Genomic DNA, 57,258 nt, shown 5'->3' with positions numbered 1-57,258 from the left:
CGGGTCGGCATCCATCGCATGTTCAACTATTCGACGAGCTTCGACTTTTCGGAAGGCCTCGTCCGCGAGCGCAATTACGATGACGGCGGCATGCGCGCCATGCTCGCGCGCTATGCGAGCGGCATGGGCGTGAGCCCGGACCTCGTCAATCTCGCCGAGCGCACCTCGCCCGATCAGCTTTATATGCTGTCCGGCGCGGACATTGCGCGCTGGCGGCTCGGGTCGCGCAAGCTCTGATCTCGCGCGCCGCCACGCCGAAAAACATAACGAAAGACAAGAAGTAGGGCTGACATGAAACATATTCTCGACGGGCTCGAACAGCGCCGCGCCTCGGCGCGCCTCGGCGGCGGCCACAAGCGCATCGAAGCGCAGCACGCCCGCGGCAAGCTGACGGCGCGCGAGCGCATCGACCTGCTGCTCGACCAGGGCTCGTTCGAAGAATTCGATATGTTCGTGACGCATCGCTGCACGGATTTCGGCATGGACCAGGGCGAGAAGACCTCGGGCGACGGCGTCGTCACCGGCTGGGGCACGGTCAATGGCCGCGCGGTCTTCGTCTTCGCGAAGGACTTCACCGTCTTCGGCGGCTCGCTTTCCGAGACGCACGCCCAGAAGATCATCAAGCTGCAGGACATGGCGCTCAAGAACCGCGCGCCCATCATCGGCATTTTCGACGCCGGCGGCGCGCGCATCCAGGAGGGCGTCGCGGCGCTCGGGGGCTATGGCGAGGTGTTCCAGCGCAACGTGCTGGCCTCGGGCGTCATCCCGCAGATTTCCGTCATCATGGGCCCCTGCGCCGGCGGCGACGTCTATTCGCCGTCCATGACCGACTTCATCTTCATGGTGCGCGACACGAGCTACATGTTCGTCACGGGTCCCGACGTCGTGAAGACCGTCACCAACGAAACGGTGACGGCGGAAGAGCTGGGCGGCGCCTCGGTGCATACGACCAAAAGCTCGATCGCCGACCGCGGCTATGACAACGACGTCGAGGCGCTGTTGCAGATGCGCCGCCTCATCGACTTCCTGCCGGCCAACAACACGGAGACGCCTCCCGAGTGGCCGAGCTTCGACGATGTCGACCGTCTCGACATGTCGCTCGACACGATCGTCCCGGACAATCCCAACAAGCCGTACGACATCAAGGAACTGATCACCAAGGTCGTGGACGAGGGCGACTTCTTCGAGATCCAGGAGGCCCACGCCAAGAACATCGTCGTCGGCTTCGGCCGCATCGAGGGGCGCACGGTCGGCTTCGTCGCCAATCAGCCCATGGTGCTCGCGGGCGTGCTCGACATCGACGCCTCGAAGAAGGCCGCGCGCTTCGTGCGCTTCTGCGACTGCTTCAACATTCCGATCGTCACCTTCGTCGACGTCCCGGGCTTCCTGCCCGGCACGGCGCAGGAATATGGCGGACTCATCAAGCATGGCGCGAAGCTGCTCTTCGCCTATGCGGAGGCGACTGTTCCGAAGGTCACCGTCATCACGCGCAAGGCTTTTGGCGGCGCCTATGACGTCATGTCCTCCAAGCATCTGCGCGGCGACGTCAATTACGCCTGGCCGTCGGCGCAGATCGCCGTCATGGGCGCCAAGGGCGCCGTCGAGATCATCTTCCGCGCCGATCTAGGCGATCCGGAGAAGATCGCGCAGCGCACCAAGGAATATGAGGACCGCTTCCTCTCGCCCTTCGTCGCCGCCGAGCGCGGATATATCGACGAGGTGATCATGCCGCATTCGACGCGCAAGCGAATCGCGCGCGCGCTGGCGCTGCTCCGTCACAAGGAGCTGGAGAATCCCTGGAAGAAGCACGACAACATCCCGTTGTAGGCGCCTTGCAGGCTACAACTTCTAGGAGACGCGGCATTGAGACGCGCCTTTCTCTTTCGTGCCGATTTGAAACGACTTAGCGGGAAGTAATGCCCAAATGCAGGGCGCCCGACTCGAAATTTCGACAGAGTGCACAATTTCGAGTGACAGCCCTTTTATTTTGGCATAATGTCCCCTCGCCAAGTTGGTTGGGTAAGCCTAAGCGTTTAAAGCGTTTAGCCTTTCAATTCCCAGCAACGGTCCAAGTCGGGGAGGACGCCGGAGGGAACGCGGCTCGCGATTAGCTCGATGAACGAGCGGCGGCGAGCGGTTATCGGAGCGCAAAAGACTTCGGAGCCAGGCGTTCAATCCGGTTAAAGGACAGGGTGCCAAAGAGTGGGGTTCGGCGCGGCCGTCCCCGCTCTTTGTGTTTAAGGGGGCATTATAGAAAATCCCTCTAGCCCGATCAGCCCATGGCCGAGCTGACGCCGGAAGGCCGCTGCTTGACGGGCGCGCCCCGCATTCCTACGTTCCTGACCGAATTCGCCAAACGGCCCGCAACGAAAGGCCCGCAATGTCTACGCAAAAAATTACCGACGCCACTTTCGAGCAGGAAGTGCTGAAATCCGCCGAACCCGTGGTCGTCGATTTCTGGGCCGAGTGGTGCGGACCCTGCCGCATGATCGCCCCCGCGCTGGAGGAGATCGCCGCGGAGCTGAAGGGCAAGGTCAAGGTCGTGAAGCTCAATATCGACGAAAACCCCACCGTCGCGAGCAAGCTCGGCATCCGGTCGATTCCGACGCTGATCATCTTCAAGGACGGCAAGGCCGCCGCGCAGAAGGTCGGCGCCGCGCCCAAGGGCGAATTGTCGCGCTGGATTTCCGCCGCGGTCTGACATGATTCTTGCGAGCCTGAAGGCGCGCGGTCGGGAGGACGACCGGATCGCGCGCCTTCAGGCTTGCTTTTTCTTTTGAGGCGTCGCGACCCGTGCTCGACCTTTCGGCCGACGATCTCACTGCGATCTTCCTGAGCCTCAAGGTCGCGACGGCCGCCACCTTCTTCGCGCTGCCCCTCGCCGTCCTCGTCGGCTATGCGCTGGCGCGCTGGCGCTTTCCAGGCCGCACCGCGCTCAACGCGGTCGTCCATCTCCCGCTCGTCATGCCGCCGGTCGTCACCGGCTTCGCGCTCCTGCTGCTCTTTGGCCGGCGCGGCCCCTTCGGCGCCTTTCTCGACGAGCATCTGGGAATCGTCTTCGCCTTCCGCTGGACCGGCGCGGCGCTCGCCGCCGCCGTGATGAGCTTTCCCCTCATGGTCCGGCCGGTGCGTCTCGCCTTCGAAAGCGTCGATCCGCGACTCTCCACGGCCGCCCGCTCGCTCGGAGCCAACCGGCTCTGGGCTTTCGCGTTGATCGATCTGCCGCTCGCCGGAAACGGCGTGCTGGTCGGCGCGATTCTCGGTTTCGCCAAGGCGCTGGGCGAGTTCGGGGCGACGATCACCTTCGTCTCCAGCATTCCCGGCGAAACGCGCACCGTCCCCGCCGCCATCTACGCGCTGCTGCAGACCCCCGATGGCGACGCCTCGGCCTTTCGGCTCGCAGCCATATCGGCGGCGATCGCCGTCGCGGCGCTCGTGGCGTCGGAAGCGCTCCAGTCCAGAATGAACGCGCGATGATCTCGCTCGACGTCCGCCTCGACCGAAGCGGCTTCCGGCTTGCCTGCGCCTTTGAGAGCGACGCGCGCGTGCTCGCCTTTCACGGACCTTCCGGCGCCGGCAAATCGACGCTCGCCCACCTCATCGCCGGCGTGATCCGCCCGGACAGCGGACGAATCGTCGTCGACGGCGTCACGCTGGTCGACACGGCCTCGCATAAATTCGCGCCGCCCGAGAAGCGGCGCGTCGGCGTCGTGTTCCAGGACGCCCTACTCTTCCCGCATCTCTCGGTGAGGACGAACATTCTTTTCGGCCGATTCTTTACGCCCAAGGCCGAAAGGACCGCGCCCTTCGACGCGATCGTCGAGACGCTCGGCGTCGGCCATCTGCTCGAGCGCCGGCCGGCGACCCTCTCCGGCGGCGAGCGCCAGCGCGTCGGCCTCGCCCGGGCGCTTCTGGCCTCGCCCCGCCTGCTGCTGATGGACGAGCCCATGGCGTCGCTCGATCACGCTCGCCGTCAGGAGATCATGAGCCTCATCGAAAGGCTGCGCGACGAGTTCAAGACGCCCATGGTGCTCGTCTCGCATTCGGCGGAAGAGATCGCGCGGCTCGCGGATGAGACGCTGATCATCGACAAGGGGCGCGTCGTCGCGCAGGGCGCGCCGCTCGACGTTCTGCCGGGCGCGAGCCGCCTCATCGAAGGCGGGCGCTTCGGCCTGACGAACTCCCTCGTGGCGCGCGTCGACGCCGTGGACGAGTCATACGGCGTCACCCGGCTCGCGCATCCGGCCGGCGAAATTCTCGTGACCGCCCGCCTCGCCGATACCAGAGAAGCGCGCATCGCCATCAAGGCGACCGACGTCGTTCTGGCGAAGTCGCCGCCGACGGATACGAGCATGCGCACCATTCTCCGGGGCCGCGTCGCCAAGATCGACGTCAACAGCAACGCGCTCGCCTTCGTCACGCTCGATCTCGCCGGCGGCGACCGGCTCGTCTCCGCCGTCACGCGGCTGGCCCTCGACGAACTCGCGCTCGCGCGGGGCTCGGAGGTTTTCGCTCTCGTGAAATCCGTCGCGCTCGACGAGCGCGCCTTATAGGCCGGGCGGAGGCGGAGCGAAGGCCATGGCGGCGAGACCCGCCGCCAGCGCGAGCGCGGAGGTCGCGCCGACGCGCCGCCCCATGGCGAAGCCGCCGACCGCCCAGGCGATCCCCACCTTCACGACCGTGTTCGAGAAGATCGCCAGCAGGACCGAGAGCGCCGCGGCGCCGGCCCCGATCTCCCCCACGCCCTGACTCGCCATGGTGAGCGAGATGGCGTCGACGTCGGCGACGCCGGAAATGAGCGCGAGCGCATAGGCGCCGGAGCTGCCCCCGAATTTGGTGACGATCTTGGACAGGATCATCACGGCGGCGAGCAGCGCGCCGAATTTCAGCACCGCCGGCAAATCGAGCGGATTGCCGATCGTGAGCGGATTGCGCTCGCTTTCGTCATCCATGGCGCCGATCCGCATCAGCGCGCCGCCGGCGAGGAAATAGACGAGGCCGACCGCGACGAGCGGCGCCGCGAGGCGCAGGCCGAATTCGGGGTTCACGAAGCTCAGAATGGCGAGCACGCGCGGCGCCATCATCGCATTCGCGAAGATCGCGCCGGCCGCGAGCACATTGACCTGCTCGGGATGCTCGCCGGCGATGCGCGACAACGCCGCCGTCGCGGCGGTGGAGGATGCGAGCCCGCCCGCCATGCCCGCGACCGCGACGCCGCGCCGGTAGCCCACGAGCCGCACGGCGATATAGCCGGCGAAGGAAATGACGCCGATCAGCACGGTCATCAGCCAAAGATCGTGCGGATTGACCGCGCCCCAGCGGTCGATCGCCTCATCGGGAAGCACGGGCAACAGGATGAAGCTCATGGCGAGGAGCGCGAGCGCGGAGCGCAGCTCGATCCAGGTGAGCCGCTGCACCCATCCGTGCAGCAGGGTCTTGAGCGCCAGAAGCGCGGTCGTGGCGACGGCCGCGGCGGCGGCGGCCAGCCGGTCGCCCACGACCGCGAAGGCGCCGAGCGCGAAAGCCAGCAGCACGCCGATGAGCGTCGTCGCCCCGAAGGTCTGGTTGTGGATCGTCTCGCGATAGCGGAAGAGGCCGATCAAGGCGCCGAAAAGGAGGAAGGCCGCGCCGAGCGCGACGGCCCCGCCGTCATGCGCGAATTGCATGGCGACGGCGCCCCAGACGCCGCCGAGCAGCGCCGCGAGCCCGTGGGTGCGCAGGCCGGCGGCCCGCTCGCCCTCCTGCTCCTCGCGCGTGCGCCAGCCGCGCTCGAGCCCGATGAGCAGGCCGATCGCCAGGGCGACGAAGAGCCGCTGGATCAGTTCGGCCGTGCCCATTTCATACATGCGGAAAGGCTTTCTCGCAGACCCGGAAGAAACTCGCGCCGCATACGCGGCTGCATTACAGACTATCGTGATAACGCTTGAATCTTACCAGTCCGGAAGCCGCGTAATGCCCCCTCTGCATCCCTCCGATCGCTCCGCCGTCGCCCCCTTCATGGCGATGGACGCTTTGCGCGAGGCCAGGGCGCTGGAGCGCGCCGGGCGGCATATCGTACATATGGAGCTCGGCGAGCCAGGCGCGCCCGCCCCCCGGCTCGTGCGGGTGGCGGCGGAAGCGGCGTTGCGGGAGGGGAGACTCGGCTATGGCGAGGCGATGGGCGATCTGCGCCTGCGCGAAAGAATCGCCGCGCACTACGCCGCCCGTCATGATGTGGCGCTCCCGCCCGACCGGATCATCGTCACGACCGGCTCCTCCGGCGGCTTCACGCTGGCGCTTCTCGCCGCCTTCGACGCCGGCGCCCGCATCGCCGTCACGGCGCCGGGCTATCCGGCCTACGCCAATATTCTCTCGTCGCTGGGGATCGAGGCCGTTCCACTCGAAGTCGGGCCGGAGACGCGCTTTGCGCCCACCGCCGCCATGCTGGAAGCCGCCCATCGCGAGAAGAAACTCGACGGCGCCTTGTTCATGAGCCCGGCGAATCCGACCGGAGCGGTGATCGAGAAGGAAGAGCTCGCGCGCATCTGCGCCTTCTGCGACGCGGCCGGGATCGCCTTCGTCTCGGATGAGATCTATCACGGGCTCGAATATGGCGCCCCGGCCGAAACGGCTTTGCGCTTCACGCAAAACGCCATCGTCGTGAACTCCTTTTCCAAATATTACGCCATGACCGGCTGGCGGCTCGGCTGGCTCGTCGCGCCGGAATCGCTCATGCGTCCGCTGGAGCGCCTGCAGCAGTCGCTCGCGATCTGCGCGCCGACCATCTCGCAACGCGCGGCGCTCGCGGCGTTCGACGCGACGGAAGAGCTGGAGGAAATCCGCGCCGGCTATGCGCGCAGCCGCGCGCTGCTGCTCGAGCGCCTGCCGGCCATGGGGCTCGATAGATTCGCGCCGCCCGACGGCGCCTTCTACATCTATGCCGATATCTCGGCCTTCACGGCCGACTCGATGGATTTCTGCAAACGCCTGCTCAACGAGGCCGGAGTCGCGGCGACTCCCGGCCTCGATTTCGATCCGAGGCGCGGCGCGACGACGATCCGCCTTTCCTATGCGGGCGCGGAGGCGGATGTCGCGGAAGGGGCCGCGCGGCTCGGGGCATGGCTGTCGGCCCAGCCCCGGCGCTGATCTCTCCTACTGGCCGAAGGGCGTGCGCACCTTTTGCCACCAGCCGCCCTTCTTCGGCGCGGTCGGATCGGCCTGGGTGATGACCACTTCGGTCGGCTTGCGCGCGGGCGCCCGCCCGGACTCGACCGGCTCGATGGCGGCCGGTTCGGGCGCGGCCTCCGCCGCCGCCGGCTCGGCCTCGGTCGGCTCGGCGCTCGGCGCTTCCGCTTCGACAGCGGCGGGCGGAGCCGCCGCTACCGTTTCGGCCTCCTCCGGCGTCGGCGCCTGGCTGACGATCGGCGTCTCCGGCGCGGCCGTCTCGACGGCGGGGCCTTCGGCGTCAGGCGCGAAGTCCGGCATATGCGCCTCGCGCGGCGAAACCAAGCCTTCGAGTTCCTGCGCGCCTTCGTCGGCCGGGAAGAGCGCGGAAGGGTCGCGGAACTCATCAGGAAGCGGCGCGGAACGGCGCCAGCGGCCCGGGCCGCGGCCTCGGCCGACGCGCGGCTCGCGAGGCGCGGGCTGCCCCTCGATCGCCGCCATAACGGCGAGGCCTTCGTCGGAGGGCTGCTCCGCCTCGGGCGCCATCAGCTCGCCATTGCCGTTCTGACCGCCGCCACGGCCCCGGCGGCGGCGGCGGCGGCGCGAGCGCGGCGCGCCGTCCTCGCCTTCCTCGCCGCCATTGAAGCGGCGCGGCTCGCGGCGGCCGCCGGCGCTCGCCTCCTCCTCCTCGCCGCCATCGGCGATCTCATCCTCGGCGAGCAGCTCCTCGGGGCTCTCTTCCTCCAGAGGCTCGGCGCGGACCGAATCGACGCGCAGCGGGGCCGGCGCCGTGGAGACGCGCGGGCCGGAGGCGAGTTCGCCGCGCTCCAGCGCGTGATAATTCGCCCCGGTCAGCGTGTCGTCGGCGGCGACGGTGATGTGGACGCCGAAGCGGTTCTCCAGCGCCTGCAGATGCGCGCGCTTCTGGTTGAGGATGTAGAGGGCGACCACGGCGCGGGTGCGCAGCGTCACGTCATGCGACGCGCTCTTGAGCAGCGCCTCCTCCAGCACGCGCAGCACATGCAAAGCGATGGAGGCGGTGGAGCGCACATGGCCGGCGCCCGCGCAATGCGGACAGGGCACGGTCGAGCCTTCGACGACGCCGGCGCGGATGCGCTGGCGCGACATTTCCAGAAGGCCGAAATGCGAGATGCGGCCGACCTGGATGCGGGCGCGGTCGTTCTTGAGCGCGTCCTTGAGCCGCCGCTCGACGGCGCGGTTGTTGCGGCTTTCCTCCATGTCGATGAAATCGACGACGATGAGGCCGGCGAGGTCGCGCAGGCGGAGCTGGCGGGCGACTTCATCCGCCGCCTCGAGATTGGTGCGCAACGCCGTGTCTTCGATATTATGCTCGCGGGTCGAGCGGCCCGAATTCACGTCGATCGCGACCAGCGCCTCGGTCTGGTTGATGACCAGATAGCCGCCGGACTTCAGCGTGACGTGATTGGAGAACATCGCGTCGAGCTGCGCCTCGACCCCCGCTTCCGCGAAGATCGGCGCGGGCTCGCGATGCTGCTTCACGTTCTTCGCATGGCTCGGCATGAGCATGCGCATGAAGTCCTTGGCCTCGCGATAGGCGTCCTCGCCGGAGACGACGATCTCCTCGACGTCGCGGCCGTAAAGGTCGCGAATGGCGCGCTTGATGAGCGAGCCTTCCTCATAGACGAGGGTCGGCGCCGAGGAGCGCAGCGTCAGCTCGCGCACGCTCTCCCAGAGCCGCAGCAAATATTCGAAATCGCGCTTGACCTCGGCCTTGGTGCGCGTCGCGCCGGCGGTGCGCAGAATGACGCCCATCCCCTCCGGCACTTCGAGATCGTGGACGATTTCCTTGAGGCGCTTGCGGTCGGCGCCGTCGGTGATCTTGCGGGAGATGCCGCCGCCGCGCGCCGTGTTGGGCATCAGCACGGAATAGCGGCCGGCGAGCGAAAGATAGGTGGTGAGCGCGGCGCCCTTATTGCCGCGCTCCTCCTTCACGACCTGGACGAGCAGCACCTGGCGGCGCTTGATCACTTCCTGGATCTTGTACTGGCGGCGCGGACGCACCACGCGGAAGGGCGCCTCGTCCATGGCGTCGCCGCCAATGTGCTCGACATGCTCTTCCTCGTCATGCTCCTCGTCGTCGTGATCCTCGTCAGGCGAGTCCTCATGAGAGGGGGCGCGGGCCTCGACGGCCTCCTCTTCCTCGCCTTCCTCTACGGCCTCGGGGCCTTCCTCGGCCGCCTCTTCGCGGGCGCGCTCGCGCTCTTCGTCGCGCTCGTCCTGGCGGCGCGCCTTCAGCTCATGGTCGGGAGCCGGCGCCTCTTCCGAAAACTCCTCGGCCGCGCCCTCCTCGACGGAGCCGAAGCCCGACGGATCGACGGAAATGGTGTGATGCGGCTCCTCGGCCGCCGGCGCGGCGTCATCCCCGGCTTCGGCCTCGGCGCCGGCCGGCGCGGCGGCTTCCGTGGCGGGCGCTTCCGGCGCGGCCTCGACGGCGCGCTCGGCGATCGCTTCCTCCTCGACATGCCCGGCCGAAACGCCCTCGTCGGCGGCCTCGATCAGGGCCTCGACGTCAATGGGCTCGCTGACCACGGCCTCGTCGGCCATGGCGCGCTTCTCGGCCCCTTCATGCTGACGGCGGCGCGAGCGGCGCCGGCCGCCGCCGCCATGCGGGCGGTGCTCCTCCTCCTCGTGCTCGCGATGGGCGCGGCTCTCTTCCTCGAGCAGCGCCTGACGGTCGGCCACGGGAATCTGATAGTAGTCCGGATGAATTTCGGCGAAGGCCAGGAAACCGTGCCGGTTGCCGCCGTAATCGACAAAAGCGGCCTGGAGCGAGGGCTCCACGCGCGTGACCTTGGCGAGATAGATATTGCCGCGAAGCGGTTTCTTGTCGGCGGCCTCGAAGTCGAATTCCTGAACGCGGTTACCGCGTAGCACCACCACCCGGGTTTCCTCCGGGTGGGAGGCGTCGATGAGCATTTTGTTGGCCATGGGGGACTCTTTGGGGCGTCGCGCGCGCGGCGGCCGGCGGGGCGCGCCGCCATCCCGTCAGGGACGCGGCGACCGCTGTTCGGCGCCGCGCGAAAGCGCGAACGCAAGTTGTCGGTGATAGGGGGAAAGGCCTGGGGCCTCGAACGCACTGGCCGGCGCGACCGCCGGCGGACAGATCGCCTGAGCCGGCCGCCCCACGCCCGTTGAGGTCGGGTCTTGAGACGGCCAGCGGAATAAGATGACGATCGAAGGCGCGACCATTGTCAGCGTCGCGGCCGCCGAGGAAGGAACCAGGAGGCGCGCGAAGTGAGCGCGGCCGCATCGCGCGGACGAACCGGGCGAGGCGAACCTTCGCTGCTGCGCATATCATGGTCCCGGCCATGAGATCGTCAAAAAACCTTTCGCGACGCCCGGAGGCGGCGAGTATGCGCCATACCGGCCCTGAGGCCGCGCATGACGGAAGACGTCAGCCCATCCTGGAAGTTCGCTGGCCCGATCGGCAAGGCGCGCTTGCGCCTTCGGGCTGCGCCAGCGGACTCCCACAGAGCGCAGGTCCTTCATAGCGGGCGCCCGCGAAACGCGCAAGCGCGGCCGCTGCGGCGTTTCGCGCCAAAAGTGCAGCGGGAACAAAATCCGGCCGACGCGTGTGTGGAAGCTAACGTTCCCTTAAGAGACGCGCTTACAAAATAGTTTATAACATCGACGCGCATTGACGCGATTTCGCGAGACCTTGGCCATGCCGCAGCCTTTCTTCCGTCGGATTTCGCGCCCCGGACCGCGCCGGGCGGCCGGCGCGCTCATTTCCGGGCTGGCCTTGGCTGGGTCGGCTTTGGCTGTGAGCGTGGCCGTCCGCGCGGCCGAGCCCGCGGCGGTCTCCGCCGTCGCGAGCCGCGTCGAGACGCTCCCGGACCATTCGCGGCTCGTCTTCGAGTTGACGGGCGCGGTGAAGCCCGCGGCCCATGTGGTGGCCAATCCCGCCCGCGTCCTTGTGGACCTTCCCGAGGTCGCCTTCCGGATCGACCCCCGCGAGGGTCGCGCGCCGGCGGGCTCGAAGCTCATCAAATCATATCGTTACGGTCAGTTCGCGCCCGGTCGTTCGCGCGTCGTCGTCGATCTCTCGGCGCCGGCCCGGATCGTGCGGGCCGAGTGCGAAGCGACGGGCGACGGCGCCCGACTCGTCGTGGAGATCGCGCCGACGTCGGAAGCCCATTTCAACGCCGCGGCGGCGGAAAGCGCCGCCGCGATCGCGAAGGCTGAGCCGGCCCCGGCCGCCGCCGCGCCGGCGCCCGTGGCCTCCGACAAGCCGGTCGTCGTCATCGATCCCGGTCATGGCGGGGTCGATATGGGCGCGACCGGCAAGCATGGCGAGCAGGAGAAGGCCATCGTCTTCGAATTCGCCCGGACCCTGGCGGCCAAGGTGGAGGCGGGCGGGAGGCTGAAGGCCGTCCTCACGCGCGGCGAGGACGTCTTCCTGCCGCTGAGCGAGCGGGTCCGCGTCGCCCATCAGAACAATGCGGCGCTCTTCCTGTCGATCCATGCGGACACATTGGCGGAAGGCCATGTCGAAGGCGCGACGGTCTACACCGTCTCGAACAAGGCGTCCGACGCCGAAGCCGCCCGGATCGCCGAGAAGGAAAATCTCGCGGATCAGGCGGCGGGCCTCGACAGGAAGGAAGACGTCGAGCAGGTCGGCGACATCCTCTTCGAGCTTACCCAGCGCGAGACCCGCGCCTTCAGCGCCCAGTTTTCGCAGACGCTGATCTCGCGCTGGAAGGAGGCCGGCAGCCTCAACAAGAATCCGGCCCGCTCGGCCGGCTTCGTCGTGCTCAAATCCTATGACATGCCGTCGGTTTTGCTGGAGCTCGGCTATCTCTCCAGCGAGAAGGACCTGGCGCGCCTCACTTCGCCCGATTGGCGCGACCGCGCCGCCGGCAAGACGGCCGAGGCGATCGAAGCCTTTTTCGCGGCCAGGCTGCGAGAGGCCCGCGCGCCGGGCCAGCCCCCACGCCCACAATAAAACACAAAATCGCATTATTTAACGTGGCTATGGAGATGGGGCGAGGCCCGCGATCTCCGACTTGAAGCGAAGGCGCGCCGCGCCGGGCCTTTATGGCGGCGAGCGGCGATAGGCCAAAAGCCACTGGTTGGCGAGCGCGGGCGATGCTAAGGCAGAGCCGCGCCCATCGGCGAATTCGGGCGTATTCCGTTTCGAGTTGGACCCATCCGGAAAAAAGCAATCAAGCGCGTGGCGACCCGGCGGCGTCTTGGCGCGCAGACGCGGGCCGACCGCTCCCTGGCGAAACGGAGCGAGCCGGCGCCATATAGATCGAGGCGACGAGCCACGGGCCCTCCCCGCCCGCTGAGAGGAAGAGTTTCATGCGACTTCTCGCAAGGTTTCTAGGCTTTGTGTTCGCAACCGGCACGATCGTCTTCCTGATCGGCGCCGTCGCGGTCGCGGCGCTGGTCTTCTATTATTCGAAAGACCTGCCGGACACGGCGCAGCTTCGAAACTACGAGCCCCCCGTCACCACGCGCCTCCACGCCAATGACGGCTCGATCCTCGCCGAATATTCCCGCGAGCGCCGCCTTTTCCTGCCGAGCGCCGCCATCCCCGCGCTGGTGAAGCAGGCCTTCATCTCGGCGGAAGACAAGAACTTCTATACGCATAACGGCATCGATCCGGAGGGCGTGACCCGCGCGCTGATGGTGCTCGCGCAGGGCGGCCGCCATGTTCAGGGCGCCTCGACCATCACCCAGCAGGTCGCCAAGAACTTCCTCGTCGGCAACGAACGCTCGATCGACCGCAAGATCCGCGAGGCGCTGATCTCCTTCCGCATTGAGGCGGCCTATTCCAAGGAACGCATCCTCGAGCTCTATCTCAACGAGATCTATCTCGGCCTCGGCAATTACGGCGTCGCCGCCGCCGCGCTCAACTATTTCAACAAATCGGTCAACGAGCTGACGCTCGCCGAGGCCGCCTATCTCGCGGCGCTGCCCAAAGGCCCGAACAATTATCATCCCTTCCAGCATCGCGAGCGCGCCATCGAGCGCCGCAACTACGTCATCGACCGCATGGAGGCGGACGGCGTCGTGACGCATGAGGAGGCGGAAAAGGCCAAGGCCGAGCCGCTCGGCGTCACGCCGCGCGCGCTCTCGCCCAACACTTACGTCGCCGGCTATTTCGCCGAGGAGGTGCGCCGCGAGCTGCTCGATCGCTACAAGGAGAAGGGCCTCTATGAAGGCGGCCTGTCGGTCCGCACGACGCTCGATCCGAAGATGCAGGCCTGGACGCGCAAGGCGCTGGCCGACGGCCTGGTGCGCTTCGACGAGGCGCATGGCTTCCGCGGCGCCATGAACCATATCGACGTCTCGTCCGACTGGGGCGCGCCGCTCGCCAATATTCCCGCGCTCGGCGACATCAAGCCCTGGCGTCTCGCCGTCGTTCTCGACGTGAGCGAGGCCGGCGCCCGCATCGGCCTGCAACCCGGCCGCGAGGCCTCGGGCGAGGTCGAGCGCGAGCGCGAGACGGGCCTGCTCACGGCCGAGGGCATGCGCTGGACGGGCCGCAGCCCGCGCAGCGCGCTCACCGCCGGCGACGTGATCTATGTCGAGCCCCTGGCCGGCAATCCGGGCCGCTTCCGCCTGCGCCAGATTCCGGACATCTCCGGCGCCATGGTGGCGATGGACCCCTATACGGGCCGCGTTTTCTCCATGGTCGGCGGCTTCTCCTTCGACCAGTCGGAGTTCAACCGCGCAACGCAGGCGCTGCGCCAGCCGGGCTCCTCCTTCAAGCCCTTCGTCTACGCCACCGCGCTGGACAACGGCTATACGCCGTCCTCCTCCATCCTCGACGAGCCGATCTCGATCCAGCAGGCGGACGGCAGCTACTGGACGCCCGAAAACTTCGAGGGCGGCCACGGCACGGGCGCGCATCCGCTGGATCACGGCGTCGTGCACTCCAAGAACATGATGACGGTGCGCCTCGCCAAGGATGTCGGCATGCCGCTCATCGCGGAATACGCCAAGCGCTTCGGCGTCTATGACGATATGGGCCCCTATCTCTCGCTCTCGCTCGGCGCGGGCGAGACGACCTTGCTCAAGATGGTCACGGGCTACTCCATGCTGGCGAATGGCGGCAAGCGCATCAAGCCGACGCTGATCGACCGCGTGCAGGACCGCTGGGGCAAGACCATCTTCCGCCATGACGAGCGCCAGTGCCTGGGTTGCGACCTGGCGAAATGGGACAATCAGAACGAGCCCAAGCTGATCGACAAGCGCGAGCAGGTGCTCGACCCGCTCACCGCCTATCAGATCACCTCCATCATGGAGCATGTGATCCAGCGCGGCACGGGCGTCTCCATCAAATCGGTGGGCAAGCACCTCGCCGGCAAGACGGGCACGACCAACGACGCCAAGGACCTCTGGTTCGTCGGCTTTTCGCCGGATCTCTGCGTCGGCGTCTATATCGGCTACGACCGGCCGCGCTCCATGGGCAGCCACGCCCAGGCCGCGCTCTTCGCCGCGCCGATCTTCCGCGACTTCATGACGGCCGCGCTGAAGGACAAGCCCGACACGCCTTTCCGCGTGCCGCCGGGCATCAAGCTGATCTCGGTGAATCCGGGCAGCGGCCTGCGCGCCAATGGCGGCGAGCTCTGGGCCTTCAAGCCCGGCACGGCGCCGCCCGAATCCTATTCCGGCGGCGGCGGCGGCGACGGTCCCCGGCAGCTCAACACCCAGCACGACGTCGACCAGCGGGTCGGCACAGGGACGGGCGGGCTCTACTGAGCGAAGGAAATTGGCGGCCGGGGAAGCGTTCCCGGCCGCATTCGCGATATATTCACTCTATGACGCCCGCCGCCATCCCGCCCGTCATCGCCTCCGACTCGGACCGCGTCGCCACGCTGACCCTGAACAGCCCGGCCGCGCGCAACGCGCTGTCGCTGGCCATGCTCGCCGCCCTTTCCGACGAACTGGATCGGCTGGCGGCGCGCGAGGACATCCGCGTCGTCATCTTGCAGGCCGAGGGACTGGCCTTCTGCGCCGGCCATGATCTCAAAGAGCTGACGGCCCATCGCAACGACGCGGATCTTGGGCGCGCCTTCTTCGAGGAGACGATGCGCGCCTGCTCGGCGGCGATGCGGCGGATCGTGAGCCTGCCCGTCCCCGTCATCGCCGCGGTGGACGAGATGGCGACCGCCGCCGGCTGTCAGCTCGTCGCGAGCTGCGATCTCGCCGTCGCCGGCCCCCGCGCGCGCTTCTGCACGCCGGGCGTCGATATCGGCCTCTTCTGCTCGACGCCGGCCGTGGCGCTCTCACGGAACGTCGCACGCAAACATGCGATGGAGATGCTGCTGACGGGCGTCCCGATCGGCGCCGAGGCGGCCCTGCGCATCGGCCTCGTCAACCGCATCTCGGCGGACGGCGCCCGCGCGGGCGCGCAGGCGCTGGCGGAGGAGATCGCGCGCAAGTCGCCACAGGCGATCCGCTTCGGCAAACAAGCCTTCTACGCCCAGCGCGAGAAGCCGCTTGCGGAAGCTTACGAGCTGGCGGGCGCGGTCATGGTGGAGAACATGCTGGCCGACGACGCGAAGGAGGGCGTGGCCGCGTTTCTGGAAAAGCGCAGGCCGGCGTGGGCGGGAGAGTGAAAGCGGCATGGGAAAGTCCGCGCCGCTTTCCATCAGTGCGAGCGAAGCGCCGCGATCCATAGATTCGTGACTGCGGCCTGCCCCTCACCCTAACCCTCTCCCCGCAAGCGGGGCGACGGAATGCGCGGTCCTCCCTCTCCCCGCATAGGGCGTCGAAAGACGCTCTATGCGGGGAGAGAATCGGGGTGAGGGGCAGGCGACCACACGCATCTCAGACGACTCGCGCGACGCCACAACTCCCGGACCACCTCGTCGCTTTCATTTCTCGCCGTGACGAGGCGCCCCCCTCACTCCCCCAAATGCCGCAGCGCCGCCGCCGCCGCGAAGGGGCATAGCGCCAATGCGGCGAGCGTGATGGCGCAGAGGATCGAGAAGGGCGACAGGAAGGGCACGGTCCCGCCCGTCGCCGCTTCCGAGGCCGAGACGCCGAAGATCAGCACGGGGATCGTCAGCGGCAGGACGAGCAGCGCCATCAGCAGCCCGCCGCGCCGCACCGTCACCGTCGCCGCCGCGCCGATGGCGCCGATCAGCGTCAAGGCCGGCGTGCCGACGAAAAGCGTCGCGACGACGCCGAGAAGCGACATCGTCTCCTGTTGCAGCATGAGCCCGAGAAAGGGCGCGGCGACGATGAGCGGCAGGCCGGTCGCCGCCCAATGGGCCGCGCATTTGACGAGCACCGCCAGTTCCAGCGGCGTCTCGGAGAGATGTAGGAGGTCGAGCGAGCCGTCTTCGGCGTCGGCTTGAAACAGCCGGTCGAAGGCGAGCAAGCTCGCGAGCAGCGCCGCGATCCACAGTATCGCCGGGCCGATGCGCGACAGGAGATTCGGATCGGGACCGACCGCGAAAGGCACGATGGTCACGAGGGTGAGGAAGAACACGACGCCCATCGCGCCGGAGCCGCCGACGCGGCGGGCGATGCGCCATTCGCGCAGGAAAAGCGCGCCCATCGGCGAACTCATTTCACGCCTCCCAGGGCCAACTCTCCCGCTTCCTCCAGCCCGAGCGACTCATGGGTCGCGGCGACGATGATTCCGCCCAGCGCGCAATGGTCGCGCATGGCGGCGGCGAATTTTTCGCGCGAGGCCTTGTCCAGCGCCGTCATGGGCTCGTCGAGGAGCCAGACCGGCCGGAAAGCGACGAGAAGCCTTGCGAGCGCCGCCCGGCGCTTCTGGCCGGCGGAAAGCGCCCCGAAAGGCGCGCGCAGCGCATGGGAAAGGCCGACGACGGCCAGCGCCTCCCCGATGGAGCGGCTTCGTCCGTCGGCTTCCCGCGCCAGATAGCGGGACCAGAAATCGAGATTCTCCTCGACGGCGAGCGCCGCCTTCATGCCGTCGGCATGGGCGAGGTAATGCGCCTGCTGTGGCAGCTCCGCCTCTTCGCCCGCGCCCTCCAGCGCCACCGTCCCCCCGAGGCGCGGCAGCAAGCCGGCGATGGCGCGCAAAAGCGTCGACTTGCCGACGCCGTTGCGGCCCGTGACGACCAGCGCCTCGCCGCCGGCGACAGTAAAGCTCACGTCCTGCAGCACGGGCCGGCCGCCGCGCGCCACGGCGAGATTCTCCACCCGCAGACGCAGGGGGGAATGGCGGTCGGCATGCGGCCGATGCGGTGTCTCTTCCATGGGATGAGCCAATAAAGAAAGCCGGCCTCGAGCGCCATAGGCGAGGCCCCGCTCCCCCCGACGGCTGCCTGGCGGGCGGGCGCACTGGCGCGCCGGGGCTTGGGGTGATAAGGGACGCGATCAATTTCGGGCGTCCGATCGCGGCGCCTTGATTCGTCGTGAAACCAAGTGCGCGCGGCGCGCCCGGCATTCAGGGACAGCGAGTTCAGTGACGAGACACAGAAGCCTCCCAGACTACGCCTCGCGGAGATTCCGCTTCGCCGGCAACGCCCTTCTCGAATTCAGCAACCCCTTCTTCGCCCAGATCGACAAGCTCAAGGCGGATTTCGAGGCGCAGGGAACGCATTTCGTCAGCTTCGCCAATTACGACTATCTCGGCCTCGCCAATCATCCGCGCATCCGCGAGGAGGCGAAGCGCGAGGTCGACGGGCTCGGCGTCGGCGCGCTGGCGTCGCGCCTCGTGGGCGGCGAGCGCACGACGCATAAGCAATTCGAGGCGGAGATCGCCAAATTCATCGGCATGGAGAGCGCGCTGGCGCTCGTCTCCGGCTATCTCTCGAACGTCACGACCATTTCCTATCTGATGAACGGCAAGCGCGACGCCATCTTCATCGACGAGCTCGCGCATAACAGCATCGTCTACGGCGCCGAGGGCGCGCCGGCCCATGTCATCAAGTTCCGCCATAACGACATGGACCATCTCGACCATCTGCTCGCCCGGCACCGCGAGGAATATCGCAACGTCCTCGTCGTGGTCGAAGGCGTCTACAGCATGGACGGCGACACGGCCGACCTGCCACGGCTCTATGAAATCAAGGACAAATACAAGATCTGGCTGATGGTCGACGAGGCCCATTCGCTGGGCGTTCTGGGCGCGACGGGGCGCGGCCTCGCCGAGCATCAGGGCGTCGATCCCCAGCGTATCGACCTCATCATCGGCACGCTGTCGAAGAGCCTCGCCTCCTGCGGCGGCTATATCTGCGCCAGGAAGCAGGTGATCGACTGGTTCCGCTTCACCCTGCCGGGCTTCGTCTATAGCGTCGGCTTTTCTCCCGTCGTCCTCGCGGCGGCGCGCGCCGCGCTCGCCCTCATGCAGGAAGAAACCTGGCGCATCGGCAAGCTCGCGCAGAACGCGGAGCTGTTCCGGCAGGTGGCGCATGAGAACGGCTTCTCGACCGGCCCGGCCATCGGACGCGGCGTCGTGCCGATCCTCTTCGAAAGCGACCTCGAGACCATGTGGGCCGCGCGGCATCTGCTCGAAAAGGGCTTTTACGTGCCGCCCGTCGTGCGGATCGGCGTGCCGAAAGACGGCCCCCGCCTGCGCTTCTTCTTCTCGGCGAACCATACGGAGGCGGAGATACGCGGCGTCATACGGGCGCTGCGGGACATGCCGCCCGTGCCGGAGGAAGCGCAGCGCATCGTGGCCGCCGCCATGGCCGGCGCCGCCGCGTGATTTTTTCGCAAGAGCGGACGCCGGCCGTCATTGCTTCGTCGCTTACGCTCCTCGCAATGACGGAGCCGGAACGAATGGCTCAGTAGAACTGGCCGCGTCATCATGACGCTTTCGCGTGGCCCCTCCGGAGGCTTAAGGATTTGAGCATGGCGCGAATCGAGATCGTACCGGTCGCAGGGCTCTCGCGCTTTACGACCTTCTGCAAGCTGCCGCGCCTTCTCTACAAGGGCGCGCCCGGCTTCGCGCCGCCGCTCGACATCGAGCGCTGGACGCTTTTCGCCCATATGCTCAACCCGCATTACAAACTGGTCGAGGACCGGAAATTCCTCGCCCGGCGCGACGGCGAATGGGTCGGCCGCATTTCCGCGCATGTCTACAAGGACATCACGCCCGTCGGCGCGAGCCCCGCGCAGTTCGGCGCGCTCGACGCCGTGGACGACCTGGAGGTCGTGCGCGCCCTGACCGAGGCCGCCGAGGAATGGCTGAGGGCCAAGGGCGCGACGCGCGTCAACGGCCCCTTCTCGCCGACGATCAACGGCGAATGCGGCATGCTGGTCGAGGGCTTCGAGGCGACGCCCATGATCTTCATGCCCTGGCATCCGCCCTATCTCTCGCGGCGTCTGGAGGCGCTGGGCTACGAAAAGGCGAAGGACCTCATCTCCTATCGCTACGACATCACGGAGCAGGACCTTTCCGAGAAGCCGCGCATCTCCAACCGCAAGGAATGGCGCGACCGCCTCAAGCTGCGTCCGCTGAACATGGCCGCGCTCAAGACCGGCGAGACGGCGCTGATGGAGGAGCTGTTCAACGACGGCTGGAGCGGCAATTGGGGCTTCGTCCCCTTCACCAAGGCGGAATTCGATTCGACCGCCGACGCGCTGAAACTCGTCATGCCGCCCGAATTCGGCATCGTGGTGGAGCTCGACGGCAAGCCGCAGAGCTTCGTCATCGCGCTGCCCAACCTCTTCGAAATCGTCTCTGACTTCGACGGCCGGCTTTTCCCCTTCGGCCTGCCGAAGCTCATTTCGCGCATGCGCGGCCACAAATTCAACGCCGCGCGCATCGTCCTGCTCGGCACGCGCAAGGCGCTGCAAAACAGCGCCACGGGCGGCGCCATCCTTCTCGCCATGATCGAGGAAATGCGCCGCCGCGGCGCCAGCGCCTCGATCAAGCAGCTCGAAGCCGGCTGGGTGCTCGAGGACAATCTGGCGATGCGCAAGCCCATCGAGATGTTCGGCGGCAGGGTCGACAAGGTTCACCGCATTTACGAGAAGCGTTTTCGTTGAGTGCAAGCTTGAGGCAATCGGGTGAATGCTGGGCGTGATCCAATCCCTCCCCTTTACGGGGAGGGTGGCCCCGCGTAAGCGGGGTCGGGTGGGGTAAAGCCGCGCCGCTGCGGCGGAGACCCCACCCGGCGGCCTTACGGCCGCCGACCTCCCCGTAAAGGGGAGGCATTGGGCCAACGACCCCAGAGCGCCATAACTCGATCACCCTGGTTCAAACCGGAAGGAAGCAAAGGCCATGAACGGCATTTCGGTCACCGCCCAGGGCGCCGACCGCTCGCATGTCGAGCGCCGCCGGCTGATCCTCGAAAAATATCCGCAGGTGCGCGATCTTTTCGGCAAGGACCCGGTGACCTTCAAGATCACCGCCGGAATCTTCGTCGGACAATTCCTCATCGCCGCCCTTATGGGCTATCTCGGCCTCTCCTACTGGCAGCTGTCGCTCATCCTCGCCATCTGCGTCGGCGCCTTCGCCAATCACGCCAATTTCGTCATCATTCACGACGCGATCCACAATTGCGTCTTCGACAGTCCGCTCGCCAATAAATGGACGGCGATCCTCGCCGATCTGCCCAACGCCTTCCCCACCGCGATGGGCTTCCGCTGCTACCATATCAAGCACCACTCGCATCTCTCGGCCTATGATTACGACGCCGACATTCCAAGCCGGTGGGAAGTCGAGTGGGTCGGTAACAGCACATGGCGCAAGGCCGCGTGGCTCTTCGCCTTCCCCGCCATCCAGCTCGCGCGCCTGTCGCGGCTGAAGGGCACGGTGCCGATCATGGGCAAATGGACCTATATCAACATCGCCGTGATCGTCGCCTTCGATCTCTTCATGCTATGGGCCTTCGGCCCGAACGCCCTGCTCTATCTCTTCTTCTCCTTCTGGTTTTCGGTCGGGGGCCTGCATCCTTTGAGCGCGCGCTGGCTTCAGGAGCATTTCGCCTTCGCGCCCGATCAGGGCACGTTCGACTATTACGGGCCGCTCAACAAGGTCGCGCTCAATATCGGCTATCACAACGAGCACCACGATTTTCACGAAATCCCGTGGACGCGCCTGCCCGATCTGAAAGCCATGGCGCCGGAATTCTATGACGATCTGCGCTGCCACCGTTCCTGGTTCGCGCTGCTCGTCACCTTCGTCTTCGACCCGGCCTATTCGCTCGGCACGCGGTCGGAGAATGTGACGCAGGCGGCCGGCGCCGCCTCCGTCCCGGCGGCGGCGGAGTAAGCCCATGACGCAGGAAAAAGCCGAAACGCTCGACGCCTCGCCGCGCCTTTTCGAGAGCGATCTTCTCGACAAGCTCTCGCGCGTGCATCACCTCACGCCGGTTGTCGTCTATACGCCGATCATTCTGGGCCTGGCCTTCTATTCACTGTCCGAAGTCGGCCTCGGCCTGCTGCTGCTCGGCCTCGCCATCGGCTATCTGGGCTGGACGCTCACGGAATATTTCGGCCACCGCTATCTCTTCCATACCGTGTTCCCGCTGCCTTTCGGATTGGGCCCGCGCTTCCAATTCCTGATCCACGGCGTGCATCACATCTATCCGAACGACCCGCTGCGCCTTGTGATGCCGCCGCTGCTCTCGGCGCCGATCATGCTGATCGCGCTCTCGATCATCCGCCTCATCTTCGGGGGGAGCTTCGCCTGGCCGGTGCTTGCGGGCTTCATGGCCGGCTATGTGATCTATGATTGCGTGCATTACTGGACGCATCACGGCCAGCCGACCTCCGACTTCGGCAGATGGGTGAAGCGCCTGCACATGCTCCACCATTTCCGCGACGCGGAGAAGGGCTTCGGCGTGCACGCCATCTGGTGGGACTATGTGTTCGGCACGGCCTATCAGAAGGGCGATACGCCGGGGTCGAAGGCGGTGTAAGAAGAAGGCCTCCGATTGTGCTGACGCCCCTCGTGCTTCGAGACGCCTGCTTCGCAGGCTCCTCAGCATGAGGGCTTCTTTTTGCAGGCAATAGTTAGGCCTCATCCTGAGGAGCGCGCAAAGCGCGCGTCTCGAAGGACGAGGCCGCCTCGGCCGTTACCCCTGCCCCGTCCGCACAAACCACTCATCCTCGCTAATCACCTCGATCCCAAGCTCCTGCGCCTTGGCGAGCTTGGACCCCGCGCCCGGACCGGCCACGACAAGGTCCGTCTTCTTTGAAACCGACGCCGCCACTTTCGCGCCGAAGCGCTCGGCCTGCGCCTTCGCCTCGTCGCGCGTGAGACGCTCCAGCGAACCAGTAAAGACCACCGTCTTGCCGGCGACGGGCGAGGATGACGCAACTTCCGGCATGGGCTCCAGCGTCACCTGCTCGAGCAGCGCGTCGATTTCCTTCTCATTATGCGGCTCGGCGAAGAAATCATGCAGCGCCTCCGCCACCACCGGCCCGACGCCATCAATGCAGTCGATGCGCGCGCGCGCTTCCGTGCCCGGCGCGGCCTCGCGCGCCGTCTCGCGTAACGATTCGAAATCCCCGAAATGGCGCGCGAGGCGGCGGGCGTTGGTCTCGCCAATATGGCGGATGCCGAGCGCATAGAGAAAGCGATTGACGGGGATTGTCCGCCGCGCCTCGATCGCCGCGAAGAGATTGCGCACGGAAGTCTCGCCGAAACCCTCGCGATTCTTGATTTTCGCGAGGCTCGCGCGGTCGTGCGCTTCGAGCGTGAAAATGTCGGAAGGCGTTCTGATCAGGCCCTCCTTGAAGAAATATTCGATCTGCTTGTCGCCCAAGCCCTCAATGTCGAAGGCGTTGCGCGAGGCGAAATGCTTCAGCCGCTCCACCGCCTGCGCGGGGCAGACGAGCGAGCCCGTGCAGCGGCGCACGACATCGGCCGTTCCGGTCTTCTCGTCGATCTCGCGCAAGGCCGCCGAGCCGCAACGCGGGCAGACATGCGGGAATTCATAAGGCTTCGCATCAGGCGGGCGCCGCTCGCGCACCACTTCCACAATCTGCGGAATGACGTCGCCCGCGCGCTGCACGACGACCGTGTCGCCAATGCGGACGTCCTTGCGCGCGATCTCGTCCTCATTGTGCAGCGTCGCGTTCGACACCACGACGCCGCCGACCGTCACCGGCTCCAGCCGCGCGACGGGCGTCAGCGATCCGGTGCGGCCAACCTGAATCTCGATGCCGCGCAGAATGGTCATGGCGCGCTCGGCCGGGAATTTATGCGCGACCGCCCAGCGCGGGGCGCGCGAGACGAAGCCGAGGCGCTCCTGCAGCGCGATGTCGTCCACCTTGTAGACGACGCCGTCAATGTCATAGCCGAGCGTCGCGCGATCCGTTTCGACCGCATGATAATGCGCGAGCATCTCTTCGACGCTCGAACAGAGCCGCGTGCGCGGATTGACGCGCAGGCCATAGCGTTTGAAGGCCTCCAGCACGCCCCATTGCGTCTTGGCCGGCGGCGCGCTGACCTCGCCCCATCCATAGGCGAAGAAATGAAGCGGCCGCGCGGCGGTGATCTTCGAATCGAGCTGGCGCAGCGACCCCGCCGCGGCGTTGCGCGGATTGGCGAAGACCTGCCTGCCGGCGGCCTTCTGGCGCTCGTTCAAGGCGGTGAAGTCGGCATGCGTCATATAGACCTCGCCGCGCACTTCCAGCACCTCCGGCGCGCCGTCGTGCAGGCGATGCGGGACCTCCTTCAGCGTGCGGATATTGGCCGTGACGTCCTCGCCCTCATAGCCGTCGCCGCGCGTCGCCGCCTGTACGAGATGGCCGCTTTCGTAACGCAGGGAGCAGGAAAGCCCGTCGATTTTGGGCTCGGCGGTGAAGAGTATCTCGCCTTCTGAACGATTCAGGAAACGGCGCACCCGGGCGACGAAGTCGCAAACCTCCTCATCCGAAAACACATTGCCGAGCGAGAGCATCGGCACGGCATGCTTCACCTTGGCGAATTTTTCGGAGGGCCTGGCGCCGACCTTCTTCGTCAGCGATTCCGCGGTGACGAGTTCGGGAAAGGCCTTCTCCAGCGCCTCGTAGCGAAGACGCGCCGCGTCATATTCCGCGTCGGGAACGAGCGGCGCGTCTTCCTGGTAATAGGCGCGGTCATAGCGCGCAATGTCCTCCGCGAGCCGGGCATGTTCGGCGCGGGCCTCGGCGGGCGACAGCTTGTCGACGGGAGTGGAATGCGGAACGGGTTTCCTGGTCATGTGCAATGCGGCTCGGAGCCGTCATTGTGAGCGAAGCAATCCAGCCCAAGTTTCATACGGTCGCCCGCCCCTCACCCCAACCCTCCCCCCGCAGGCGGGGAGAGGGAGACTGGTTCATCCCCTCTCCCCGTGACAACGGGGAGAGGGTTAGGGTGAGGGGCGAGGCCGAATTCACGAACCTTTGGATGGCTTCGCTCGCAATGACGGTGGAAAACGAAGCTTTCGCGCGCAGCCTATCTCTTTCCGCGCGTCTTCGCGAGGCATAGAGCGCGGTTCGCGAAAAGTGGGAACCGGTTTTCGCCTGGAGCGCGCTCTAAACCTTTAGAATCGCATCGTCTGCGTTTAAGCCGCCGCCTCCGGCGCCGCGCCCACGAGCCGGCGCGCTTCCTGCGCGCTGATCGGGCGCCCGAAGGCGTAGCCCTGCGCGTAGCCGCAGCCGAGCTGATAAAGCTCGATCGCATCGGCCTCGGTCTCCGCGCCCTCCGCGACCACGTCCATGCCGAGATCCTGCGCCAGCGCGACGATGGAGCGAAGAATGACGGGACGCGCGCCCTTGCCGCTCTGTTTGACGAAAGAGCGGTCGATCTTGATCGTGTCGAAAGGGAAGCGCTGCAAATAGGCGAGCGAGGAATAGCCCGTGCCGAAATCATCGAGCGAGAGGCCCGCGCCGAGCTCCTTGATGCGGGTCAGCATCTGCGCGGCGTATTCCGGATTCTCCATCACGAGGCTCTCGGTCAGCTCCAGCTTGAGGCTGCCTTTCGTCACGTCATGGCGCAGCAGCACGCTCTTCACGTCGCGCAGCAGATCGTGACGCAGCAATTGCCGCGAGGAGACGTTCACCGAGGCGAAGATCGGCGGATCGACGGCGAGCGCGCGCTGCCAGGCGGCGAGCTCTCGCGCCGTGCGCTCCAAAGCCAGCAGGCCGAAATCGATGATGAGGCCGGTCTGCTCGGCGATGGGGATGAATTGCGCGGGCTCGAGCCGGCCCAGGCGTGGATGGTCCCAGCGCAAAAGCGCCTCGAAACCAGCGATGGTGCGGTCTTCGAGACGCACGATCGGCTGGAAGAAGACCTTCACCTCGCCGCGCTCCAGCGCCCGGCGCATATCGGCTTCCAGCGTCAGGCGATCCGAGCGCTGCGCGCGCATCGACGGACGGAAGACCTCGATGCGGTTGCCGCCCGTGCGCTTGGCGTAGCGCATGGCGATCTCCGCATCCTCCACCATGTCCTCCGCGCCGGGATGCATCTGCTGGTCGTAGAGCGCGATGCCGATCGAGGCGAAAAGCGCGATCTCCCGATCCGTGAAGCGCACCGGCGTCGCGAGCGAACGTCGGACGGAATCGGCGAGATTGATGACGTGGTCGGCGTGGGTCTCGGAGGCGAGGATGATCGCGAATGTGTCGCCATTGAGCCGCGCCAGCGTGTCCTGCGGCTGCAACAGACGCGTGAGGCGGTGCGCCACGGTGAGCAGGATGCTGTCGCCCATGGCGATGCCGACCTGCTCGTTGATCTGCTTGAATCGGTCGATGTCGATGACGAGCACCGTCGGGCGCACGTCCTTCTCCATGCGCGCGAAGACGAGCGCCGCCTCCAGACGGTCGAAGAACAGCTCGCGATTGGGCAGGCCCGTCAGATTGTCATGCACGGCGTCGTGCAGCAGGCGCTCCTGCGCATTGCGCTCGTCGGTGACGTCGGTGAGCGTGCCGACGACGCGGATCACCTCGCCATCCGGCCCCACGACGGGCCGCGCGCGCAGGCGGTAGCAGAGATAATGGCCGTCCGCCGCGCGGAGCCGGAACTCCTGATTGATTCGGCCCCGGCGCTGCTCCAGCAGCGCGTCGAGGCAGGCGCGATAGCGGTCCTGCTCGAAAGGATGCAGCAGATCGAGCCAGGAAGACGCCGCGCCTTCAAGCCCGCCACGGTCAAGGCCGAGCGCCGCCTCGATCTCCGGGCTCACATAGATGTGGTCGGAAGGCACGTCCCAGTCGAAGACGATCTCATTGGCGCCGGTCATGGCCAGCGCCTTGCGCTCCACGTCGCTGATCGCGCCATGGGAGAGTCCGCCTGTCGCGAAGGCGTTCTGCATCACCGTGAAGCCGATCAGCATGACGATGAGCACCAGGCCGCCGACAAGCGCCGGCGAGACGAGGTCGTTCGTCATCCAGCCGGCGACCGCGAAGCCCGCCGTCGCCACCCAGACGACGAGCAGGAACCAGGTCGGAATCAGCATGATCGCGCGGTCGAAGCCGTGCGAGGCGAGATAGAGGACCAGCACGAAGCCCACGACGGCGACGGTCGCGAGCGAGATGCGCGCGACGCCCGCCGCGACCGGCGCGTCGAAGACCGCAAGGCCGACGAGGTCGAGCAGGATCAGGAGCCACAGCGCCGCGACATGCCAGGCGCGCACATGCCAGCGATTGAGATTGAGATAGGCGAAGAGAAAGACGACCAGCGTCGCCGACAGCACTGTCTCGGCGCCGGCGCGCCAGATGCGGTCGGCGTCCGCCCCGGAGCCGAAAATCTTGTCCCAGAAGCCGAAATCGATGCAGACATAGGCGAGCACCGCCCAGGCCAGCGCCGCCGCCGCGGGGAAGATCACCGCCCCTTTCACCACGAAGACGATGGTGAGGAAGAGCGCGAGCAGGCCGGCGATGCCGATGACGATGCCCTTGTAGAGCGTGAGGCTCGTCACCTTGTCCTTATAGGCCTCGGGCTCCCAGAGATAGAGCTGGGGAAGGTTCGGCGTGCGCAACTCGGCGACATAGGTGATGGTGGTGCCGGGGTCGAGCGTCAGGCGGAAGACGTCGGCGTCGGCCGAATCCTCGGCCTCGGGCGGGAAGCCCTGGCTCGCGGTGATGGCGGAGATGCGGGTGGAGCCCAGATCCGGCCAGATGACGCCCGAGCCCTGCAGACGGAAATGCGGCGCGACGATGAGGCGCTCGATCTGCTCGTCCGTGTCGTTCGTCAGCGCGAAGACGATCCAGTTCGGGCGGCTGCCCGCCTCGCGGGCGCCGACTTCGATGCGGCGCACAATGCCGTCGGAGCCCGGCGCGGTGGAGACCTGGAGGCGGTCGCTCTGCGAATAGTGCTTTTCCACCACATGGGTGAGGTCGATGGCCCGCGCGCCTTTGGGAACGCGGACCGATTCCACGGCGAGCGCCGCGGCGGTCGAGACCAGGAGGGCAAATAGGGCGATCAGAAGCTTTTGGAGACGCACATTCTCTTCTCGGCTGCAGGCCTGCCAGCAGACGCTCGACCCCGCGAGCGCCTGTTCCCTATTCTCTGATCGCGGCCACGGCGCGACAATTGCTGGGCCAAAAAATGCAACTTGCGGCTGTCCGGCCGCACGGAAGCCGCGAACCTTCGGGGGCGAAGCCGACGCCTCGTCTCCGACTACGCCGCAAGCATTGAAGGTTCTCATAAAATCAGTAGAGCCTCCGGCGCCGATCCGCAAGCCGATTCAAACCGGACGAAAATAGCGGTATGCTCCTTGCGAGGGGAGTTCGGCCGCGCTTGCGGATAAGGGCGCCCGCCAATATACGCTTAGGACGTCAGCAGCGCGGCGCGCGCGGATTTCCAAAAAGGGTGAACGGCTATTTTTCGCGACGGCCCGCCGCGGGCGTCGCGCTGTGGATGGGAATGGAACGGATGCGTAGCGCCCTTGGCGGCCCCCGCCTTCTGCTGCGCCGGCTGCGCGAGATCAGCGCGGAGCCGGTGAGCGCGCAGACGCGTCTCGACAAGATCGTGGTGCAGATCGCCGCGAACATGGTCGCAGAGGTCTGCTCGGTCTACGTCCTGCGCGCCGACCAGCGCCTCGAGCTCTACGCCACGGAGGGCCTGAATCGCGAGGCCGTCCACCAGACGACCATGCACGCCGGCGAGGGCCTTGTCGGCCTCATCGCCCGCAGCGCCGAGCCGCTCGCCCTCTCCGAGGCCCAGGACCACCCCGCCTTCGCCTATAAGCCGGAAACGGGCGAGGACGCCTATCATTCCTTCCTCGGCGTGCCGATCCTGCGCGGCGGCTCGACCCTCGGCGTCCTCGTCGTTCAGAACAAGGTTCGCCGCGTCTATTCCGAGGAAGAGGTCGAGGCGCTTCAAACGACCGCCATGCTGCTCGCGGAGCTCATCGCTTCCGGCGAGTTGCAGGCGATCGAGGACCCGCGCGACCTCGCCCTCTACCGGCCCGCCTCGCTGAAGGGCGCCCCCATGTGCGAGGGGGTCGGCCTCGGCCATGTCCTGCTGCACGAGCCGCGCGTGGTCGTGAAGCAGCTCGTGGCCGAAGACCTCTCCCGCGAGCTGACCCGCCTGGAGCAGGCGGTCGACGCCATGCGCGCCTCGATTGACGAGCTCGTCGCCCATGGCGACCGGATCGGCGCGGGCGAGCATCGCGACGTGCTGGAGACGGTCCGCATGGTCGCCTATGACCAGGGCTGGGTGCGCCGCCTGCGCGAGGCGGTGAAGTCGGGCCTGACGGCGGAAGCGGCGGTGGAGCGCGTGCAGAGCGACGCCCGGGCGCGCATGCAGCGCCAGACCGACCCCTATCTGCGCGACCGCCTCCACGATCTCGACGACATCGCCAACCGCCTTCTGCACCAGCTCACCGGCCAGAGCTATGTCGCCGACCGCGACAGCGTGCCCGAAAACGCCATCATCGTGGCGCGCACCATGGGCCCGGCGGCGCTGCTCGATTACGACCGCGCGCGGCTGCGCGGCCTGGTGCTGGAGGAAGGCGGCCCGTCGAGCCATGTCGCCATCGTCGCGCGCGCGCTCGGCATTGCGACCGTCGGCCTCGTGGCGGGCGTCATCGACGTCGTCGAGACCGGCGACCCGATCATCATCGACGGCTCGACCGGCGAGGTGCATGTGCGTCCGCAGGCCGACGTGCAGAGCGCCTATGCCGAGAAGGCCCGGCTGCGCGCGCGGCGGCAGGAGCAATACGCCAAGCTGCGCGACGTGGACGCCGTCACCAGGGACGGCGTCAAAATCTCCCTGCATATGAACGCCGGCCTCGCCATCGACGTGCCGCATGTGCACGACACGGGCGCGCAGTCGATCGGCCTGTTCCGCACCGAGCTGCAATTCATGCTCGCGCCGCGTTTTCCGCGCATGGACGAGCAGTATCGTTTCTATAAGGGCGTGATGGACGCGGTGCCCAACCGGCCGGTCACCTTCCGAACGCTCGACATCGGCTCCGACAAGATCCTCCCCTATATGGCGAAGATCGACGAGGAAAATCCGGCGCTGGGCTGGCGCGCCATCCGCATCGGGCTCGACAGGCCGGGCCTGCTGCGCATGCAGTTGCGCGCCATGCTGAAGGCCGGCGCCGGGCGCGAATTGCGCATCATGTTCCCGATGATCGCCAATGTCGCGGAATTCGAGGCGGCGAAAGCGATCGCGCTGCGCGAATTGGAGCATATCCGCCGCCACGGCTATCCCGAGCCGGAATTGCTGAAGCTCGGCGCCATGGTGGAGGTGCCCTCGCTTTTGTGGGAGCTCGACCTCATCGCCGCGCGCGCCGATTTCCTGTCCGTCGGCTCCAACGACCTCGTGCAGTACATGTACGCGGCGGACCGCGATAATACGCGCGTCTCGAAGCGCTACGACAATCTCTCGCCGCCGGTGCTGCGCGCGCTGGAGCGCGTCGCCGAGGCCGGCCGCCGCGCCGGAACGCCGGTGACGCTGTGCGGCGAGATGGGCGGGCGGCCGATCGAGGCGCTCGCTCTGCTCGCCATCGGCTATCGCTCCCTCTCCATGTCGCCGGCCGCGATCGGCCCGGTGAAATCGATGATCCTGGGGCTCGATCTCGACGAGGCGCAGGTCTTTCTGGCGACGGTGCTCGCCGCCGACGACGGCGCGCCTTCCGTGCGCGACAAGCTGCGCGAATATGCGCTGTCGCGCAATATTCCGCTGTAGCGGCGCCTCTTTCCTCCGGCTTCCTTTTCCGCAAGACCGAAACCCGCATGTTCGCACAAGACAAGCTCGATCTCATTCTGCGCCGCTATGAGGAAATCGGCGAAAAGCTCGCGAGCGGCGCGGACGGGCAGGCCTTTGTCGCGCTCTCGCGCGAGCGCGCGGCGCTCGACGAGGTGGTGGAGTCGATCCGCGCCTATCGCGCGGCCGAGCGCGAGGCGAAAGACCTCGCCGCCATGCTCGCCGACGCGTCGCTGGACAAAGAGATGCGCGATCTCGCCGAGGCGGAAGCCGACGAGGCGCGCGAGCGGCTGGAAAAGGCCGAGAAGGCCTTGCAGCTCGCGCTGCTGCCGAAGGACGAGGCGGACGAAAAGGGCGTCATTCTCGAAGTGCGCGCCGGAACGGGCGGCGACGAGGCGGCGCTTTTCGCGGGCGACCTCTTCCGCGCCTATCAGAAATATGCGGCGCTCCAGGGCTGGCGCGTGGAGCTCGTTTCGGAAAGCCCCGGCGCGCTCGGCGGCTTCAAGGAGATCGTCGCGGAGATCGCCGGCCGCGGGGTTTACGGCAAACTGAAATTCGAATCCGGAGTCCATCGCGTTCAGCGCGTGCCGGCGACGGAAACGCAAGGCCGCATCCATACCTCGGCGGCGACGGTCGCGGTGCTGCCGCAGGCCGAGGAAGTCGACGTGACGATCGACGAGAAGGATCTGCAGATCGACACCATGCGCTCGCAGGGCGCCGGCGGCCAGCACGTCAACAAGACGGAGTCGGCGATCCGCATCACGCATATTCCCTCCGGCATCGTCGTGATGATGCAGGAGGAGCGATCGCAGCACCGCAACAAGGCGAAGGCGATGAACGTTCTGCGTTCGCGCCTCTACGACGCCGAGCGCCAGCGCCTCGACAAGGAGCGCTCCGCCGACCGCAAGAGCCAGGTGGGCTCGGGCGACCGCTCGGAGCGCATCCGCACCTATAATTTCCCACAAGGGCGCGTGACCGACCATCGCATCAATCTGACGCTCTACAAGCTCGACCGCGTGATGGAAGGCGAGCTCGACGAAATCATCGACGCGCTCGCCACCGACCGCCAGCAGAAGCTTCTGGCGCAGAGCGAAGCCTAAATCCCGCTTCGGCGCCGCGCGACTCCATCTGAAATTGCGGCCGTCGCGCTTTCATCCTCGATTTTGCGCGCCACGTGCGCCACCGCACCAACGTTCCCGTGAAACGGCCGTAGCCTTCTCTCATCGCAAAACGAAGTTGCGAAACGCAAGCAAGAGGAGAGCGTCATGTCCAGGAAGATCGCCACCGCCATTCTGGTCGCCGGCCTGTCGAGCGCCACGATCGTTTCCACCACCGCCCCGGCCGCCGCCTGGGTCAGCGACGGCGCCGCCGCCGCGATCGGCATGGGCGCCTTTGCGGTCGGCGCGATGGCCGCCGGCGGGATGGGCGGCTATAGCGAGCACCATGTCATTTATCATGATTGCTATCCGAGCCGCCGCCCGGTCTACAATCATTGGGGCGATGTCGTCGGCTTCCGCCGGGTTCGCGTATGCGACTGACGCGCGGCGATTGACGGGGGGCCGAGACGTTTTAAGACTTGGCCCATTCCGCCCGCAAACCGCGGAATGCAAGACTGGGGAGGAAGAAATGACGAACAAGATTTTCGCATATGCGCTCGCCGCCGCCATAAGCGGCGCCGCTCTGGCGCCTGTTGCGGCGCAGGCTTCCTGCCGGGGCCTCTGGATGGAGCGCAATCAGATTTACAAGGACGGCGGCTATTGCTTCAAGACGGCGCGCGCCATCCGCGTTTTCGGCAATGCCGGATGCAGCTATGACGACGTCAACGACGTGCCGCTTTCGGCGCGCCAGCGCGCCGCCGTGCGCGATATCGTCGCGGAGGAGCGGCGCATGGGATGCGGCGACTAAGGCCGCCGCCCGCCATCGTCATTGCGGGGAGCGAAGCGACGAAGCAATACAGGCCGTGATGTGGCTCTGGATTGCTTCGCTTCGCTCGCAGTGACGAATTAACGATTGTCGAAAAGCTCGCCCGCTTCGGTGTAGCGCGTCGGGTCGTTTCTCCAGAATTGCTGCTGCTGGAGGAAGTAATTGTCGTTCGCCTGCGCGTTGGGCTGCAGCGTGCCCGAGGCCGGATCGCCGGCGCCGTCGTCCAGCCAATCCTTGTTGGAAGTGAGATTCTTCGGCAAGGGGATCGGAAAATCGTCGCTCTCGGCGGCTTGCGGCTGGGCGGGCGCCGGCTTGCGCGATTTCGCAAGCGCATCGCCGGAGAGAAGCGCAAGAGCCGTGGCGAGGCCGAGGGAAAGCGTAAAGGCGCGACGCATGCTGAGCTCCGTGAAACCTATGGTGGAAAAATCACCATAGATCGCGCGGCGAAAAAGGGGAAACCGGTTTTTGGCGAGCGCGCCCCGGGCGGCCTAATGCCGGAAATGGCGCACGCCGGTGAAGACCATGGCGAGCCCCTGCGCGTCCGCCGCCGCGACCACCTCATTGTCCTTCACCGAGCCGCCCGGCTGAATGATCGCGGTCGCGCCCGCCGCCGCCGCCGCGAGCAGACCGTCGGCGAAGGGGAAGAAGGCGTCGGAAGCGACGACCGATCCCTTGGCGAGGCTCTCCGCGAGCCCCGCGAGCTGCGCCGCCTCGCCCGCCTTGTGAGCGGCGGCGCGCGAGGAATCGACGCGCGACATCTGCCCCGCGCCAACGCCCACCGTCGCGAGGTCCCTCGCATAGACGATGGCGTTGGACTTGACGTGCTTGACGACGCGATAGGCGAACTTCAAATCGGCGAGCTCCCGCCCGCTCGGCGCGCGCTTCGTCACCACCTTCAGTTCCATGTCGTCGACGACGGCGCTGTCGCGCGTCTGCGCGAGAAAGCCGCCCGCGACGCTGCGGAAGGTTACGCCGCGCGCGCGGGGATCGGGGAGCCCTCCGGTCAACAGCAGGCGCAGATTCTTCTTCGCGCCGACGATCTCGATCGCCTCGTCCTCCGCCTCGGGCGCGATGATGACCTCGGTGAAGATCTTCACGATCTCGCGCGCGGCCGCCGCGTCGAGCTTGCGATTGAGCGCGACGACGCCGCCAAAGGCCGAGACCGGATCGCAGCGCAGCGCCTTGAGGTAAGCCTCCTCCAGCGAGGCGCCTTCCGCGACGCCGCAAGGATTGGCGTGCTTGACGATGACGACGGCGGCCGTGCGGGCGGGATCGAATTCCGCGACGCATTCGAAGGCGGAGTCCGTGTCGTTGACATTATTGTAGGAAAGCTGCTTGCCCTGGGCCTGCCGCGCCGTGGCGACGCCGGGCCGCGCCTCGCCCGTGAGATAGAAGCCCGCCGCCTGATGCGGGTTTTCCCCGTAGCGCATGGGCTCCGACAGCCGGCCGCCGAAAGCGCGGACGGGCGGCGCGGCTTCGCCGAGCTCCGCGGCCAGCCAATTGGAGATCGCCGCGTCATAGGCCGCCGTGCGCGCAAAGGCCTTCTGCGCGAGACGCCGGCGCGTGGCGAGCAGCGTGGCGCCGCCGGTCGCGGCGATCTCGTCCGCCAAGGCGGCGTAATCGGAAGGATCGACGACGACGGCGACGTCGTCATGGTTCTTGGAGGCGGCGCGGATCATGGCCGGCCCGCCAATGTCGATATTCTCGACGCATTCCTCGAAAGGCGCGCCCTTGGCGAGCGTCGCCTCGAAAGGATAGAGATTGACGACGAGAAGGTCGATCGGCCGGATGTCATGGGCGAGCATCGCCGCCTCATGTTCGGGATTCTCGCGGATCGCCAGCAGGCCGCCATGCACCTTGGGATGCAGCGTCTTCAGGCGGCCGTCCATCATCTCGGGGAAATGCGTGAGGTCGGCAATGTCCTTCACCGCGAGGCCGGCGTCGCCGAGCGCCTTGCGCGTGCCGCCGGTCGAGACGAGCTCCACGCCATGGCCGGCCAGCGCGCGCGCAAATTCGACAAGGCCCGTCTTGTCCGAGACGGAGAGAAGGGCGCGCGCGACCTTACGCTGATCCACCGGCATGGGCTGAAGTCCTCCAAAGGGAAATTTGCGCCGCGCTTATCACACATCCCTTGGGCGTGGAACCGCTCAACCCCTCTGAAAGCTCCAACGCAGCTCGACTCCCGGCGCGGCCTTTCCGCGCAGCACGATCTGGGCGCATTTGCGGGCGCCGGCGGGCGCGGCGAAAAATATGCTTTCCTCGATCTGCGGCCAGGCGTCCTCGGCTTCGAAAATCACCGTCGCGCCGCTCGATAGCTGCAGCTCGATCGCTTCCCCCAGCTCGACGGCCCTTATGCGGGGATGGAGGTGAAACCGCACGGCGAAATCGAGCCCCGCGGGTCCCGCGCCGCCGTCCTCCGCGGGCAGCAGCCGATCGCGTCCGGCGAGCGCCGTCCCGTCCGCGGCGAGGATCAGCTCGCGCGCATGGATCAAGCCGAAAGCCCTGGCGTAGCCGTCATGCGAGAGAGAGAGCGTCGTCGCGCCCTGCGCCTCGACGCGCGTCGCCGAGACATGGCCCGGACCTTCGACGATGCGTTCGGCGCGCCAGCGGCCGACATCCTTCCTGGCGATGCGCGCCGAGGAGCGGTCGTCGATGACGAGCGTCGAATGGGCCGCCGTCGCGCGCGCCAGCTCCCGCAGATCGTCATGGGGCGGCGCGGGCGCCCCGCAATTGACGACGACCCGCTCGATCCCCAGCGAATATTCGAAAGAGAGAAAGCCGGCATGGGCGGCGGCGGAAAACTCGAAAGGCGGCGGCCCGCCGGCCTCGACGAGGACGACGGCGTCCCCCGCCTCGAGCCGCTGATAGCCCACATAGGGGGCCTTCAGCGGCGCGGCGCCGCGCGTATCCTCATTGGCGAGCACGCTCGCGACGCGATCGAGCTCGGTCGCGCCCATGCCGTTGAAAAGGGCGAGAGAGCCGTCGCCATGCTGCAGCATGCGCAGCGTCGGCATCATGCGATCCACGGCGCGCAGCATGGAGGCGGGCGTCTGCAGGCCCCGCGCCGCGAGCACCTGGCGCAAGGGCAGGAGATCGAGCAGCAGATCAACGGCGACCTGCGGATTGCGGCTGACATGGCCGCCGTCGCTCAAAATCTGGCGGTCGAGCTCCGCCGACAGGGCGCGCGACACTTGCGGCGCGATCTTGCGGCCGGTGTCGGCGCAGACCGCGAATTCGGCGAGCGCGATGGCGCAGAGCGCCCGGTCGGCCCCCTGCGCCTGGCCCGTGGCGAGCGCCCGCCAGATGAGCCGCGCGCTCTGGGCGAGCGACAGCATGAAGGCGTCGTAGAATTCGGCGTCGGCGCCGTCGAGCAGAACGGGCGACTGCGCGAAGAAGGACAGGAGGCGCCGCGCCACGACCGCCGGCTCCATGGCGGGATCGTCATGGGGCAGCCTTTTCAGCGCGAGAAAGTCGCCGACGAGCGCCCGCGCATTGGCCTGCGCCAGCGTCTTGTCGGCCGCGCGCAAATGTCTCAGCCAGGAAAAGCCGGCCAGCGCCCGCCGCCAGGCGGGCGAGGGCGGCGTGAGCGAGAAGGGCGAGGCCCCGTAGCTCTGCAGGGTCTTGCCCGCGAAAGAGAAATAGCCGGCGTAAATCTCGTCCGCGACGGTCGGATCGGCCGTGCGAATGTCGGGCGGCGCGATGCGGAGCCGCTCGGGCGGCGCGATCGCCATGGATTTCACCACGTGATAGGGCGTCGCCGCGCCGCGCGCGAAGACCTTTATCGCGAAGACGCCGGCTATCCGCATCCGGTCACGCAAGCCGCCGTTCAGATCCCATCCTCCGATTCGCCCAGTCAGGGGCCGGAATATCCGGCGATTGCCCGCCCAACGGCTAAGGGCGATGCGCCCGCAACTGTTTATACACTATTTTTGACTTTTGCGCCGAACCCGGCCTTGGCCGTTCGCCGCAAAAGGCGACCGCTTTCCGCGCGCGGCGGGAAATGGCAATGTCGCGCCAATCTCAGTCCGAGGAGAAACCGAATGCCGCTCTACACGCTCGATGGAATTGCGCCGCGCCTGCCCCCCGAAGGCCGCTATTTCGTGGCCCCCGGCGCGCATCTCGTCGGCCGCGTCGAGCTGCGGGAGGACGCCAATGTCTGGTTCAACTGCGTGCTGCGCGGCGACAATGAATGGATCGTCATCGGCGCGCGGACCAATATCCAGGACAACAGCGTCCTGCATACCGACATGGGCTATCCGCTGACGATCGGCGCCGACTGCACCATCGGCCATAATGTGGTTCTGCATGGCTGCGCGATCGGCGACGGCGCGCTCATCGGCATGGGCGCGACGATCCTGAACGGCGCGAAGATCGGCCGGAACTGCCTCGTCGGCGCCAATGCGCTGGTGACGGAAGGCAAGGAATTCCCGGACGATTCCCTCATCGTCGGCTCGCCGGCGAAGGTTATCCGGCCGCTCGGGGACGACTCGCGGGAGAAGTTCCTCGAATCGGCGCGGCATTATGTGGAAAACGGGCGACGATATCTGAAGGGGCTCGTCGAGATCGCGCCCTGACCTCTCACTTCGCCACATACATCGGCGCGGCGGTCGGCGCGCCGATCGCCACCCACACATTCTGGTTTTCCTGCGACTGGCGCTTCACGAAGCGATAGGAAGTCTTGCCCCAGGGCTTCACCTCGTCGGCGAGATTGTCAAGGACGAAATCGCCGCGATCGGTGCGCGCCATCAGCACCGCATGGCCGTCGCCATGCTCGTCCTTCACCACGGCGAGCAACAGGGCGGCGCGCGGGAAGCCGGCCTCCATCAGGACGCGGCGCTTCAGCAACGCATAATCCTCGCAATCGCCCTTGCCGTCCGTGGGATAGTCCCAGGCGTCGGGCGCGCCGGCGTGCTCGGCGTCGGAGACCGGCTCGATCTTGTTGTTGACGAGCGCGTTGACGCCCTCGATCTTGCGCAGCGCCGCCGCCGTCAGCTCGATCGTCCGCGGCGCGCCGGCCGCGTCGTCGCATTCGCCGCCATAGCGCTGGCAGAAATCCACCCAGCCAAAGGGAACGCTCGTCTCGGGACCGAGGGGGGAGAAGGTCGAGGCCGGCAGCCTCGCCCCGGCCGACGCCGGAAAGGCCGACAGGCCCAGAGCGGCCAAAGCGAGAGCGAGACCCTTCACAACGCGACGCGCGAGATGCATTTAACGAAACCCTAACCGCCAACCGACCGTTAAGAAATCTTTTACGATTGTGGCCGGTTTGCCAAGATGCGCGTTAAGATCGCCTTAACTTATGGTTTACGGCAAGGAGCCCCGGCGAGCGGCGCCGCCGCGTCGCCGATGAGCAAACCCACCCAAAATCAAATGTGTAACGCAGCCCTCCGCGAGGCGCCGGCGCGCCGGGCGGAACTCCTTCCTCGCGCGGCGGCGCCACAATTGTTAAGCGCCGTTGGCCGAACCGCCCCACATGCGGCGGTCATTGCGCGAAGGCCTCGCCGACGAAGCAATCCTGAACCGGCGGAAACCGCATCACTTGTTCGACACATAGGCCGGGGCGGCGGTGGGCTCCCCGAGCGCGACCCAGATATTCTGATTGTGCTGCGACTGGCGCTTCACGAAGCGATAGGGCGTCTTCTTCCAGGGCTTCACCAGATCGGCGAGATTGTCGAGAACGAACTCGCCGCGATTCGTGCGGACCGTGAGGACGGAATGGCCGTCGCCGTTTTTCTCCTTCACCACGGTCAGCAGCAGCGCCTCGCGCGGGAAGCCCTGCTCGATCAAGAGGCGGCGCTTGAGCAGCGCATAGTCCTCGCAATCGCCCCTTCCGTCCGTCGGATAATCCCACTGGTCGATCGCGCCCCAGTGATCGGTGTCGGCGATGGGCTCGATATGCTTGTTCACCCAGAGGTTGACGCGCGAAATCTTGTCGAAGGCGGCGGCGTCGAGCTGAATGTCGGCCGGGATGCGCGCGTCGTCGTCGCATTCGGCGCGGTTGCGCTGGCAGAAGTCGACCCAGCCATAGGGAACGCTCGTCTCGGCGCCGGTCGCGGCGTAGCTCGACGCGTCGGGACCCGCGAAACTCGTCGCGGCGACCGCCAGCAGACCCCCGCCCGCAAGTCCGAGAGCCACAATCGCCTTGCCGATAATGCCGACCATTTCCCGTCTCCCCTTTGCTGAGACGAGAATAGGTTTCTTATTTTGCCGTCCTTGAAAGTATTTCCGCCGCATTTTACGCGAACGCGTTTAGATTTATACGTCAGACGGGTAAGTATAATTTTCTGGAACCGGAACCGATAAAATTTGAAGAAGCAGCATAAATGGCTGATTTTAAAAGATGTAAATATCGCTCCCCCCGCTCGACGACGCCTCCGTGGCGCGCTCAGCTCGACTTGGCGCCGCCAATCGTAAACGGCGTCGGCGCAGAGAGGTTAACGCCCGGCCCGGCCCGTAATTTTTGTGGCGGAAGCGCGGCGAAAGCGCCGCGGCGACGTTGGCGGAGCCGATCCTACGACCGGCAGATCGCGTATCGTCAGTAAGTTAGAGTGAGCGCAGGCGGCCGGCGGGCCGCCATTAGACTCGCGCTACGGCTTCAAGGGCGCCGGAAGATATTGCAGCGGATCGGCGACGACGAAGGAATAGGACAGGGCCAGGCCGGCGTTGAACTGGTTGCGCGAGCCGATGAGATTCGGGATCGGGCTCGAACCCACGCTGCCGAGCAGGCGCTGGCCGCCGCCATAGATGGAGACGGCGGCGGCCTCGGTGACATTGTAGCGGATCGTCGCCATGCCGCCGGCCGCAGTGAAACCGCCGGTCGCCGTGTAAGGCAGGAGCCGCCCGTTCACGAGCGCCTCGAAGGGCGAGACCGAGAAATAGGCGTTGGCGTAATTATTGTCGCCGAAATTGATGCGCGGCCCGACCGAGAAGCGGAACCGGCCCACCGTCTCATAGGCGTCGGCGTAGAAGGCGGCGACGAAGCCCTCATGGCCGTCGACGCCCTGGCGCATCTCCGCGCGCATGCGGAAATGGTCGAAGGGATTGACCTCGACGAAGCCCCCGACTTCGTGAGTCAGACCGACGCGGCGCAGTCCGAAAAGGCCGTCGCGCTGTCCCCGCTGGAAGACGAAATTCGCGACCGGCCCGGCGCGCACGCCGCCGTAATCGAAAAGCGGGAAGCCGAAGCCTTCGTCCGGCGTCGAGAAGGTTTCCGCCTCGCCGACCCGGCGGATGGCGACCGCCGGAAAGGGATAGGGCCGCACCTGGCCGGAGCCCGGAAAGCTCGGCGAGACCGCGCCGATGACGCTGACCGTGACGATCCAGCCCTTTGCGTCCGTCTTGGGCGGGGGAATCAGATCCGCCGCCGCGCCCGGGGCCAGTCCCCGAAGCACGGCCGCGGCGGCCAGAAACAGAATTTTCAAAGCGCTGATTCGCAACGAAGACGACCCTCGCGACACGTTTCTTGACAGTTCTTTAACAACCCCTCGCCCGTCTGGCCACTCTCTGCCAGGCTAAAACGTCAGCATGTTGGCGATTGTGGCTCCCGCGCCACGACGCCCTATCGGTAAAGCCATGCGTTGCGGGCCAGCATGCCGCGCCCGCCGAGCGTCCGGATGGCGAGGTCCCGCGCCGTCGCCGCCGGCCCCGCCAGGTGGAAATAGCGGCCCTGCCGTCGCGAGGCGCGCACGATCCGGGAGGCGCGAACGATTCGGCTCGCTTCATAGGCCGCGAAGGCCGACTCCGTTGTCGCGCCGAGCTTCAGAAAGGCGCGCCCGAGCGCCTCCGCGTCCTCGACGGCCTGGGCCGCTCCCTGCGCGAGGAAGGGCGGCATGGGATGGGCGGCGTCGCCGAGCAGCGTGACCGCGCCCCGGCTCCAGCTCGACAGCGGCGGGCGGGCGAAAAGGGGCCAATGCCGCCAGGACGCCCCCGCCGCGATGAGCGCCAGAAGATCCGCGCCCGGCCGCCTGGATTCGAGCGCGCGGGCGAGCTCCGGCCCCTCGAGCGACAGGATCGCCGCGCCGTCCTCGCCGCGCGGCTCCTCGGAGACGATGACGACCACATTGACGACGTCGCCGTCGCGCAGCGGATAATGCACGACATGCGCGCCGGGCAGCATCCAGAGATTGCTTTCATGCGCCCGCAGCGCCGCCGGCGCGCGCTCGGCCGGCACGAGGGCGCGCCAGGCCGTGAGGCCCGAATAGAAGGGCGCGTCGCGCTCAGTGCGGAAAAGATGGCCGCGCACGGCGGAACGCTGGCCGTCCGCGCCGACGAGGCCCGAGGCCTCGATTTCCTCGACTCCGGCCTCGCCATGGACCCGAAGCGTCACGAATCCGGCGCGGTCCTCGAAATCGCCGACCCGGGCGCTCGTGCGGATCTCGATCGCGGGTTCCGCAAGCGCCGCCTGCAACAGAGCCTGTTGAAGATCGGCGCGATGGAAAACCCGGAAAGGCGCGCCCCAGCGGCTGCGGGAGTCGGAAAGATCGAGCCGCGCCAGAACGGCGCCGTCGCGTCCGCGGCGAATATTGATCGCCCGAGGCTCCAGCGCCACGGCGGATAGCGCGCCTTCGAGCCCGAGCCCGGCGAGAACCCGCCCGGCATTGGGCGCGATTTGCAGCCCCGCCCCGACCTCCTCGATTTTCGCGGCGCGCTCCAGAACCAGCGCGCGCTTCCCCGCGCGGGCGAGGGCGAGCGCGGCGGCGAGCCCGCCAATGCCGGCGCCCGCAATGACGATGGGGGCGCTCACGCCCTCTGCTCAAAATCGTTGATGACGAGGACCGGTAGAAAGGCGGCTAGGCGCAAGGCTGGATTTCTTTGATAGATTCCAGTCGCGCCCCCAAAGCCTTTCGAGCACGCCAAAGGTCGACGGCAACCTGCATATTGATCCAAATTTCAGGCCCATTTCCAAAAAGTTTGCCCAGCTTCAGAGCCATTTCCGGAGATATGCTCGACTCGCCAGAGAGAATTCGGTGCAGTTGCTGGCGTCCGACATCCAGCATCTTGGCTAGGTCAGTGACAGTGACGTTGAGGGCAGGCAAGACGTCATCGCGAAGGATCGCGCCCGGATGGGTCGGTTCTCGCTCACCTCGCCTCGTTACAAAAACTTCAGTCATTTCTCGTCTCGTTGGCGCCATTTAGCGGGAAAGGAGCGCCAAAGGCGCTCCTCGAAAAATCAGTGATATTGTTCAAAGTCCACTTGCGACGCGTCCTGGCCATCGAATTCAAAAGTAACGCACCACGGGCCATTTACATGAACCGAATACCGGGGAGGATTAAATCCGTTCAACGGATGAAAATCGAACCCTGGAATGCGCGTATCGCTTGGCTTTCTTGCTGCTTCGAGCGCGTCTAACCTCCGAACAAGCCGCTCGTGGAACTCTTTGGCTATTTTTGCTGACTTTCCGGTCTGAAAGAATTCCTCCAAATATTTGTTTTTGAATGACTTTATCATACCACTCCCTTCATGGCCGCTTACTCCTTTCTAAAATGGGAACGCCGTCGCGTGTCATGCGACACGCGACATATGACCCGTCCCGCTCCCCGAGTCAACGGAATTTAAAAATTCTTGATCGTCTTGCCGATCGGCTCAAGCCGGCTCTTCAGCCTGATAGACGCATTCCGCCGGATCGGCGCCGCCATGGAGCGAGGCGTCGTAGACATAGAGCGTCGAGCAATAGGGACAGACGGCCTGATCGTCGGCGCCCATGTCGATATAGACATGCGGATGGTCGAAGGGCGGCAGCGCGCCGATGCACATGAATTCCTTCGCCCCCACGCGAATCTGGGCGACGCCGGGCGTATTGTGGAAATGGGGCGTGGAATGTTCGGCCATGGTCCGCTCTTTCGTGACGCCGCGCGGGCGGCTCAAGATCGCTCCCGCCCCCTATATTGCAGCGCGGGGGAATTGGATAGGGGCTGCCGTCAGTCCTTGTCGGACTCGACGCCAAGCGCCTTCAGACGCTCATGCTCCTCCGCCGTGAGAGGGGAAGGACCAGCGGGCGCGCGCCGGCGACGCGCGGCCGACCAGACGGCCAGGCCGCCGGCGAGGAGCGCGATGAGCGGCGCCGTCCAAAGCAGGATCGTGCCCGGCTTCACCGGCGGCCGCAGCAGGACGAAATCGCCGTAGCGCGAATGCACATATTCCTTCACCTGCGCGTCGCTCATGCCTTCCTTGAGCTTCTCGCGCACAAGGACGCGCAGATCCCTGGCGAGCGAGGCGTCGGAATCGTCGACCGACTGGTTCTGGCAGACGAGGCAGCGCAATTCGCCGGTGATGGCGCGGGCGCGCGCCTCCATGGCGGGATCGGGCAGCATCTCGCCGGGCGTGACGGCGTGAGCGGGGATAATGAGCAACATCGCCGCCAGGGCCAGCGCCCCCAACCCTGCCTTGCCTCGGTTCGAGATGACGAGCTTGTGGGCGTCAAGACCAAGACTGTCGCGGCCGAGCCGCCCCCATCCCTCCCCGCGCTTCGCGGGGGAGGGATGAAGCGGCGCCAACCGTGATCGGCGGAAAAGGGTCGGAATATGAGGCGTGAGCCGCCTCCCTCCCCCTTGCGGGGAGGGATAAAGGGCGGGGGGCGCCTCAGCGCCGCTTACGATGACAGGGAAATCTCTCATTCCGCCGCCTCCGGCAGGGCCGCCGCCTGCGCCCGCCGCGCCACGCCGATCCGCAGCCGGCGATCCGCAAGGGAGAGCCCGCCGCCAAAGGCCATGACCAGCGCGCCGATCCAGATCAGCGTCACGAAGGGCTTCCAATAAAGACGCGCGTCGATCGTCCCGTCCGAATGCGACTCGCCGATGGCGGCGTAGACCTGCCCGAGGCCCAGCGTCACGATGCCGGCCTCGGAGCGCTGCATCTTGCGGGCCTGATAGTAGCGCTTGGCGGGCTCGATCTTCGCGATCGTCTCGCCGCCCGAACGCACATCCATCACGGCGTAGATTTCGGAATAGTTCGGCCCGTTGCGCGGCGCGATCTCCTCGATGCCGAGCTTATAGGGGCCGACCTCGTAATAGTCGCCCGGCTTCATCGCGACGATGCTCTCGACGCCCCAGCCGGTCGCCGCGAGGCCGAGAAAAGTGAGGCCCATGCCGGCATGGGCGATCGACGTGCCCCAGGCGGAGAGCGGCAGGCCACGAAGACGCGAGAAGACGGCGCCGGTCGAGGAAGCGCGGAAGGCGGCGCGCTGGGCGATGTCGCTGACGCCGCCAATGACGAGATAGACCGCAACGCCCGCCGTGACGATGGACAGAAAGGGCGTCCCGTACCAGGCGCCGAGAACCGCAGCCGCCAGCACGCCGGCCGCGAAGGCCACGCGCAGGCGCTGCAAGGCCGCCGGCAGATCGCCGCGCTTCCAGACGAGCATCTGGCCGACGGGCATGAGCAGAGCGAGCGGCAGGGCGATGGGGATCAGCACCGTGTTGAAGAAGGGCGCGCCGACCGAAATCTTCTCGCCCGTCAGCGCCTCGAGCGCGAGCGGGTAGAGCGTGCCGATGACGACCGTCGCGCAGCTCGCCGAGAGCAGCAGATTGTTCACGACCAGCGCGCCCTCGCGCGAGATCGGGCTGAACAATCCGCCCACGGGCAGCGACCCCGCCCGCGCGGCGAAGAGCGCCAGCGCGCCGCCGATGAAGAAGACGAGAATGGCCAGAATAAACACGCCGCGTTCGGGATCGCTCGCAAAGGCGTGGACGGAAGTCAGCACGCCCGAACGCACCAGGAAAGTGCCGAGCAAAGAGAGCGAGAAGGCGAGGATGGAAAGGAAGATCGTCCAGACCTTCAGGGCCTCGCGCTTCTCCATCACCGCCGCGCTGTGGAGGAGCGCCGTGCCGGCGATCCAGGGCATGAGGGACGCGTTCTCCACGGGGTCCCAGAACCAGAAGCCGCCCCAGCCCAGCGTGTAATAGGCCCAGTAGGAGCCCATGGCGATGCCGAGCGTCAGCGCGATCCAGGCGAAGAGCGTCCAGGGCCGCGCGAAGCGCGCCCAGGCGGCGTCGATGCGTCCGCCGATGAGCGCGGCGGCCGCGAAGGAGAAGACGATCGAGAAGCCGACATAGCCGAGATAAAGCAGCGGCGGATGGATCGCGAGGCCGGGGTCCTGGAGGATCGGATTGAGGTCGCGGCCTTCCCATGGCGGCTGGTCGACGCGCGCGAAGGGATTGGACGTCAGGAGAATGAACAGCAGGAAGGCGGCGCCGAGCAGGCCCTGAACGGACAGCGCGTCGGCGCGAAGCTTGTCGGGCATGGCGGAAGAAAAGATCGCGATCAGCGCGCCGCAGAGCGAGAGCACCAGCACCCATAAAAGCATGGAGCCTTCGTGATTCCCCCACACGCCGGAGATCTTGTAGACGAAGGGCTTCAGCGAGTGCGAATTCTCGATGACGTTGACGAGCGAGAAGTCGGAGACGACATGCGCATAGGTCAGCGCGCCATAGGAGAAGGCGACGAAGAGGAACTGCGCGATAGCCGTGGGCCGCGCCACGCGCATCAGCGCCACATCGCTCATCCGCGCGCCGGCGAGCGGTATGGCGAATTGCATCAGCGCCAGAGCAAAAGCGAGAACGAGCGCGTAATGTCCGGTTTCGACGATCATATGCCCACCTCTTCAGCTCCGTCATTGCGAGCGAAGCGAAGCAATCCAGCGTCACGACGACGCCCCTGGATTGCTTCGTCGCTTGCGCTCCTCGCAATGACGGGAACCGTCACTTCGTCTCTCCCTGCCAGACGCCCTGCGCTTTCAGCTTGTCCGCGACGTCCTTGGGCATATAGCGCTCGTCATGCTTGGCGAGGACGCTGTCGGCCTTGAACTTGCCGTCCGTCTGCAGCACGCCGTCGACGACGACCCCCTGCCCCTCGCGGAAGAGATCGGGCAGCAGCCCCGTATAGGCCACGTCGAGATCCTTCGTCTTGTCGGTGACGGCGAAGGTCACGTCCTTGCCGCTCTTGACGACGCTGCCTTCCTTCACGAGTCCGCCGATGCGCAGCCGCGCGCCCGGCGCGACCTGCTTCTGCGTCAGTTCCGACGGCGTGTAGAAGAAGACGATATTGTCGCGCAGGGCGAACAGCACGAGGCCGGCGGCGACGCCGAGCGCGGCCAGCGCCCCGATGATGAGAGTGAGTCTCTTGCCTTTGCGCGTCATGTCGTTTCCATCGCACTTTGTCGCCGGTCGCCCCCACCTCCCCCTTGAGGGGGGGTCGGCCCGAAAGGCGGCCGGGTGGGGGTGGAGCAGCCGCCCAAGTCTCGGGCGCTCGCCCCACCCCGCCTTGCTTCGCAAGGCGACCCTCCCCCTCAAGGGGAGGGTGTGGGGATGTCACCCCCCAATGTTCAATTCCTTCGCCAGCGCCTCGATGCGCGCGACCTCGGCGTCCTTGCCCGCGAGCGCCTTGCGGGCGCCCTCCACGGCCTTCTTCGCCTTTTCGGGCTCCGAAAGGACGCTATAGGCGCGGATGAGCCGCAGCCAGCCTTCGACGTCGTCGCCCTTGTTTTCAAGCCGCGCGGCGAGCTTGTCGACCATGCCCCGGATCGTCGCCGCGCGCTGCTCCGCCGGCATGGCGGCGATGGCCTTGCCCTGCTCGCTCGCCGGACCTTGCGCGACGGGGCCCGGTTCGGCCGGCGGCCGCGCGATCGGCGATCCCGGCGCGCCCTCGCCGCGCAATTCGGCGAGCCGGCGCCGGACCGAGGGCAGATAGGCGGCGTCCGCCGGCGCGTCGGCCTCCAGCTTCGAGAATATCTCGATCGCCTTGTCCTTCTCGCCGTCCTGCTGGGCGCCGAGCCCGAGATAATAGGCGGCCATCACATTATTGGCGTCGAGGGCGAGCGCCGCCTCGAAATCCTTCCTGGCCGCCGCCGTCACCTTGCCCTCGCCGACGATCATGCGCGCCTGGCCGAGATTGGCGTGGCGCTCGGCCGTCGCGCCGAGGAGCGCCAAGGCCTTGGCGTAGGCGTCGATCGCCTCCTCGCCCCGGCCGGCGCGCAGATAATAGGGCGCCACGACCTCGAAGCCGCGGCCGTCCTCCGGATGCTCGCGCAAATGCTGCTCGATCCGGGCGACGGCGCCGGCGAGGTCGCCCCTGCCCGGCGCGGACTCGAGCCGCGCGGTCAGCGGCATGTCCGGCATCTCGCGATTGCCGAGCTTCAGATAGAGCGGAACGGCGATGAGCGGAACGGCGACCGTCGCGGCGAGCGCGGCGGCGACCGCCGCCTTGCGGGAGCCCCGCGCCCGCGCCTTGGGCGCGGCTTCCGCGCGCAACAGGCGGCGGGCGGCCTCGGTCCTGGCGGCCTCGGCCTCCGCCGGATCGAGCCGGCCCTCGGCGCGCTCGCGCTCGATCTCGGCGATCTGCTCCTCGAAGAAGGCGATATCCGCCGCGGCGGCGTCCTTCGCCTCGCCGCGCATGGCGAGCGGCAGGAGGACGGCCATGACGGCGGCGCCGGTGAGAAGGGCGAAAACGAGCCAGATCATGGGAGCGCTGTTTAAGGCTTTAGCCGGCGCTTTGGAAGAGAAATGCCTGTCGGACCAGTCGCGCCGGAAAATATCCCGAGCGCTGGAGCCGGTGTATCATGGGCCGCTTCTCTCCAAGCGAGGCCCTCATGCTCGGCGAACTCCAGGCGCCTTCGATCGAACAGCTCGCAAACGTGATCTCGCAGGTCACGGGCCCCGCCTTTCTGCTCGCGGCCGAGGCGCAGCTCCTTTCCGTGCTGGTCTCGCGGCTCGACCGCATCATAGACCGGTCCCGGGAGCTGGCGACGATCGCCGACGAGGACATGCAGGCGCGTCACAAGGCCGAACTGCCGATCCTGAAGCGGCGCGCCACGCTGATGCACCGTTCGATCTATTGGGGCGTGGCGAGCTGCGTCGTCACCAGCCTTCTCGTGATCCTCGGCTTCGCCGCCGCGTCGCTTCATCTCCGTCACGAATATGGCGCGGGCGTGCTTTTCGTCGCGGCGATGGCGCTCTTCACCGCCGCGCTCATCGCCTTCGCTAGGGAATTGACGCTCGGCTACAGCGAGATCGACGCCAACGCCACATTGACGCAGCGATATGGCTGGCGGCGGAAGCAGTTTCCTCCGCCGACCGACTGATCAGCCTTCTCCAAAGACGCGGCGGAAGATCGTGTCCACATGCTTGAAGTGGTACGAAAGATCGAAGAGCTCGTCCAATTCCGCCGGCGACAATTTCGCGCTCACGTCCTTGTCCTGCCCGAGCAGCGCGCGGAACTCGCCCTCCAGATTATTCCCTTGCGACGCGCGTCCTTCGGACGCCCTCTGCCAGACCGGCATGGCGTTACGCTGCACCATGGCGTAGGCGTCCTCGCGCGACACGCCCTTCTGCGTCAGCGCCAGCAGCACGCGCTGCGAATGGACGAGCCCGCCGAGCTTGTCCAAATTCTTCTGCATGTTCTCGGGATAGACGACGAGATTGTCGATGACGCCGGTCAGCCGCGCCAGCGCGAAATCGAGCGTCACGGTCGCGTCGGGTCCGATCATGCGTTCGACGGAGGAGTGCGAAATGTCGCGCTCGTGCCAGAGCGCGACATTCTCCATCGCCGGGATCGCCATGCCGCGCACGAGGCGCGCAAGGCCGGTGAGGTTTTCGGTGAGCACCGGATTGCGCTTATGCGGCATGGCGGAGGAGCCCTTCTGCCCCGCCGAGAAATATTCCTCCGCCTCCAGCACTTCCGTGCGCTGCAAATGGCGCACCTCGATGGCGAGCCGCTCGACGGAGGACGCGACGACGCCGAGCGTCGCGAAGAAGGCGGCGTGGCGGTCGCGCGGAATGACCTGCGTCGAAACGGGCTCGGGGACGAGTCCCATTTTATGCGCGACATATTCCTCGACGCGCGGATCGATATTGGCGAAAGTGCCGACGGCGCCGGAGATGGCGCAGGTCGCGACCTCCTTGCGGGCCTGCACGAGACGCTCGCGCGCGCGCGTGAACTCCGCATAGGCCTGCGCCATTTTGAGGCCGAAGGTCACGGGCTCGGCGTGAATGCCGTGCGAGCGGCCGATGGTCGGCGTGAATTTGTGCTCGAAGGCGCGCTTCTTGATGGCCGCGAGCAGCGCGTCGACATCGGCGATGAGCAGATCGGCGGCGCGGGAGAGCTGCACGGCGAGGCAGGTGTCGAGCACGTCGGACGACGTCATGCCCTGATGCACGAAGCGCGAATCCGGGCCGATGAATTCCGCGAGATGCGTCAGGAAGGCGATGACGTCGTGCTTCGTTACGCGCTCGATCTCGTCGATGCGGGCGACGTCGAACTGCACGAAATCGGCCTTGTCCCAAATATTTTTAGCGCTCTCCTTGGGGATGACGCCAAGCTCCGCCAAAGCGTCGCAGGCATAGGCCTCGATCTCGAACCAGATGCGGAAGCGCGTCTGCGGCTCCCAGATGGACGTCATCTCGGGCCGGGAATAACGGGGGATCATGGGCGGTCTCGGGTCTTCAGACTCTAGGGAGGGGTCGCGCTAGCACAGCGAGGCGGAAAGCGCAAAAGCTGAACGGAGCTGGGCGATCGGGTGAAGAACGATCATCCTCGCCCTCATGCTGAGCAGCCGCCGAAGGCGGCGTCTCGAAGCACGAGGGCGAGTTCCAGATTATGAAAAATGAAGGTTTCCTCGTCCTTCGAGAGGCGAGCCTCGCTCGCTCCTCAGGATGAGGAAACCTTCGCCCTGTCGGCCTGCTGGACAGGGAAAGAAATCCGTTCATATCCATCGCCTCCGCCGCCCGCTAACATGGCCGCCGCAAGCGCGGCGGCGTGCGAGGGGGCTTCGAATGGAAAATGAACGGTTAAGACGTCCGAAGGCGGCCGGAAGCGAGCATGTCGAGCGGCACTTCATGAACTCTGAAATCGTCCGCGACATCGTGATCGGCATGGCGGACGGACTGACCGTTCCTTTCGCGCTCGCCGCCGGCATCACCGCCGCCGTCGCCTCGACCCGTCTCGTGGTGACGGCGGGTCTCGCCGAGATCGTCGCGGGCGCGACCGCCATGGGTCTCGGCGGCTATCTCGCGGCGAGGAGCGACCATGAGCACTTCCAGTCCGAGGAGCGGCGCGAATATGCCGAGGTCGAGAAGCTCCCCGAGCAGGAGCGCAAGGAGCTGCGGGAGATTTTCGCCGAATACGGGCTCGGCAAGCCCGAGGTCGATTCCGTCGTCGCCGCGATCTCGGCCGACAAGAAGCGCTGGGTCGACTTCATGATGCGCTTCGAGCTCGGGCTGGAGAAGCCCGATCCAAGGCGCGCGCCGGTCAGCGCGGCGACCATCGCGGCGGCCTATTTCGTCGGCGGGCTGATCCCGCTCGCGCCCTACATGCTCGAAGCGGATGTCGGCCGGGCGCTCATACACTCGGCGCTCCTCACCGGCCTCGCGCTCCTCGTGTTCGGCGCGGTGAAGGGCAGGCTCACCGGCGCCGATCCGCTGAAATCGGGCGCCCAGACCCTCTTTGTCGGCGGACTTGCGGCGGGCGCGGCCTATTATCTCGCCTCGGTCTTCGGTTGAGCCGCGCATCCGCGCCTGCGGCCATTGCACGCGCTTTGCATTGTCATGCTGACATGCGGCGGGCGCGGCCATATGAAGAGCGGCGCGAGGAGGCAGGATGCGGACGGCGGATGTCATCGTTCTCGGCGCCGGCATGGTCGGCGTCTCGGCGGCCTTGCACCTTCAGGCGCGGGGCCGCGACGTCGTCATGGTCGACCGCCGTGGCGCGGGGCTCGAGACGAGCTTCGGCAATGCCGGCCTGATCGAGCGCTCGTCCATCTTCCCCTATCTCTTCCCGCGCGACCCGGCGCGGCTCGTCAAATATGCGCTGAACCTTCTGCCCGAGGCGCATTATCATGTCGCCGCCCTGCCTTCGGTCGGCCCGTGGCTCATGCGCTATTGGCGCGAAAGCTCGCCCGAGCGCGTGGCGCGAAGCATTGCGGGGCGCCGCCCGCTGATCGAACGCAGCCTGATCGAGCATGAGGCGCTCATTCGGCAGGCGGGCGCCGAATCGCTCATCCGCCGCACGGGCTGGATCAAGCTCTTCCGAACGGACCAGACGCTCGCTCATGGCGTCGCGGATGCAAAGAAGCTGCGGGAATACGGCCTCCATATCGACATTCTCGACGCCGCCGGCGTCGCCGCGCGAGAGCCCTTCCTCGCCCCCGTCGCAGGCGCCGCGCATTATCTCGACACCGCCTCGGTCCGCGATCCCGGCGCGCTCGCCAAGGCCTATGCCGATCTCTTCCTCTCCCGCAGCGGGCGCTTTGTTCACGGCGACGCGCTGAGCCTCGAACAAGAGCCGGACGGGCGCTGGAGCGTCGCGGGGTCTGATGGCGCGCGCATCGCCGCGCGCGACGCAATTGTCGCGCTCGGCCCCTGGTCGGACCTGATTTTCCGCCGCTACGGCTATGAAATGCCTTTCGGCTTCAAGCGCGGCTATCACATGCACTACGCGCCGGGGCCGGGCGCGACGCTCAACCATCCGATCCTCGACGCAGACAATGGCTATCTGCTCGCGCCCATGGACAAGGGCGTCAGGCTCACCAGCGGCGCGGAATTCGCGCCGCGCGACGCGCCGCCGACGCCCGTGCAGATCGAGCTTTGCGAACCCATCGCCCGCAAGCTTTTCCCCCTCGGCGCGGCGCTCGACCCCGCGCCCTGGAAGGGCGCGCGGCCCTGCTTGCCGGATATGCTCCCCGTGCTCGGCCCCGCCCCGCGCCATAAAGGCCTGTGGTTCGATTTCGGCCACGCCCATCACGGCCTGACCCTCGGGCCGGTCTCCGGGCGCCTCCTCGCCGAGATGATGACGGGCGAAACCCCGTTCGCCGATCCCGCCCCCTATCGGGCGGAGAGATTTTAGAGCGCCGCGGACTTACCTCGCCGCGCCCGCCGGCAAAATATCGGCCGGCGAGAAGCTCAGATTCGCGCCGAAGCGGATGCTGTGCATCCCGCTGATATTGCAGACCGGCACGGAATAGAGCGCCGCGCTCGTATTATAGAGCGGGTAGTCGTGCGCCAGCTTGATGTAGAGATATTCGGCGTTGACCGAGATGTTGCGCGTCAGCGCGTAGCTGACGCCCGCGCCCACGGTCCAGCCCGGAAGGAAGGGATTGTTGACGCTCGTCCCGAAGGAATAGGCCGGGCCGAGCACGTTCGGGCCCGAGAAAGTCTTGGGCGCGACGATATGGCCATAGGCGAAGCCGCCCGTACCATAGACGAGGAAGCGGTCGAAGGCGTAGCCGAGCTTCACGCGCGCCGTGCCGATATAGCCCGGGCGCGAGCCGGAGGTCGTTCCATGGCTGTTCGTCGAGCCGCCGATCTCGCTGCGATATTGGAAATCCGTTTCGAAGCCGCCGACGATATTGACCCAGAGCGGCAGCATGTAGCCGAGCTTGAGGCCGCCCGCGAAGGCCGCGCCGTTCATCGGCACCGGATCCGCGAAGCTGCCGTCGCCGATCGTCGGGCCGAGCGTGACGCCGATGGTCGGGCCGCCCCAATTGATCGGGGGCTCGCCCCCGCCGGGAGGCGGCGGGACGGGCGCGCCGGGCGGCGGCGCAGCCGGATCGGATGGCGGCGGCGCGCCCTTGCAGGCCTTGTCGAAGCTCCAGTCGTTCTTGCCGATCGTCCTCGGCTCGGTGATCCCGGCGCCGGTGACGGTGACGAAGGTGCAGGGCTTGTCCAATATGCGGCAGACGCCCGCCGTGTCGCAGACCTCGATCGCGCCGGAATAGAGGACCGCGTCGGTGCGGCCGCCCGACAGCACGCGGGCGGCGAAGATCGTGCCGCGCACGCCGATCGTCGCCGTCGGCGTCTTGACCTCATAGGGCTTGTGCCCGCCGGAGGCGGACACGAAGCGGAAGGCGCCCCTGGCGGCGTTGAAGCCGACGCCCGAGCCTCCGGAATAGACGAAGCTGTCCAGCTTCACCCTGGATGAAGGACCCATCTGCATCGTCGTGCGATCGACAAAAGCGAGCTTGGCGCGGCTTTCCGCGCCGGTCGTCACCACCTCGTCGAAATAGACCGCGTCGCCCGTCGAGAGGCGCGCGCTGCGGCCGTCCGCCACGCCCTGCACGTCTCTCTCGACCGACGCGGCGTTGCCGATCGCCTGCTCGGCGAAGGCGGGCAGCGACAGCGCGCAGAGCAGGGAGAAGGAAACCGCGATTCTACGCATGGGATGCGCCCCCGGAGTCTCGTCGTCCGGCTGGAACGGAAAAAGCAAAGACTGAGACAATCTTTAGCGGAAGCTATCGCAAGCCGGCGGGGCGGGCGCAACCGGCCGGGCCCGACCAAGAGCCTCAATTATCGGGAATGTGGCTTTCGGGCCACAGCTCCGCCGGCCGGCGCCAGCGTCTACAGACGGGTCGTCTCCGATATTTCGCCCTCGGCGAAAGGCTCCTCGAATTCGGCGACGAAGCCGCCCTTGAAGACGCGCCGCACCACCGCCGCCTTGACGCCGAAGGCGAGGCGGTCGCCGACGGCGACTTTGTCGGCGGCGTCGACGCTCACCCCGGTTAGCGAAACGTCGTTGATCTGCACGACCCTTTCCTTGCCGTCGGGCATGCGCACATATGTCCACGGCATCCGCGGAACGAAGCGCTTGTGGCGGCGGGCCTCCGACAAGGCGCAGTTTTCCCGGTTCGCGAACCATATGAGCTGACCGGCGAGCCGGCGGCGGCGGCGCTCGGGCAAATCGAGCGTGATGGCGAAGCCGCTTTCCGTCTGGCGCTCGACATCGCCCTCCAGGCGGCCGAGCTCGCTGACATAAACGACGACATGGTCGCCATAGCGGGGCTCGAGCGGCGTCGCGAACGCCATTTCCCCGGTCGAGGCCTCGACGATTCGGCAGGCGTGCTCCCGGCCCCCCGGCAAAAGGAGCGAGGCCTCGAGATCGACCCTTACCGTCGGCCCGTGAATGCGTTCAAACGCGCCGGTGTCAAGAACGGTCTCCAGTGACATGCGCCCCAAGCCACTCTGTTTACCGGAGCGAGACTTGCACAGAATTCCTCATGTAGGGTTAACCAGACCTTGGACGCGGCCGGGCCGGATTAATGCTCGGACTTTGCGCGGCCGCTCCGGCTGTGGCAGATAGGGGCGAGCCATTCCAACGAGGTCTATCATGGCGGCGGACGTCACTTTTCCCGCGGCGGCGGCGGCGGGCCTACTCTCCTTTCTCTCGCCCTGCGTCCTGCCGCTGGTGCCCCCCTATCTGACCTATCTGGCCGGCGTCTCCATGGAGGACCTCGAGATGGAGACGCGCTCGCAGGCGCGGCGCGACGTCCTCCTCTCCGCCGTCCTCTTCGTTCTGGGCTTCACGACCGTCTTCGTCGCGCTCGGCGCGACCGCGAGCGCCTTCGGCGCGGTCATTCGCGCCAATCTGCACATCCTGTCCTGGGTCGCGGGCGCCGTCATCATCCTGATGGGGCTGCACTTCGTGGGCCTCCTCAAGGTCGGTCTGCTCTATCGCGAGAAGCGGGCCGAAATTTCGAAGCCCATGGGGCTCTTCGGCTCCTACGTCATGGGCCTCGCCTTCGCCTTCGGCTGGACGCCCTGCATCGGGCCGATCCTCGCAGCGATCCTCGCCGTGGCGGGAACGCAGGACACCGTGGCGCGCGGCGCGGCGCTGCTTGCGACCTACTCTCTGGGACTCGGCCTGCCCTTTATCGGCGCCGGCCTCGCGCTCGGCCGCTTCCTCGCCTTCGTCGCCCGCTTCCGCAAGCATTTCGGAAAGGTGGAGAAGATCGTCGGCGCGCTGCTGATCCTCACCGGCGTCGCCTTCCTGACCGGCGGCGTGCAGGAAATGTCCTTCTGGCTTCTCGAATTGTTCCCCGGACTGGCGGCGCTCGGATGAGGGCGCCGCCGGGCGTGGCGCTCGCCGACGATCCGCGCCTGCCGGAGATCGACCGGCTGCGCGGCCTCGTCATGGTCATCATGGCGCTGGACCATATGCGGGACTTCTTCGACGCCGATACGATAAGATTCAGCGCCACGGATCTCGACCGCACCTATCCGTTTCTGTTCGTCACCCGCTTCGTCACCCATTTTTGCGCGCCGACCTTCGCCTTGCTCGCGGGCGTCGGCGCCTATCTCTACGGCGCGCGCCGGCGGGACCCGAAGGCGCTCTCCCTCTTTCTCGCGACCCGCGGCCTCTGGCTCGTCCTGCTCGACATCGTCGTCATCAGCCCGGTCTGGGGCGGGCCGGGACGGATCGAGCTCGGCACGCTGTGGGCGATCGGCTGCGGCCTTCTCGCCCTCTCCCTGCTCTCTCGGCTGCCGCAGCGCCTCGTCCTCGCGGCCGGCGCGGCCATCGTCGCCGGCCACAATCTTCTGGACGGAATCCGCGCGGCCGACCTCGGGGCTCTCGCGCCATTATGGCGGCTGCTCCATGAAAAGGGGCCGCTCCCCTTCGGCGTCCCGGGCGAAATCTACTACCCGGCCCTGCCCTGGATCGGCGTCGTGGCGCTGGGCTACGGAATCGGGCCGCTCTTCCTGAGCGAGCCTTCGAGGCGCGACCGGATCCTGCGCCTCGCCGGGATCGGCGCGCTGGCGCTCTTCGCGCTCCTTCGGGCAAGCAATCTCTACGGCGACCCGCACCCCTGGTCGGCGCAGCGGGACGGGGTCTTCACCCTTCTCTCCTTCCTCAACGTCACGAAATATCCGCCCTCGCTCCTTTACCTTCTCGTCACGCTCGGCGGCGCGTCCCTCGCCTTGCCGGCGCTCGCGAAGCTCGGCGGCCGGGCCGGACAGGCGCTCGCCATTTTCGGCCGCACGCCGCTCCTCTTTTACGTCCTCCACCTCTATGCCGGCGTCGCCGGCGCGCTCGCCCTCGCCTATGCCGAGGGCTATCGCCTTGGAGATATTGGCGCCTTCATCAAATCCGGCGCGCCGCCGGCCGATTTCGGAGCCGGGCTCGCCGGGGCCTACGCCGCCTGGATTGTCGTCGTGATCGGCCTCTACCCCGTCTGTCGCTGGTTCGCGGGGGTGAAGCGGCGCGCCGATCTCTGGTGGCTCAGTTATCTCTGATCCTTAACGCTTCGCCGCAAATTGGTCGCGTCCGCAACCCGCGGCGCCTTGGTGAGCGCGCGTCTGGCGCGTATAGAGAACTAAAGTTGCAGCGGTTGTTCCGCTTTGGGAAACGTCTCAAACCACCTCCGGGGTTCGGTAATGTTGGAAAAGCTTGTGGCCTTCTGTCTTCGTTGGCCCTGGACCGTGGTTCTTCTCACCTTGGCGTTGACCGGGGGCGGCGTTTATCTCACGGTCGAACGTTTCGCCATCGACACAGACACGACAAATCTTTTCTCGCCGGACATGGCTTGGCGGAAAAATCAGATGGCGCTCTACCGCGCCTTCCCGCAGCTCGAAAACTCCATCGTCGTCGTCATCGACGCGGCGACGGGCGAAGCCGCGGACGACGCGGCCGCTCGGCTTACGGCCGAACTGAAGGGCAAGCCCCTGATGCAGCGGGTCTGGCGCCCCGACGACCCTGCCTTCTTCGTCAAGAACGGCCTGCTCTATCTCGACCTGAAGGAGGTCCAGCACACCGTCGGCATGATGCTCGGCCAGCGCGACGTGCTCACGCCGCTCGCCGAGGACCCGACGCTGCGCGGATTGGCGAGCGTCCTCGTCGCCAGCCAGAAGCGCGCCGCGAGCGGCGAGCGGGCGACGGCCATGTATCTCGCCGGCCTCGACGAATTCTCCCGCGCCTTCGAGGAGACGCTCGCCGGGCGCAGCGCCCAGGTCGATTGGGAGAAGCTTCTCTCGGGCGGCGGGGCCGACGCCGCGCCCGCCGGTCCGCCGCTCGAGAAGCGCCGCATCGTGCTCGTCAATCCGGTGATCGACTTTTCCGAGCTGCAGCCCGGCGCCGACGCCATGAGCTTCATCCGCAAATCCGCCGAGGCGCTCGGAATCACGAAGGACAAGGGCTTCACCCTCCGCCTGACGGGCGAAGTGCCGCTCGCGGCGGAGGAATTCGCGACCATCTCCGAGAACATGGCGCTGAACACGATCGGCACGCTCGTCATCGTCTCGCTCATCCTCTTCGCGGCGCTCCGCTCGCCAAAGCTCATCCTGGCCGTTCTGGCGACGCTGCTCGCGGGCCTCGCCATCACTTCCGGCATGGGCGTGCTGCTCATCGGACGCTTCAACCTGATCTCGGTCGCCTTCGCGGCGCTGTTCATCGGCCTCGGCGTCGATTTCGGCATTCAGTTCGCCACCCGCTATCGCGAGGAGCGCCACGGCCATGGCGACCTCGAACGGGCGCTCGTCGCCGCGACGCGCGGCATTGGCGGCTCGCTGACGCTCGCCGCCGTCTCCCTGCTGGCGGGCTTCTTCTGCTTTCTGCCGACGAGCTTCCTCGGCGTCGCGGAGCTCGGATTGATCGCGGGCCTGGGCATGATCATCGCCTATATCGCGACGCTCACCTTCCTGCCGGCGGCGATCAAGCTGCTGCATCCGCCGGCGGAGCATATGCCGATCGCGACCCATTCGCTGGCCGCGGTCGACCACTGGATCGCGCATCATCGCGCCATCGTCCTCCTCGCCACCGCCGCCATCGTGCTGGCCGGCGCGCCCTATCTGCTGCGGCTGCGATTCGACTCCAATCCGATGAATCTGCGCGACCAGACGGTGGAGTCGGTCGCGACCTTCCTCGATCTGAGCAAGGATCCGAAGACCGCGCCCAACAAGATCGAGACGCTGGCGCCGTCTCTCGCCGCCGCCCGCGACCTGAAGCAGAAAATCCTCGCGCTGCCGGAAGTGGATCACGTCGATTCGATCGATTCGCTCATCCCTTCCGAGCAGGACGAGAAGCTTGCTTTGATCGAGCGCGCCTCGAATGAATTGCGCGACGCCCTCTACCCGAAGACCCGGCGCGCGCCGACGGACGCCGAGACGGTGAAGGCGCTCGCCGCCGCGGCCAAATCGCTGCGGGCGGCGGCGGCCAAGAAGCCCTCGCCGCCGCTGACGCGCTTCGCCGCCGCTCTGGAGAGCCTCGCAAAGGCTAGTCCCGAGACGCGCGAAAAGGCGCGCGCCGCCGCTTTCACGGGATTTGAGAAGCTCATGGGCCAGATCCGCGAGGCCCTGAAGGCGCAGCGCGTGACGCCCGACTCCCTGCCGGAGGAGCTGCGTTCCGACTGGATCTCCGCGAAGGGCCAGGTTCGTCTCGAGACGACGCCGAA

At 66.8% G+C, this 57,258-nt stretch carries 47 protein-coding genes (2 of these 47 only partly in view); 24 read left to right on the top strand and 23 right to left on the bottom strand.

Annotated elements, in window-relative coordinates:
* From ACV7JP_RS10095 to modC, 5 genes are all read left to right on the top strand, one after another.
* On the top strand, positions 1–237 hold the 3' portion of the coding sequence (locus ACV7JP_RS10095; RefSeq protein WP_457795555.1) for a hypothetical protein. The gene continues 444 nt to the left of window position 1, outside the view; the window shows 237 of its 681 coding nt (coding positions 445–681); the start codon falls outside the window, past its left edge; it ends in the stop codon at positions 235–237.
* 54 nt (positions 238–291) lie between these two features.
* On the top strand, positions 292–1,827 hold the full coding sequence (locus ACV7JP_RS10090; protein WP_457795554.1) for an acyl-CoA carboxylase subunit beta: 1,536 nt from the start codon (positions 292–294) through the stop codon (positions 1,825–1,827).
* A 553-nt stretch (positions 1,828–2,380) separates the two neighbouring features.
* A complete protein-coding gene (trxA, locus tag ACV7JP_RS10085) occupies positions 2,381–2,701 on the top strand; it encodes a thioredoxin (RefSeq protein WP_457795553.1) in 321 nt (106 codons plus the stop codon).
* A 92-nt stretch (positions 2,702–2,793) separates the two neighbouring features.
* Entirely contained in the window at positions 2,794–3,477 is a 684-nt protein-coding gene (modB, locus tag ACV7JP_RS10080; protein ID WP_457795552.1) for a molybdate ABC transporter permease subunit, read from the top strand.
* Positions 3,474–4,553, top strand: a complete 1,080-nt coding sequence (modC, locus tag ACV7JP_RS10075; protein ID WP_457795551.1) for a molybdenum ABC transporter ATP-binding protein — start codon at positions 3,474–3,476, stop codon at positions 4,551–4,553. Before modB ends, modC begins: the two co-directional genes overlap by 4 nt.
* Here the strand turns inward: modC and ACV7JP_RS10070 are convergent.
* Positions 4,548–5,846 (bottom strand): MgtC/SapB family protein, encoded by a 1,299-nt coding sequence (locus ACV7JP_RS10070; protein WP_457795550.1) that lies wholly within the window; start codon positions 5,844–5,846, stop codon positions 4,548–4,550. The genes modC and ACV7JP_RS10070 overlap by 6 nt on opposite strands.
* 106 nt (positions 5,847–5,952) lie before the next feature.
* Here ACV7JP_RS10070 and ACV7JP_RS10065 point away from each other — a divergent pair, with 106 nt between their 5' ends.
* Positions 5,953–7,125, top strand: a complete 1,173-nt coding sequence (locus ACV7JP_RS10065) for a pyridoxal phosphate-dependent aminotransferase (RefSeq protein ID WP_457795549.1) — start codon at positions 5,953–5,955, stop codon at positions 7,123–7,125.
* A gap of 6 nt (positions 7,126–7,131) precedes the next feature.
* Here ACV7JP_RS10065 and ACV7JP_RS10060 read toward each other — a convergent pair whose 3' ends face one another.
* Positions 7,132–10,113, bottom strand: coding sequence for an Rne/Rng family ribonuclease (locus ACV7JP_RS10060; RefSeq protein ID WP_457795548.1), 2,982 nt, complete (start codon positions 10,111–10,113; stop codon positions 7,132–7,134).
* Between the two features lie 835 nt (positions 10,114–10,948).
* Between ACV7JP_RS10060 and ACV7JP_RS10055 the strand changes: the two genes are divergently transcribed.
* The 3 genes from ACV7JP_RS10055 to ACV7JP_RS10045 all read left to right on the top strand — a co-directional run bounded on the left by ACV7JP_RS10055 (position 10,949) and on the right by ACV7JP_RS10045 (position 15,758).
* The gene (locus tag ACV7JP_RS10055) at positions 10,949–12,130 is read left to right on the top strand and encodes an N-acetylmuramoyl-L-alanine amidase (protein WP_457795547.1); all 1,182 of its coding nucleotides are present in this window, start codon (positions 10,949–10,951) and stop codon (positions 12,128–12,130) included.
* Positions 12,131–12,489: 359 nt separating this feature from the next.
* Positions 12,490–14,898, top strand: a complete 2,409-nt coding sequence (locus ACV7JP_RS10050) for a penicillin-binding protein 1A (protein ID WP_457795546.1) — start codon at positions 12,490–12,492, stop codon at positions 14,896–14,898.
* Between the two features lie 59 nt (positions 14,899–14,957).
* On the top strand, positions 14,958–15,758 hold the full coding sequence (locus ACV7JP_RS10045) for an enoyl-CoA hydratase (protein WP_457795545.1): 801 nt from the start codon (positions 14,958–14,960) through the stop codon (positions 15,756–15,758).
* A gap of 287 nt (positions 15,759–16,045) precedes the next feature.
* On the opposite strand, the gene ccmB is transcribed toward ACV7JP_RS10045, so the two are convergent.
* On the bottom strand, positions 16,046–16,717 hold the full coding sequence (gene ccmB, locus ACV7JP_RS10040; protein WP_457795544.1) for a heme exporter protein CcmB: 672 nt from the start codon (positions 16,715–16,717) through the stop codon (positions 16,046–16,048).
* Entirely contained in the window at positions 16,714–17,331 is a 618-nt protein-coding gene (ccmA, locus tag ACV7JP_RS10035) for a heme ABC exporter ATP-binding protein CcmA (RefSeq protein ID WP_457799061.1), read from the bottom strand. The genes ccmB and ccmA overlap by 4 nt, the downstream gene beginning before the upstream one ends.
* Positions 17,332–17,584: 253 nt before the next feature.
* Between ccmA and ACV7JP_RS10030 the strand changes: the two genes are divergently transcribed.
* The 4 genes from ACV7JP_RS10030 to ACV7JP_RS10015 all read left to right on the top strand — a co-directional run bounded on the left by ACV7JP_RS10030 (position 17,585) and on the right by ACV7JP_RS10015 (position 21,992).
* The gene (locus tag ACV7JP_RS10030) at positions 17,585–18,829 is read left to right on the top strand and encodes an aminotransferase class I/II-fold pyridoxal phosphate-dependent enzyme (RefSeq protein WP_457795543.1); all 1,245 of its coding nucleotides are present in this window, start codon (positions 17,585–17,587) and stop codon (positions 18,827–18,829) included.
* 146 nt (positions 18,830–18,975) lie between these two features.
* Positions 18,976–20,115 carry a hypothetical protein gene (locus ACV7JP_RS10025; RefSeq protein WP_457795542.1) on the top strand — a complete coding sequence of 380 codons (1,140 nt, stop codon included), beginning with the start codon at positions 18,976–18,978 and terminating at the stop codon, positions 20,113–20,115.
* Between the two features lie 235 nt (positions 20,116–20,350).
* The gene (locus ACV7JP_RS10020) at positions 20,351–21,343 is read left to right on the top strand and encodes a fatty acid desaturase (RefSeq protein ID WP_457795541.1); all 993 of its coding nucleotides are present in this window, start codon (positions 20,351–20,353) and stop codon (positions 21,341–21,343) included.
* A 4-nt stretch (positions 21,344–21,347) separates the two neighbouring features.
* On the top strand, positions 21,348–21,992 hold the full coding sequence (locus ACV7JP_RS10015; protein ID WP_457795540.1) for a sterol desaturase family protein: 645 nt from the start codon (positions 21,348–21,350) through the stop codon (positions 21,990–21,992).
* Between the two features lie 156 nt (positions 21,993–22,148).
* Here the strand turns inward: ACV7JP_RS10015 and ligA are convergent, their stop codons facing one another.
* A complete protein-coding gene (gene ligA, locus ACV7JP_RS10010) occupies positions 22,149–24,263 on the bottom strand; it encodes an NAD-dependent DNA ligase LigA (RefSeq protein WP_457795539.1) in 2,115 nt (704 codons plus the stop codon).
* 342 nt (positions 24,264–24,605) lie between these two features.
* Positions 24,606–27,479 carry an EAL domain-containing protein gene (locus tag ACV7JP_RS10005; RefSeq protein ID WP_457795538.1) on the bottom strand — a complete coding sequence of 958 codons (2,874 nt, stop codon included), beginning with the start codon at positions 27,477–27,479 and terminating at the stop codon, positions 24,606–24,608.
* 431 nt (positions 27,480–27,910) lie between these two features.
* Between ACV7JP_RS10005 and ptsP the strand changes: the two genes are divergently transcribed.
* The 4 genes from ptsP (at position 27,911) to ACV7JP_RS09985 (ending at position 32,098) form a co-directional block, all read left to right on the top strand.
* Complete coding sequence (ptsP, locus tag ACV7JP_RS10000; RefSeq protein WP_457795537.1) at positions 27,911–30,175, top strand: phosphoenolpyruvate--protein phosphotransferase; 2,265 nt, start codon at positions 27,911–27,913, stop codon at positions 30,173–30,175.
* A gap of 47 nt (positions 30,176–30,222) precedes the next feature.
* Entirely contained in the window at positions 30,223–31,293 is a 1,071-nt protein-coding gene (gene prfA / locus ACV7JP_RS09995) for a peptide chain release factor 1 (protein WP_457795536.1), read from the top strand.
* 165 nt (positions 31,294–31,458) lie between these two features.
* Positions 31,459–31,731, top strand: coding sequence for a hypothetical protein (locus tag ACV7JP_RS09990; protein ID WP_457795535.1), 273 nt, complete (start codon positions 31,459–31,461; stop codon positions 31,729–31,731).
* 88 nt (positions 31,732–31,819) lie between these two features.
* Positions 31,820–32,098, top strand: coding sequence for a YARHG domain-containing protein (locus ACV7JP_RS09985; RefSeq protein WP_457795534.1), 279 nt, complete (start codon positions 31,820–31,822; stop codon positions 32,096–32,098).
* 98 nt (positions 32,099–32,196) lie between these two features.
* Here the strand turns inward: ACV7JP_RS09985 and ACV7JP_RS09980 are convergent, their stop codons facing one another.
* The 3 genes from ACV7JP_RS09980 to ACV7JP_RS09970 form a co-directional block, all read right to left on the bottom strand.
* Positions 32,197–32,511 (bottom strand): cellulose-binding protein, encoded by a 315-nt coding sequence (locus ACV7JP_RS09980; RefSeq protein WP_457795533.1) that lies wholly within the window; start codon positions 32,509–32,511, stop codon positions 32,197–32,199.
* Between the two features lie 93 nt (positions 32,512–32,604).
* Positions 32,605–34,197: a bifunctional phosphoribosylaminoimidazolecarboxamide formyltransferase/IMP cyclohydrolase gene (purH, locus tag ACV7JP_RS09975; protein WP_457795532.1), complete on the bottom strand. Its 1,593-nt coding sequence runs from the start codon at positions 34,195–34,197 to the stop codon at positions 32,605–32,607.
* A 66-nt stretch (positions 34,198–34,263) separates the two neighbouring features.
* On the bottom strand, positions 34,264–35,922 hold the full coding sequence (locus ACV7JP_RS09970) for a heparinase II/III family protein (RefSeq protein WP_457795531.1): 1,659 nt from the start codon (positions 35,920–35,922) through the stop codon (positions 34,264–34,266).
* A 234-nt stretch (positions 35,923–36,156) separates the two neighbouring features.
* Between ACV7JP_RS09970 and ACV7JP_RS09965 the strand changes: the two genes are divergently transcribed.
* Positions 36,157–36,690, top strand: a complete 534-nt coding sequence (locus tag ACV7JP_RS09965; protein ID WP_457795530.1) for a gamma carbonic anhydrase family protein — start codon at positions 36,157–36,159, stop codon at positions 36,688–36,690.
* A 4-nt stretch (positions 36,691–36,694) separates the two neighbouring features.
* On the opposite strand, the gene ACV7JP_RS09960 is transcribed toward ACV7JP_RS09965, so the two are convergent.
* The 11 genes from ACV7JP_RS09960 to ccmI form a co-directional block, all read right to left on the bottom strand.
* Entirely contained in the window at positions 36,695–37,321 is a 627-nt protein-coding gene (locus tag ACV7JP_RS09960; RefSeq protein ID WP_457795529.1) for a transglutaminase-like cysteine peptidase, read from the bottom strand.
* 327 nt (positions 37,322–37,648) lie between these two features.
* The gene (locus ACV7JP_RS09955) at positions 37,649–38,275 is read right to left on the bottom strand and encodes a transglutaminase-like cysteine peptidase (RefSeq protein ID WP_457795528.1); all 627 of its coding nucleotides are present in this window, start codon (positions 38,273–38,275) and stop codon (positions 37,649–37,651) included.
* Positions 38,276–38,700: 425 nt separating this feature from the next.
* Complete coding sequence (locus ACV7JP_RS09950; protein WP_457795527.1) at positions 38,701–39,534, bottom strand: MipA/OmpV family protein; 834 nt, start codon at positions 39,532–39,534, stop codon at positions 38,701–38,703.
* 137 nt (positions 39,535–39,671) lie between these two features.
* Positions 39,672–40,856, bottom strand: a complete 1,185-nt coding sequence (locus ACV7JP_RS09945) for an FAD-dependent monooxygenase (protein WP_457795526.1) — start codon at positions 40,854–40,856, stop codon at positions 39,672–39,674.
* A 46-nt stretch (positions 40,857–40,902) separates the two neighbouring features.
* On the bottom strand, positions 40,903–41,223 hold the full coding sequence (locus ACV7JP_RS09940; protein WP_457795525.1) for a HigA family addiction module antitoxin: 321 nt from the start codon (positions 41,221–41,223) through the stop codon (positions 40,903–40,905).
* 59 nt (positions 41,224–41,282) lie between these two features.
* Positions 41,283–41,561 carry a type II toxin-antitoxin system RelE/ParE family toxin gene (locus tag ACV7JP_RS09935; RefSeq protein ID WP_457795524.1) on the bottom strand — a complete coding sequence of 93 codons (279 nt, stop codon included), beginning with the start codon at positions 41,559–41,561 and terminating at the stop codon, positions 41,283–41,285.
* A gap of 135 nt (positions 41,562–41,696) precedes the next feature.
* Positions 41,697–41,942: a zinc-finger domain-containing protein gene (locus ACV7JP_RS09930; protein WP_457795523.1), complete on the bottom strand. Its 246-nt coding sequence runs from the start codon at positions 41,940–41,942 to the stop codon at positions 41,697–41,699.
* An 89-nt stretch (positions 41,943–42,031) separates the two neighbouring features.
* Positions 42,032–42,466, bottom strand: coding sequence for a cytochrome c-type biogenesis protein (locus ACV7JP_RS09925; protein ID WP_457795522.1), 435 nt, complete (start codon positions 42,464–42,466; stop codon positions 42,032–42,034).
* Positions 42,467–42,723: 257 nt separating this feature from the next.
* The gene (locus tag ACV7JP_RS09920) at positions 42,724–44,700 is read right to left on the bottom strand and encodes a heme lyase CcmF/NrfE family subunit (RefSeq protein WP_457795521.1); all 1,977 of its coding nucleotides are present in this window, start codon (positions 44,698–44,700) and stop codon (positions 42,724–42,726) included.
* A 109-nt stretch (positions 44,701–44,809) separates the two neighbouring features.
* On the bottom strand, positions 44,810–45,247 hold the full coding sequence (gene ccmE / locus ACV7JP_RS09915) for a cytochrome c maturation protein CcmE (protein ID WP_457795520.1): 438 nt from the start codon (positions 45,245–45,247) through the stop codon (positions 44,810–44,812).
* Between the two features lie 171 nt (positions 45,248–45,418).
* On the bottom strand, positions 45,419–46,567 hold the full coding sequence (gene ccmI / locus ACV7JP_RS09910; protein WP_457795519.1) for a c-type cytochrome biogenesis protein CcmI: 1,149 nt from the start codon (positions 46,565–46,567) through the stop codon (positions 45,419–45,421).
* 128 nt (positions 46,568–46,695) lie between these two features.
* Here ccmI and ACV7JP_RS09905 point away from each other — a divergent pair, with 128 nt between their 5' ends.
* Positions 46,696–47,187 carry a DUF2721 domain-containing protein gene (locus ACV7JP_RS09905; RefSeq protein ID WP_457795518.1) on the top strand — a complete coding sequence of 164 codons (492 nt, stop codon included), beginning with the start codon at positions 46,696–46,698 and terminating at the stop codon, positions 47,185–47,187.
* Here ACV7JP_RS09905 and purB read toward each other — a convergent pair whose 3' ends face one another.
* Positions 47,188–48,531, bottom strand: coding sequence for an adenylosuccinate lyase (gene purB, locus ACV7JP_RS09900; RefSeq protein ID WP_457795517.1), 1,344 nt, complete (start codon positions 48,529–48,531; stop codon positions 47,188–47,190).
* 346 nt (positions 48,532–48,877) lie between these two features.
* On the opposite strand from purB, the gene ACV7JP_RS09895 reads away from it, so the two are divergent.
* Entirely contained in the window at positions 48,878–49,603 is a 726-nt protein-coding gene (locus ACV7JP_RS09895) for a VIT1/CCC1 transporter family protein (RefSeq protein WP_457795516.1), read from the top strand.
* A 97-nt stretch (positions 49,604–49,700) separates the two neighbouring features.
* A complete protein-coding gene (locus ACV7JP_RS09890) occupies positions 49,701–50,945 on the top strand; it encodes an NAD(P)/FAD-dependent oxidoreductase (RefSeq protein WP_457795515.1) in 1,245 nt (414 codons plus the stop codon).
* A gap of 12 nt (positions 50,946–50,957) precedes the next feature.
* Here ACV7JP_RS09890 and ACV7JP_RS09885 read toward each other — a convergent pair whose 3' ends face one another.
* Entirely contained in the window at positions 50,958–52,256 is a 1,299-nt protein-coding gene (locus ACV7JP_RS09885; protein WP_457795514.1) for a FecR domain-containing protein, read from the bottom strand.
* Positions 52,257–52,435: 179 nt separating this feature from the next.
* Positions 52,436–53,041, bottom strand: a complete 606-nt coding sequence (locus ACV7JP_RS09880; protein ID WP_457795513.1) for a PilZ domain-containing protein — start codon at positions 53,039–53,041, stop codon at positions 52,436–52,438.
* 160 nt (positions 53,042–53,201) lie between these two features.
* Here ACV7JP_RS09880 and ACV7JP_RS09875 point away from each other — a divergent pair, with 160 nt between their 5' ends.
* The 3 genes from ACV7JP_RS09875 to ACV7JP_RS09865 all read left to right on the top strand — a co-directional run.
* Positions 53,202–53,933 carry a cytochrome c biogenesis CcdA family protein gene (locus ACV7JP_RS09875; RefSeq protein WP_457795512.1) on the top strand — a complete coding sequence of 244 codons (732 nt, stop codon included), beginning with the start codon at positions 53,202–53,204 and terminating at the stop codon, positions 53,931–53,933.
* On the top strand, positions 53,930–55,105 hold the full coding sequence (locus ACV7JP_RS09870; protein ID WP_457795511.1) for a DUF1624 domain-containing protein: 1,176 nt from the start codon (positions 53,930–53,932) through the stop codon (positions 55,103–55,105). Before ACV7JP_RS09875 ends, ACV7JP_RS09870 begins: the two co-directional genes overlap by 4 nt.
* A gap of 156 nt (positions 55,106–55,261) precedes the next feature.
* A protein-coding gene (locus tag ACV7JP_RS09865; RefSeq protein ID WP_457795510.1) for an MMPL family transporter crosses the window boundary here: on the top strand, positions 55,262–57,258 show its 5' portion. 589 nt of this gene lie beyond the right edge of the window; 1,997 of the gene's 2,586 nt are visible here — the first part of the coding sequence; it begins with the start codon at positions 55,262–55,264; its stop codon lies off the right edge, out of view.

The organism is Methylocystis sp. S23 (assembly GCF_054106005.1).
This window is presented reverse-complemented; position numbering and strand designations above follow the sequence as displayed.

Excerpts from the sequence above, each read along its gene's own strand:
- ACV7JP_RS10020 (WP_457795541.1), top strand. The coding sequence starts at position 20,351 with ATGAACGGCATTTCGGTCACCGCCCAGGGCGCCGACCGCTCGCATGTC.
- ligA (WP_457795539.1), bottom strand. The coding sequence starts at position 24,263 with ATGACCAGGAAACCCGTTCCGCATTCCACTCCCGTCGACAAGCTGTCG.
- ACV7JP_RS10015 (WP_457795540.1), top strand. The coding sequence starts at position 21,348 with ATGACGCAGGAAAAAGCCGAAACGCTCGACGCCTCGCCGCGCCTTTTC.
- ACV7JP_RS10070 (WP_457795550.1), bottom strand. The coding sequence starts at position 5,846 with ATGTATGAAATGGGCACGGCCGAACTGATCCAGCGGCTCTTCGTCGCC.
- ACV7JP_RS10090 (WP_457795554.1), top strand. The coding sequence starts at position 292 with ATGAAACATATTCTCGACGGGCTCGAACAGCGCCGCGCCTCGGCGCGC.
- ACV7JP_RS10045 (WP_457795545.1), top strand. The coding sequence starts at position 14,958 with ATGACGCCCGCCGCCATCCCGCCCGTCATCGCCTCCGACTCGGACCGC.
- ACV7JP_RS09905 (WP_457795518.1), top strand. The coding sequence starts at position 46,696 with ATGCTCGGCGAACTCCAGGCGCCTTCGATCGAACAGCTCGCAAACGTG.
- ACV7JP_RS09890 (WP_457795515.1), top strand. The coding sequence starts at position 49,701 with ATGCGGACGGCGGATGTCATCGTTCTCGGCGCCGGCATGGTCGGCGTC.
- ACV7JP_RS10060 (WP_457795548.1), bottom strand. The coding sequence starts at position 10,113 with ATGGCCAACAAAATGCTCATCGACGCCTCCCACCCGGAGGAAACCCGG.
- ACV7JP_RS09985 (WP_457795534.1), top strand. The coding sequence starts at position 31,820 with ATGACGAACAAGATTTTCGCATATGCGCTCGCCGCCGCCATAAGCGGC.
- ccmE (WP_457795520.1), bottom strand. The coding sequence starts at position 45,247 with ATGACGCGCAAAGGCAAGAGACTCACTCTCATCATCGGGGCGCTGGCC.
- purB (WP_457795517.1), bottom strand. The coding sequence starts at position 48,531 with ATGATCCCCCGTTATTCCCGGCCCGAGATGACGTCCATCTGGGAGCCG.
- ccmB (WP_457795544.1), bottom strand. The coding sequence starts at position 16,717 with ATGAGTTCGCCGATGGGCGCGCTTTTCCTGCGCGAATGGCGCATCGCC.
- ACV7JP_RS10025 (WP_457795542.1), top strand. The coding sequence starts at position 18,976 with ATGGCGCGAATCGAGATCGTACCGGTCGCAGGGCTCTCGCGCTTTACG.
- ACV7JP_RS09880 (WP_457795513.1), bottom strand. The coding sequence starts at position 53,041 with ATGTCACTGGAGACCGTTCTTGACACCGGCGCGTTTGAACGCATTCAC.
- prfA (WP_457795536.1), top strand. The coding sequence starts at position 30,223 with ATGTTCGCACAAGACAAGCTCGATCTCATTCTGCGCCGCTATGAGGAA.
- ACV7JP_RS10050 (WP_457795546.1), top strand. The coding sequence starts at position 12,490 with ATGCGACTTCTCGCAAGGTTTCTAGGCTTTGTGTTCGCAACCGGCACG.
- ccmI (WP_457795519.1), bottom strand. The coding sequence starts at position 46,567 with ATGATCTGGCTCGTTTTCGCCCTTCTCACCGGCGCCGCCGTCATGGCC.
- ACV7JP_RS09970 (WP_457795531.1), bottom strand. The coding sequence starts at position 35,922 with ATGCGGATAGCCGGCGTCTTCGCGATAAAGGTCTTCGCGCGCGGCGCG.
- ACV7JP_RS09935 (WP_457795524.1), bottom strand. The coding sequence starts at position 41,561 with ATGATAAAGTCATTCAAAAACAAATATTTGGAGGAATTCTTTCAGACC.
- ACV7JP_RS09895 (WP_457795516.1), top strand. The coding sequence starts at position 48,878 with ATGGAAAATGAACGGTTAAGACGTCCGAAGGCGGCCGGAAGCGAGCAT.
- purH (WP_457795532.1), bottom strand. The coding sequence starts at position 34,197 with ATGCCGGTGGATCAGCGTAAGGTCGCGCGCGCCCTTCTCTCCGTCTCG.
- ACV7JP_RS09875 (WP_457795512.1), top strand. The coding sequence starts at position 53,202 with ATGGCGGCGGACGTCACTTTTCCCGCGGCGGCGGCGGCGGGCCTACTC.
- ACV7JP_RS09940 (WP_457795525.1), bottom strand. The coding sequence starts at position 41,223 with ATGACTGAAGTTTTTGTAACGAGGCGAGGTGAGCGAGAACCGACCCAT.
- ACV7JP_RS09955 (WP_457795528.1), bottom strand. The coding sequence starts at position 38,275 with ATGGTCGGCATTATCGGCAAGGCGATTGTGGCTCTCGGACTTGCGGGC.
- ACV7JP_RS09980 (WP_457795533.1), bottom strand. The coding sequence starts at position 32,511 with ATGCGTCGCGCCTTTACGCTTTCCCTCGGCCTCGCCACGGCTCTTGCG.
- ACV7JP_RS09965 (WP_457795530.1), top strand. The coding sequence starts at position 36,157 with ATGCCGCTCTACACGCTCGATGGAATTGCGCCGCGCCTGCCCCCCGAA.
- ACV7JP_RS09960 (WP_457795529.1), bottom strand. The coding sequence starts at position 37,321 with ATGCATCTCGCGCGTCGCGTTGTGAAGGGTCTCGCTCTCGCTTTGGCC.
- modC (WP_457795551.1), top strand. The coding sequence starts at position 3,474 with ATGATCTCGCTCGACGTCCGCCTCGACCGAAGCGGCTTCCGGCTTGCC.
- trxA (WP_457795553.1), top strand. The coding sequence starts at position 2,381 with ATGTCTACGCAAAAAATTACCGACGCCACTTTCGAGCAGGAAGTGCTG.
- ACV7JP_RS09990 (WP_457795535.1), top strand. The coding sequence starts at position 31,459 with ATGTCCAGGAAGATCGCCACCGCCATTCTGGTCGCCGGCCTGTCGAGC.
- ACV7JP_RS09930 (WP_457795523.1), bottom strand. The coding sequence starts at position 41,942 with ATGGCCGAACATTCCACGCCCCATTTCCACAATACGCCCGGCGTCGCC.
- ACV7JP_RS09885 (WP_457795514.1), bottom strand. The coding sequence starts at position 52,256 with ATGCGTAGAATCGCGGTTTCCTTCTCCCTGCTCTGCGCGCTGTCGCTG.
- ACV7JP_RS10065 (WP_457795549.1), top strand. The coding sequence starts at position 5,953 with ATGCCCCCTCTGCATCCCTCCGATCGCTCCGCCGTCGCCCCCTTCATG.
- ACV7JP_RS09925 (WP_457795522.1), bottom strand. The coding sequence starts at position 42,466 with ATGTTGCTCATTATCCCCGCTCACGCCGTCACGCCCGGCGAGATGCTG.
- ACV7JP_RS09920 (WP_457795521.1), bottom strand. The coding sequence starts at position 44,700 with ATGATCGTCGAAACCGGACATTACGCGCTCGTTCTCGCTTTTGCTCTG.
- ACV7JP_RS09870 (WP_457795511.1), top strand. The coding sequence starts at position 53,930 with ATGAGGGCGCCGCCGGGCGTGGCGCTCGCCGACGATCCGCGCCTGCCG.
- ptsP (WP_457795537.1), top strand. The coding sequence starts at position 27,911 with ATGCGTAGCGCCCTTGGCGGCCCCCGCCTTCTGCTGCGCCGGCTGCGC.